The sequence below is a fragment of the Actinoplanes rectilineatus genome, assembly GCF_000962825.1.
Lineage (GTDB): Bacteria > Actinomycetota > Actinomycetes > Mycobacteriales > Micromonosporaceae > Actinoplanes > Actinoplanes rectilineatus.
In genome coordinates this window covers 1-53,976 of the sequence record NZ_JZKF01000062.1, presented here as the reverse complement: position 1 = coordinate 53,976, position 53,976 = coordinate 1, and the positions used below count along the sequence as shown (strand labels likewise).

Sequence of the window (53,976 nt, the reverse complement as noted above, 5' to 3'; positions counted from 1 at the left end):
GGCGCGCTGGACGCCCCAATTCACCACACCCCTGGTGGTGTGGTGAATACGGGCGCGCTGGACGCCCGAAATCACCACGCTGTTGTGGGTGTGGTGAATTCGGGCGTGCTGAGCGCCCGAAATCACCACAGAGGCAGACCCTGACTGACTCATTAGGTGTCTAGCCTGGCTGTGCCGTCGCTCATGGCTGTCCGAGCGATGCGATGCAGCCATCGGCGACGGCGGGACCGGTGTGGCCGTCGTCTGCGGCCGTTCGGATGTCGTGTGGGAACCGCGCGCGCGACGGCCGACTGCCCCGGCCGGCCGTCGCCCAGGACAAACCGAACCGTGACTAGACGAACCGTGGCTAAACGAACCTCTCGTGCTCCAACAGCCAGGACTTCACCGGCAACCCCCACCGGTAGCCGCCCAGCGAACCGTCCGTACGCAACACCCGATGGCACGGCAGGAACAGCGCCACCGCATTCCGGGCACACGCCGCCGCAGCCGCCCGGACAGCCGCAGGCCGGCCCGCCAACTCGGCGTACTGCGTGTAGGTCACCGGCGCCCCCGGCTTGATCTCGCGCATCACGTCCCAGGCGCGACTCATGAACGCGCCCCCGGTGACCTGCTCGACCGGCACCGCGTCCAACGCTGCCAGATCCCCACCCAGATAGTCACGGACCGCCGTCCGTGCCGGGCCCACATCGTCGTCCTCCGCCACCGGCCCGGCCAGAGTCGGATGCACCAGGCGCATCAACTCGGCCACATCCGTGGTGAAACCGGAGGCGCGCACCGCGCCCTCCCGGCTCACGATCACAGTGAACGGGCCGGCCGGGGTGTCCATCGTCGAATGACGCAGCATGTTCGTCTCCTCACGCGTTACGGGTCAGCGTCGCCGGTCGCGAGAATCCCCGCGCGGCGGCCTGTGGATGACCGGGGAATGTGGACGACGGCCCTGGCGGCCCGTCGCCGGGATACCTTCTCAAGCGGAACGCCACAGCCTGACCAGGGCATACGAGCGCCAGGGACGCCAGTTCCCGGCATGTTCGGCCAGTGCGCGGGGCGTGTCCGGCAGGCCCAGCGCCGCGGCGCCGCGGCGGGCGGCCAGGTCGGTCTCCAGGAACACGTCGGGGTCGCCGATCGCGCGCATGGCGACATAACCGGCGGTCCACGGGCCGATGCCGGGGATCTCCTGCAGGCGGGCGACGGCCTCGGCGCGGTCGGCGCCCGGGTTGAGGTCGACCGTGCCGGAGGCGACGGCGGCGGCCAGGGCGCGGATGGTGGCGCGGCGGGCGTTCGGCATGCCGAACGCCTGGTCGTCGAGGTCGGCGATGGCCTGTGCGCTGGGGAAACCGGCGAGCACGGCGGCAGCGGGATCGGTGTGCGAGGCGGCGGAGGACTCGGGGGAGGGGGAGGGGCCCACAGCAGCGACATCACCGACATCGTTCGCATCCGAGACACCCCGTAACAACCGCCGCAGCGCAGCTTGAGCCCCCGCCACGCTCACCTGCTGCCCCACCACCGCCCGGACCGCCATCTCGAACCCGTCCACCGCCCGGGCCACCCGCACCCCCGGCTCCTTGCGCACCACGCCTTCCAGCGCCGGGTCCCGGCCGAGTTCGCCGTCCACCGCTTCGGGGTCCGCGTCCAGGTCGAACAGCCGCCGGCATCGGGCCACCGCCGGCGCCAGGTCGCGGACGTCTTCGAGGCGCAGCGTCGCGTGGACCCATCGTTCTCCGGCGCGTAGGGCCACGCTTCCGGTTCCGTGCGGCAGGCTCAGTCCTCTGCGGTACGTGTCGCCGTCCACTTCGTCCACGCCCGGCAGTGTTCGTGCCGCCAGGAATTCCAGGAGTGAGGCCGCGTGCAGCGGGGCTCGATAGGCCAGCCGCAGGTTGATGACTCCTGGCTCGCCGCCGGCCGCCGGTCGCGTCTCCCGCAGTTTGCCGGGCGATCGCGCGTACACCTCGAGCATGGTGTCGTTGAATTGTCTGACGCTGCCGAATCCGCTGGCGAAGGCGATGTCGGTGATCGCCAGGTCGGTGGTTTCCACGAGGATCCGCGCGGTCTGGGCCCGTTGTGCCCGGGCCAACGCGAGGGGTCCGGCGCCGAGTTCGGCGGTGAGCATCCGGTTGAGGTGTCGTTCGGTGTATCCGAGCCGGGTGGCGAGTCCGTTGACGCCTTCCCGGTCGACGACGCCGTCGCCGATCAGCCGCATGGCCCGTCCGACGGTGTCGGCGCGCGCGTCCCATTCGGGTGATCCGGGTGCGGCGTCCGGCCGGCATCGGCGGCAGGCTCGGTATCCGGCGCGTTGGGCGGCTGCCGCGCTGGGATGGAATGTCACGTTCTCTCGTTTGGGGGTGACGGCCGGGCAGGACGGCCGGCAGTAGATGCCGGTGGTGCGGACGGCCGTGTAGAAGCATCCGTCGAACCGCTGGTCGCGGCTGTCGACGGCGCGGTAGCAGCGTTCGAAGTCCAGCTCCATGCCGTCGAGTCTGCTCCGCGTACCCGCCGCCTGGCTGGCGGGTTTCGGACATCACCGTGTCGAGGGTTGTCAACCGCGGTTGACGCTTGCCGATCTGTCAACTACGGTTGACGTTATGGTGACGACAATGGCGAAAGTCGATATCCGGTGGCGTACGTTCGGCGACGGCGGCCCCAAAGTCGTGCTGCTGCACGGCGGCCTGCAGACCTCGGCCAACTTCACGAAACTCGCCGGCCTGCTCGCCCGCGATTTCACCGTCCACGTCCCCGATCGCCGCGGCCGTGGCGAGAGCGGGCCCGCCGCCACCGGCCACGGCCTCCGCGCCGAGATCGACGACCTGGCCGCGTTGCTCGGCGAGACCGGCGCCGGCAACGTCTTCGGCCTCAGCTCCGGCGCGGTGATCGCGCTGCGCACGGCCATGGAGATCCCCGTCGAACGCCTCGCGCTCTACGAACCACCGCTCAAGCACGGCGGTCACGATCCGCTCTCCTGGCTTTCAGCGTACGAACGGGAGCTCTCCCGTGGTCACCCCGCGGCGGCGTTCGCGACCGTGGTCAAGGGGACAGGGGGCGCCCGTCTCGTCCCGAGAGCCGCCCTGATCCCGCTCGCCGGCCTGGCCCTGCGCACCGGCGGCGGCAGGGAGCTGGGTGAACTGATCCCGACGATGCGACTGGACGCGGCGGTCGTCGAGGAGGCGGCCGGACCGCTCAGCACCTACGACGGCGTGACGGCCGAGACGCTGCTGCTCGGCGGGACACGCTCCCCGGCGTACCTGAAAGAGGTTCTCACCGGCCTGGAGCCGGTCCTGCCGCGAGCGCGGCGGGTGACCCTGACCGGCGTCGGGCATCTCGCCGCCGACAACAGTGGCAGGCCGGCTCTGGTCGCCGCCGAACTGCGGAAGTTCTTCCGCTGAAGCGGACCTGAGGCGCGGCTCGGGCAAACCCGTAGACTCACGTTCCGTGAGCCTCAGCATCGGAATCGTCGGCCTGCCCAACGTCGGCAAGAGCACCCTGTTCAACGCCCTGACCAAGAACGACGTGCTCGCCGCGAACTACCCGTTCGCGACGATCGAGCCCAACGTCGGCGTGGTCGGCCTGCCCGACGAGCGGCTGGGCAAGCTCGCCGAACTGTTCGGCAGTGAGAAGATCCTGCCGGCGCCGGTGAGCTTCGTCGACATCGCCGGCCTGGTCCGCGGCGCGTCGAAGGGCCAGGGCCGGGGCAACGCGTTCCTCGCGAACATCCGCGACGCGTCCGCGATCTGCCAGGTGGTCCGGGCCTTCTCCGACCCGAACGTGCTGCACGTCGACGGCAAGGTGTCGCCCTCCGACGACATCGAGACGATCAACACCGAGCTGATCCTGGCCGACCTGCAGACGGTCGAGAAGGCGCTGCCCCGCCTGCAGAAAGAGGCGAAACTCAAGAAGGACAAGGCGCCGGTCGTGGCCGCCGCCGAGGCCGCGTTCAAGCTGCTCAACGACGGCACCACCCTCTACCAGGGTGCGAAGGCCGCGGGCATCGAGCTGGAGCTGCTCGCCGAGCTGCACCTGCTGACCACCAAGCCGTTCCTGTACGTGTTCAACGTCGACGAGGCCGAACTGGGCAACGAGACGTTCCTCGACGAACTGCGCGCCCTGGTCGCCCCGGCCGAAGCCGTCTTCATGGACGCGAAGATCGAATCCGAGCTGATCGAGCTCGACGAGGCCGACGCCCTGGAGCTGCTGCAGTCCACCGGCCAGTCCGAGCCCGGCCTGAACCGCCTGATCCGCGTCGGCTTCGACACGCTGGGCCTGCAGACCTACCTGACGGCCGGCCCGAAGGAGGCCCGCGCCTGGACGGTCCCGGTCGGCGCCACCGCTCCCGAGGCCGCCGGCGTCATCCACTCCGACTTCCAGCGCGGCTTCATCAAGGCCGAGATCGTCAGCTTCGACGACCTGGTCGAGGCCGGTTCCATGTCCGCCGCGAAGGCCGCCGGCAAGGTCCGCATGGAGGGCAAGGAATACATCATGAAGGACGGCGACGTGGTGGAGTTCCGCTTCAACGTTTAGACACGTTCCGCAGTCAGGGTCTGCCTCTGTGGTGATTTCGGGCGTCCAGCGCGCCCGTATTCACCACACCACCAGGGGTGTGGTGACTTGGGGCGTCCAGCGCGCCCGTAATCACCACGCGGACGGGCTTCGCACCCTGACCACGACACGTGTCTGGCCGCTGCGCCGTGGTGTCCGGCCGGTCGATCGGCCTACGGTGACTCGGTGATGATCCGAGACGCCGGGGCCGGCGACTGGCCCGCCATCCACCCCTTCTTCCGGGAGATCGTGGCGCGCGGTCACTCGTACGCGTTCCCTGAAGATCTTTCGTTGGAACAGGCCCGCGGCTGGTGGATGGAGTCCCCGCCGGGCCGCACCGTCGTCGCGGTGGACGGCGCGACGATCCTCGGCAGTGCCAAGATGGGCCCGAACCGGCCGGGCCGGGGTGCGCATGTGGCGACGGCCAGCTTCATGGTCGACCCGCGGCATGCCGGCCGGGGCGTCGGCCGCGCCCTCGGCGAACACGTCGTCGCGTGGGCGCGCGCCGCCGGTTACCGCAGCATCCAGTTCAACGCGGTCGTCGAGACGAACGAGGTCGCGGTGCGGCTGTGGCGTTCCCTGGGCTTCGAGGTCCTGACCACGGTGCCGGAGGCGTTCGACCATCCCGACTATGGCCTGGTCGGCCTGCACGTGATGTTCCTGAACCTGAGCGCCTCCGACCAGCCGGCGCGGTCCGGGTCGCAGGGCTGAGACCGCACGCCGACAGTATGTCTCTCAGTCTGCGCCAAATGATCTGGCCGTTGAGATGCCATGGCCTTGAGCCGTGGACGATGGCCGCATGGCTGATCTGGGAGCGGCGGTACGAAAGCTGCGCGCGGCGGAGGACGGCGTTCCTCGCGCGCAGGAGCGGGCCGCCCGGATCGTCGCCGAGGCGCGCGGGAAGGTGGACCAGGCCCGCGCCGACCTCGCCGACCAGATCCGCGCCGCCGACCGTGGCGGCATGCGCCAGGTGGACATCGTGGCGGCCACCGGTTACAGCCGCGAGCGCGTCCGCCAGATCATCCGTGAGGGTGAATGGCTGAAGTCGGCTTCCTGCCCAGTGCCGATGCGGCTGGCGACTTTCCTACTCGTTTGACACACTCGTTTCATGGGTGAGTCGACCTACAGCATCGGGGAAGGGCCGACGACTCGGGTGAGTCTGTCGCTGGCTGAGGGAACGGCTGAGGCCATTCGTGCGCGGGTCGGCAAGCGGGAGTTCTCCGCGTTCATCGCCGAGGCGGTGGAACGGGAGCTGCGCGGTCAGATTCTCGATGAATACCTGGCGGACTATGAGAGTCGTCAGGGCCCGATCTCTGGGCAGGCTCGTCAACGGGCGAAGCAGGTCTTCGACGAAGTGTTCGCCGAGGAGGGCGAGTGGCCCGTCGCAGGCTGAGTCACGAGGGGACACTGGTTCTCGACAGCGAGGGACTTTCCAAGCTGCTTGCCGATGACGAGCAGGTGGCGGCTCTGGTTGCGGAGGCACGCTCGCGTGGCATGGAAGTCGTGATCAGCGCGCTGACCATCATCGAGGCCGTCCATGCCCGTACGAACAGGTCGCGCCTGAACTGGGTCCTCTCCGGGCTGCGTGTCATCCCAGTGGGTGACGAAGAGGCGAGGGCGGCGTCGGCGCTATTGATGGAGGCCAACCTGCATGGGCACAAGTACGCGATCGACGCGGTGGTCGCCGAGGCTGCGCTGCGCCAGCACCGGCCCGTGGTCATGGTGACCTCAGACATCGACGACATGGTCAAACTCTGTGGCGATCGCGTCCGGCTTGTGGCGGTGTGAATCCCGTGGGTGCTCTCCGCAACGCCTGATGCTGGATGCGGTGGTGGCGTCGAGGCGGCGCAGGGCTCCGCAGCCGATCGCCCGGCCGTCGCGGACGGCCACCAGGAACACGTCGATGTCCGCGGCTGACGGTGGGGTGCCGGGTTCGTGGTCGTCGCTGCCGTAGCGGGTGTCCAGTTCGGCCCGTTGCGCGGCCCGCAGTGCTGTGCCGTCCGGGTCGTTCCAGGGGCGTTCGGTGATGGTCCAGGTCATGAGCGCAGCAGGGGGAAGACGGTGCCGGCGATCAGTGCGCCGGCCAGGGCGCCGACGACGACCTGGGCGGGGGTGTGCGCGGTGAGGCGGATGCGGGCCCAGCCGCCGAGCAGGACCAGCGGGACGCCGAGCAGGGCGACCGGGCCGTAGACGGCGGTCAGGGCGGCCACCGTGCCGGCTGCCACGCCGCCGTGGATGGACATCTTCCACCAGTGGGTGACAAGGGCGAACACGAACAGGCCGACGCCGCCGGCGGCCAGCAGGGCCAGTACCTCGCGCGGGGCGCCCAGGGCCACCAGCAGGGCCAGGCCGGCGATCAGCGACACGGTGCCGAAGAGCAGCGGGATGCGGCGGTCGGCGCGTTCCGGGATGTGGTGGTTGGTCAGGCGGCCTCGGCGTACGCCGTGCAGCACGTACCCGAGGGGGATGACCGCCGCGAACAGCGCGCCGGGTAGTCCCCACCAGCGGGACACGCCGGGGGTGTCGCCGGCGTGCCAGCCGACGACGATGAGCAGGGCGGCGACCAGGACCGCCGGTGCGAGCACTTCGGACACGAGCCGGGCGATCCGGTCCGGCAGGGCCGTGCTGGTGTAGGGACTGGTGTCCGGGCTGGTGGTGATCACGCCTCACATGATGACAAAGGTTCGTTCAGGGCTCGGTGGCCATCGCGGCGAAGGCCGCCGCGAGGCGGGCCGGGTCGATGCCGTCGAGGTGGTCGAAGATGTGGCGGCGGACGCTTGCCAGGTGGGTGGGCCAGGCCTCGCGGAGGCGGGTCAGGCCCCGTTCGGTGAGGACGGCGTTCGCGCCGCGGGCGTCCTCGGTGCAGCGGATGCGGCGCAGGTGGCCCTGGGTTTCGAGTTTCGCGGCGAGTCGGGTCATGCCGCTCAGTGACATGTCGCACGCGTAGGCCAGTTCGCTCATCCGCATCGACTGGCCGGTGGTTTCGGACAGGTGGCGCAGGACCGAGTATTCGCTGAGGGAGAGGCGCTGTTCGCGCATCAGGTCGGCGTCCAGGGCGCGCGGCATGACCAGCAGGAACCGGCCGAGGGCGCGCATCACCGCCTCTTCGTGCGGGCTCAGCGGGACGAGCCGGTCGGCGGTGTCGGACATGGCACCGATGGTACGGCCGGGGTGCTGGTGACTCTGCGCCTCGCCGGAGCAACGCGCGAGGCTGGTAACGGGGCATGGCGTCAGCTTTTCGGGGGACTCGCGGCGCCTTGCCTGCGAGCCGGGACGAGTCACAATGCTTTGGTGCAAAACCAGACAACTAGTGACTCTTGGCAGCATCTGCTCGAAATGCCACGAAAGTCTTGGTGGGCCCGGCTGCCGTTCGGCGTCCGGATGACCGTGGGCACGACCGCGATCCTCGCCGTCGTGGGGGGCGGCGCGACCGGTGTGGCCGGTCTCACCGGGGGCGGGCCGGAGGATCCGGTGGCCGCGGCGCCGTCCGTCGCCGACCCGGTCGACGTCGCCGATCCGCTGCTCGACGACGAGGCGGAGGTGGTCAGCCGGGAGGCGGCGGCCGCCGAACCGCTGCCCCGGCGGCACCAGCGGGCACCGGGCGCGGCGGGGCTTGCCGCCCGCAGCGCCGCGGACCAGCTGGGACGGACGTCGGCCGCCGCGGACCAGCCCGCAGCCACGTCGGCCGGCGCGGACCGGGACGGCGGCGATCGCGCCGCCCGCACGGAACCGCGCTCCGTGCGTACCCCCAAGAAAGCCCGCACCGAACCGGCCGGGAAGAAGAACCGCAAGGCGAAAGCGGACACCAAGGCGAAGGGGAAGACCACGGCCGAGCCGGTGGTCACCACCCGCACCGAGACCGAGACGCGGGTGATCCCCTTCCACACCAAGCTGGTCCGTGACTCGTCGCTGCCGCGCGGCGTCCGCCGGGTGCAGACGCCGGGCAAGCCGGGCGAGGAACGGGTGCGCTACCTGGTGACCATGACCGACGGTGAACAGACCGACCGGCGGCTGCTGGACACCACGGTCACCCGCAAGCCCCGGCACCGGGTGGTGGTCTTCGGCGCGCAGTGGGCCGGCGACGCCAAGGACTGCCAGCGTGACCTGCACGTCTGTGTGCCGGTCGGGCGTGCCGCGCTGTGCCCGCAGGACCAGGACGCGGTCCCGGTGGCGCGGCCGGAGCCGAGCGGCGCCGTGCGGGGCCCGGAGAGTGCCGGCGCGCTGCTCTTCTCGGTGGAGGAACTGGAACTGCTCGGGCCGGGCGCGCTGGACAGCCTGCGCCGGGAACCGGCGAGTCTGTGCTGACGAGGGCGGAGACGGGTAATTGATTGCGCCGCTCTGGCCGGAAGATCACCGTAGGGGGATGGGGCTGACCGACGCTGATCTGACCGAACTCGCCCATCGCCTGCTCACGGTGCCCGGTGTCGCCGGGGTGATGCTCGGCGGCAGCCGGGCGCGCGGCACGCACACCCCGGACTCGGACACCGATCTGGGGTTGTACTACCGGGCCCCGCTGGACACCGAGCGGCTGGGCCGGCTGGCCGAGGAGGTGGCCGGCAGCGGCAGCCGGGTCACCCCGCCCGGCGAGTGGGGCACCTGGGTGGACGGTGGCGGCTGGCTGCGCATCGACGGGCACGCGGTCGACTGGATCTACCGTGACCTGGACCGTGTCCGGGCCTGCTGGGCCGAGGCCGAGAAGGGCCGGTACGCGTTCCACGTCCAGGCCGGGCATCCGCTCGGTGTGCCGGACTTCCTCTACCCCGGTGAACTGGCCCTGGGGCGGATCCTCGCCGACCCGACCGGTGAACTGACCGCCCTGCGGGAGAGTGCCCTGGTCTATCCGCGGCCGCTCGCCGAAGCCCTGGTGGCCGGTCTCTGGGAGGCGGACTTCATGGTCGGCCTGGCCCGCAAGGCGATCTCCCGGGGCGACGCCACCTACGTGGCCGGCTGCCTGTTCCGGCTGGCCGGGGTGTGCGCGCACGCCCTGCACGGCGCCGCCGGCCGGTGGCTGATCAACGAGAAGGGCGCGATCGCCGCCGCGGACGCGTTGCCCGGCGCGCCGCAGCAGTTCCGGCGGCGGGCCGAGGCCGCGTTCGCCGCGGTCGACGGCGACCCGCTGCGGCTGGGGGCAGCCGCCGACATCGCCGCCGATCTGGTCCTGGACACGGTCGACGCCTGCGCGATGATGTTGCGGTGACGGCTGACGAACCCACCATTCTCGCGACCAGCGCGTTCTTCCGGCGCGGCGCCCACGGCCCGCTCTCGTTGCGGCCCGGGGCGATCCACCACTTCGCGGCGGAGCTGGCCAACGCCCGCAAGCCGAAGATCTGCGTGCTGACCCAGGCCACCGGTGACCCGGAGACGCGGATCGGCGCCTTCTACGCCGCGTTCGCCGGCACCGACTTCACCATGTCGCACCTGCAGCTGTTCCCGATGCCGAACGTGGACGACATCCGCGCGCACCTCCTGGCCCAGGACATCGTCTGGGTGGACGGCGGCAGTGTGGCCAACCTGTGCGCGCTCTGGCGGGTGCACGGACTGGACGAGATCCTGCACGAGGCGTGGCAGGCCGGCGTGGTGATGAGCGGTGTCTCGGCCGGGTCGATCTGCTGGCACAGCGGTGGCAGTACCGACAGTTACGGCCTGGAGCTGCGCGGGTTCACCGACGGGCTGGGCTGGCTGCCGTACAGCAACGGGGTGCACTACGACGCGGAGGAGCAGCGCCGCCCGAAGATGCACGAGCTGATCGGGGCGGGCACCCTCGCCGACGGGTACGCGACCGACGACGGCGCCGGCCTGCTCTACCGGGGTACGGCACTGGCCGAGGTGGTCGCCGACCGGGAGGGCCCGCGGGGGTACGCCCTGCGCCGCAACCCGGACGGCACGGTCACCGAGACGCCGCTGCGGACACGTGTCCTGCCGGAACCTCGGAGTTGAGGGCCGGAGCGTCGTTAGGCTTGAACGGGCGCACCACGCGGCCCGAGGGAGAGAATGAGGAGAACGATGACGTACTTCCGTGGCGGCGAGGGCGGCAGTTACCGCTGAACCCTCGGGTTTCGCCGCGGTCCGTCAATGCAGGGCGACCGTGGCGAGACCCACCAGGACCGCCGAGACCAGGAACGCGACGGCGAAGGCGGCGTTGGCGACGTGTGCCAGCCGGTACGGTTGTCCCCCCTCACCTCCGGTGTCCGGCATCGCGGTGCTGTATCTGCGGGTCGACGGCCGTTGCAGGTGGGTGAGCACCGGGGTTCGCCTCCAGAGGGAATCGACGTGATCCTCGGTAGCATGCGGCGGGCCGGAAGCGGAGAACAACGGTTACCGATGAGTAACCGTCGCCGGGGTTCAGAACTGGCATAACCGATCGGGCGACCCTTCCGGAGGATATTCACCCTTTGTGAGGATTTATCGGTAAACCAGGTTTCGTCATCATTGGTCTGATGCCGGACACCCCGTCGAAGTCCCACACCCTGTTCAGGGGAACCTTGAACATCGCGGTCGTGCTCCTCGGCCTGGCATCCGGGATCGCGCAGCTCGCCGAGGTGCCGACCCGGATCGCCCAATGGGCCCTGACCGCCGTCTTCCTCGCCTGCCTGCTCTACTTCGTGGTCCGCCTCTGGCAACTCGCCTTCGTCGTCCGGATCCGGCAGCTCGACGCCGACCTGATCGACGCCGCCAAGGCGCTCAGCCTGCAGCGGGCCGGCCACCAGCACTACCTCGAGGCCATCCAGCGGATCAGCGACCGGGAGAAACCGCTCTTCTCGGAGACCCTCGAGGTGCTCGTCACCGTCGGCGACGACGACGAGAGCGACCGCATCGTCGAGAAACGTGTCACCACGCCGGATCCGCTGGTCACCCACCGGACCATGCGCCCGATCGTGCCCACCGACACCGACCGGCTGATCCGCCTGGACGACATCGACTTCAAGGCGCTGCGCCCGGTCGACGGCAGCATCACCGCGCTGCCGCTGGAACAGAGCCGGCTGCTGCGGGTCTGGCTGATCTTCGACCCGGCGGTGACCACCCCCACCGCGTGGCAGGTGGAGTACCGCCCGGTCGGGCTCTGGCGCCCGCTGCGCGAACGCGGCTGGGACCAGCTGGTCTGGGAGGACAGGTTGCCGGCGGCCAGCGGCGCCCCGTCGGCGTTCACCCGCTTCGAGGTGACCTTCAGCTTCCCGGAGAGCGACCAGCCACCGAGCGTGAAGGAGCGTCAGGGGTACGGCCGGATCGCCGAACCGGAACGCGACCACCGGGGGCGCTGGGAGGTGATCTGGCGGGACGAGAAGCCCGCCGGCCGCAGGTACGTCTGGGATCTCACGCAGGCGGTCGGCGGGCCCAGCCGGCGGTGATCAGGCGGCGCGGCTCAGGATCACGTTGTGCACGTGGTGCGCCTTGTCGGAGCCGCGGAACTCCACCTCGTACGTGTTCGTGCCGACGGCGATCGCGATGGTGCCGGAGGAGAAGAACTGCCCGGCCCAGCTCTTGTTGCTGACCACGCTCACGCTGCTGACCCGGGAGTACGGGATGCTGGTGATCGCGAAACGCTTACCGACGTAGGACTGGTCCTGGACGATGATCCGCCGGTCGGTGAGGCCGATGAATCCGGTGCCCGTGCCGATCGCGTCGTACACCGCGATGATCGTCTCGCCCTCGAGCAGGCCGTCCTGGATCTGCTCGAACTGGCCCTTGCTGTCGTACACCGCGTCAGTCATGCGGCGAACCTTAGTCGTCGTGATCTACGTCCGTTCGACGACCGTACGGTAGAAGTCCTCGATCCGGGCAGCGAGGGTGACCTCACCGTCAGTGATCGACGCGCCGTCCTGGGGACCCAGGCAGATCTGAGTGTGACCATCGATGCGCCGGATGTTCGGGCGGATGTGCAGGGTGTCCGCCGCGACCTTGATCCGTTCGGTCAGCGCGGCGTGCTGGCTGTCGTCGCAGGCGAGGTCCCGGCGCAGCTGCACGCCGTCCCTGGTCCAGCCACCCAGCAGGTCGATGGCGTCGGTCAGATAGTCGGTGGCCTTGTCCCGGCGTTTCCGCGCCCGCATGGTCGCACCCCCCTTAGCGTTCGTTGCCGGCTTGTGGCCGAACTGTCGCCGTGTCGTCATGGTCGGTGCCCCACAGTTTCGCCGCTCCGGACATCCGTGTCCACGCCCACATATCCGTGTTTGCGTGACGATCGGGGCCGCAACGGGCAACCTGAACGGTGAACTTCTGTGGGATCTTTGAATCCATGCCGCCGGAACAGTACGTCAAGCCCGCGTCATCACCCAGGGTGATCGTCGCGGCAGTGATCATTACCGCAGGCCGGGTGCTGGCCTGCGAGCGCAGCTCCCCGCCCGAGGCGGCCGGGCGCTGGGAGTTCCCGGGTGGCAAGGTCGAGGCGGGGGAGACCGAACAGCAGGCGCTGGCCCGCGAATGCGTCGAGGAACTGGGCGTCCGGGTCACCGTCGGCGACCGGGTCGGCCCGGACGTGCCGCTGGCCCACGGCCGGGCCCTGCTCCGGGTCTACGCCGCCGAACTGCTCGGCGGCGACATCCCGAAGGCGCTGGAGCACCGCTCCATGCGCTGGCTGACCGTGGACCAGCTGGACAGCGTCCCGTGGCTGCCCGCCGACAAGCCGATCGTCGCCGAGCTGCCCGAGCTACTGACCTGAGTACTGCTGGCGCAGCTCCCGCTTGAGCACCTTCATGCTGGGGCCCATCGGCAGCGCCTCGGTGAACCTGACCTGACGGGGATACTTGTGCCGGCCCAGGTGCTCCTTCGACCAGTCGATCAGCTCCTGCTCCGACAGGCCCTTGTCCTGCAGGATCACCACGGCGCAGACCTCCTCGCCGTGCACCTCGTCCGGCACCCCGATCACCGCCACCTGCTGGACGGCCGGGTGCCGGGCGAGCACCTCCTCCACCTCGCGCGGGTAGACGTTGAAACCACCCCGGATGATCAGGTCCTTGGTGCGGTCGACGATCCGGACGAACCCGCGCTCGTCCTTGGTGCCCAGGTCGCCGGAGCGGAACCACCCGTCGACGATCGCCTCCTTCGTCGCCTCCGGCCGGTTCAGGTAGCCGGCGAACACGTTGTGCCCGCGGATCACGATCTCGCCCAGCTCACCCGTCGGCAGGAGTTCGATGCGCTCCGGGATCTCCGGGCGGGCGATCTCCACCTCGACACCCCAGATCGGGTGGCCGACCGTGCCGGGCTCGGTCCCGAACGCGGGCTGGTTGGTGGTGGCCACCGGGGAGGTCTCGGACAGGCCGTACCCCTCCCAGATGTGCGCGCCGAACGCCGCCGCGAACTTCTCCAGCACCGCGACCGGCAGCGACGCGCCGCCCGAGGCGCACAGCCGCAGCGACGGCAGACGTTCCGCCTTCGCCGCCGCCTCCAGCAACCCGATGTACATCGTCGGCACGCCGTGGAAGATCGTCACGTTCTCTCGCAGCATCAGGTCGATCGCCGCCTCGCCGGAGAACCGGGCCAGCAGCACCAGCGTGCCGCCCAGCCGGAACGTGGCGTTCATGCCGACCGTCTGGCCGAACGTGTGGAACAGCGGCAGGCAGCCGAGGACCACGTCGTCGGGGCGCAGATCGTGGATGTCGAACACGTTCACCGCCGTGTTCAGCACCAGGTTGAGGTGCGTGAGCAGGGCGCCCTTCGGTTTGCCGGTGGTGCCGCTGGTGTAGAGGACCACCGCGACGTCCTCGGCTTCCCGCGTCACATGGGCGGGCAGCGCGGGGACCCGCGCGGACACCTCCTCCAGGCGTTGCGGTGGGTTCGGCAACTCCGGTGGCAGCGGGCCGACGTTGACCAGCCGGACACCGGTGGCGGCCGCGGCCGCGGCGGCGACCGGCAGCAGAGCGGAGTGCGTGACCAGCAGATCGGCCTCGCAGTCGGCCAGGATGTAGCCGACCTCCTCGGGAGTCAGCAGCAGCGAGACCGGCACGATCCGGGCGCCGACCGCCAGGGCGGCGTAGTAGACCCGCGGGAAGTCCGCCACATTGGGGATCATCACGGCGATCGTGCTGCCCGGCCCCGCACCCAGCTCCCGGAGCCCGGCGGCATAGGCGAGGGTCTGACCCCAGAGCTCGTCGTAAGTGATCCGTGCACCGCCGTCGATGACCGCGACCTTGGCGGGGTAGCGGCGTGCCGACTCGGCGAGAACGGTGGCCAGGGACAACGTCGTCATGTGTCCTCCGATCTTCGTAAGCTCGCGAAGTGATGTACGTCGCAGCTGGGCATAAACTAGCGGCGTAAGTTTTAACGCGTCCAGAGTTGACAACGTCTTTTTCTCAGGAGTTTCGATGGCTCGTCCACGGCAGGCGCTGCTGACCAGGCAGCGCATCGTCGAGGCGGCCTCCGCGATGATCGACGCCGAGGGGCTGGCAGCGCTGTCCATGCGCCGCCTCGCCACCGAACTCGGTGTGCAGGGCCCGTCGCTCTACAACCACTTCGCCACCAAGGCCGAGATCGTCGACGCGGTCGCCGAATCGGTCGTCGCCCAGGTCGACGTCGACGTGTTCACCGGCGCCGACTGGCGCGACGGCCTGCGACTGTGGGCGAAGTCGTACCACGCGGTCCTCACCGCCCACCCGAACATCGTCCCGGTGCTGGCCACCGGCCCCGGCCGGCGACCGGCCGGACTGGCGATGGCCGAGGCGGTCTACGGCGCGCTGATCGACGCCGGCTGGTCCCGGGCCCGGGCCACGCACATCGGCGCGCTGATGCGATACCTGATCACCGGGTCCGCGCTCGGGTCCTTCGCGCTCGGCTTCGCCGCCGACCCGGAGCTCTACGCGCGCTACCCGCACCTGCACCGCGCCCACGAACTCGCCGCACACCACGACGAGGTCGACGAGGGCGCGTTCGCACTAGGGCTGGATCTGCTGATCACCAGCCTCTCCGACCGCTACGACCAGGGGGTACGCCGATGACGTCGGTCTTCCGCGACGAGCTGTACATCGGGGGCGCATGGGTGCCGCCGGACTCCGCCGACCGGATCCCGGTGGAGAACCCGTTCACCGAGCAGAACTTCGGGCACGTGCCGGCCGGCACCGCCGAGGACGTCGACCTCGCGGTCGCGGCCGCGCGCCACGCCTTCGGCACCTGGTCGATGACATCACCCGCCGAACGCGGCGCGACCCTCGGCCGCATGCACCAGGCGCTCGCCGCCCGGGCCGCCGACATCGCCCGCACCGTGGGCCAGGAACTCGGCTCCCCCCTCAAGGTCGCCAAGGCGGTCCAGGCGGGCCTGCCCCTCACGGTCCTTCAGGGGTACGCGGAAATCGCGGCCCGTCCACCCCGCGAGGAGACCATCGGCAACTCGGTGGTGGTCCGCGAACCGGTCGGCGTGGTCGGTGCGATCACCCCCTGGAACTATCCGCTGCACCAGGTCGTCGCCAAGGTCGGCGCCGCCCTCGCCGCCGGGAACACCGTGGTCCTCAAACCCAGCGAGCTGACGCCCCTGGTGGCGTACTTCCTGGTCGAGGCGGCACACGAGGCGGGCCTGCCGGCCGGCGTGCTCAACCTGGTCACCGGCACCGGACCCGTCGTCGGGGCGGCCATCGCCGGCCACCCGGAGATCGACATGGTGTCGTTCACCGGTTCGACGGCCACCGGCCGGGCGATCACGCACGCCGCCGCCGACCGGATCGCGAAGGTCTCGCTGGAACTCGGCGGCAAGTCGGCCAACGTGATCCTCGAAGACGCCGACCTGGTCCGGGCGGTCAAGACCGGCGTGGCCAACGCGTACCTCAACTCCGGTCAGACCTGCACCGCCCTGACCCGGATGCTGGTCCACCGCAGCCGCTACGACGAGGCGGTCGAACTGGCCGCCAAATCCTCCACCGCCTATCTGATGGGTGACCCGTTCGACCAGACCACCCGGCTCGGGCCGCTGGTCTCCGCCGCCCAGCGCGACCGGGTCAACCACTTCATCGACCACGCCACCGCCCGGCTGGTCACCGGCGGACCGGACGCCCCGGTCCCGCCCACCGGGTACTTCGTGGCGCCGACCATCTTCGCCGACGTCGACCCGGACAGCGACCTGGCCCAGGAGGAGATCTTCGGACCGGTCCTGTCGATCATGGCGTTCGACAGCGACGACGAGGCCGTGGCGATCGCCAACAACTCCAAGTACGGCCTGGCCGGGGCGGTCTGGGGCGCCGACGAACGGGCCCTGTCGGTGGCCCGCCGCCTGCGCACCGGCGCCGTCGACGTCAACGGCGGCGCGTTCAACCCGTTCGCCCCGTTCGGCGGCTACAAGCAGTCCGGCATCGGCCGCGAACTCGGCGTCCACGGCCTGGAGGAGTTCCAGCAGGTGAAGGCGATCCAGCGATGACCCACTACGTGCCCGGCCTGGTGGTACGCGCCGACGGCGTCCCGGCCGCCGTCGAGGAGCTGCGCCTGCCCGAGATCGGCCCCGGCCAGGTGCGGGTCCGGATCCGCGCGGCCGGCGTCTGCCATTCCGACCTGTCCATGGTCAACGGCACGCTGCGGCCCCCGCACCCGCTCGTCCTGGGCCACGAGGCGGCCGGCGAGGTCGTCGAGACGGGCGAACGCGTCAGCCGGGCGTCGGCCGGCGACCACGTGGTCCTGAACTGGCAGCCGGCCTGCCGGTCCTGCTGGTTCTGCGACCGCGGCGAGGTGTGGCTGTGCAGCACCTCGTCCGGGGTGGCGGCGTTGGAGAACGGGATGACCGTGGACGGGGAACCGGTCCACGTGACCCTCGGGGTGGGGGCGTTCGCCGGGGAGGTGGTCGTTCCGGAGAACGCGGTCATCCCCGTACCCGCGGAGCTTGATTTTGATCTTGCGGCGTTGCTGGGGTGCGCGGTGCTCACCGGCACCGGCGCCGTCCGCAACACCGCCAAGGTCGCCCCCGGGGACTCGGTCGTGGTCATCGGCCTCGGCGGGGTGGGACTGTCCGTGGTCACCGCGGCCCGCGCCGCCGGAGCCGCCCAGGTGATCGCGGTGGACCTCGCCGAAACCAAGAAAGGACTGGCCGAGGCGGCCGGCGCCACCGACTTCGTGGTCTCCTCCGACACGCTGTCCAAGGACATCCGGGCCCGCACGTCCGGCCGCGGCGCCGACCACGCCTTCGAAGCGGTCGGCCGGGCCGCCACCATCCGGGCCGCCTGGCGGGCCACCCGCCGCGGCGGCCGGGTCACGGTGGTCGGCATGGGCGCGGCCGACGACATGGTCCAGCTGAGCGCGCTGGACATCTTCAGCTCGGCGCGGACCCTGCAGACCTCGGTGTACGGGCAGGCCGACCCGGACCTGGAGATCCCGGCCCTGGCCCGTGACGTGGTGGCGGGCACGCTGAACCTGAGCCACCTGATCACCGACCGCATCACGCTGGCCGACGTCCCCACCGCCTTCGACCGGATGGCCCGCGGCGAGGGAGCCCGCTCCGTCGTCGTCCTCTAGGGGCGCCTCCCGGGGTGGCCGCGGTCCCTACGCCGCGTCCACCCCGGCTCCGGTCCCGGCCACGGCTCCGGCCCCGCGAAGAATGTACTGATCGTCGCCGAACACCGCGGAGATCTGCAGACGGCCGCCGAGAGCCTCGACGTAACGGGCGATGGCCTCGACCGTGGAGACCTCGCCGCGCTCGATCTGCGAGACCCGGCCCTTGGTGATGCCCATCCGCATCGCCGGGCGAGAGCTGATGACCAGATGTCCACAGGCCGCCCCGTGGAGGGCGGAGCGGCCCCGTGGCTGGTGTCGCCGTCAGTCGGTTCGTGAGGCGAACAGGGCGGTGACCGTGCGGGTCAGGGCGGTGCGCGCGCCCTCCTCGGACAGGTCCATGGCGCCGCGCAGCGTGTCCCACGTCGGCCAGAGGCTGACCGCGGTGAGGGCCTCGACCAGTTCCCGGTCGTCGCCGAGTTCCGGGCCGAAGACGGCCTCGAGTTCGTCGCGGACGCGGGACACGTGCACCTTGCGGTACCGCTGCAGGCCGGTCGAGAACGGCTCCTTCAGGGCGGACGCCCGGGCCGCCGGCCCGATCTCCTCGAGCAGGCGGGCGCGCTGCCGGCAGTACGCGTCGATCCGCTCCGGCAGCGGAAGGCCGGCGTCGATCGGCTGGTGGGAGGCGTCGCGGTGTTCCAGGACACGCTGGCCGCTGGCCGTCATCAGGGATTCCATGTCGGCGAAGTGGCTCCACAGGGCGCGCAGTGAGACGCCGGCGACCTTGGCGATCCGGTCGGCCGTGGGACGCAGGTCGCCCTCGCTGATCAGGCGCAGGTGGGCGTCGACGATCGCGTTGCGGGTGCGTTCGGACCGTGCGGTGCGGCCGTCGATGCGGGGCTGTGGGGTCACGGACGGCTCCGGTGGCGTTTGAGTTCGCGGTGCGCGAGGGAACGCTTGTGCACCTCGTCGGGGCCGTCGGCGAGGCGCAGCATGCGGGCGCTCGCCCACAGGCCGGCCAGTGGGGTGTCCTGGCTGAGGCCGGCGGCGCCGTGCGTCTGGATCGCCTTGTCCAGAATCCACTCCACCGTCGACGGGACGACGATCTTGATGGCCTGGATCTCGGTGTGCGCGCCCCGGTTGCCGACCGTGTCCATCAGCCAGGCGGCCTTGAGGACCAGCAGACGGGCCTGTTCGATGCGGACCCGGGACTCGGCGATCCAGTCCTGGATCACGCCCTGCTCGGCGAGCGGCTTGCCGAACGGGGTGCGGGTCAGCGCGCGCGTACACATGAGTTCGAGACCGCGTTCGGCCATGCCGATCAGCCGCATGCAGTGGTGGATGCGGCCCGGTCCGAGACGGGCCTGGGAGATGGCGAAACCGCCGCCCTCCTCGCCGATCAGGTTGGTGGCCGGTACGCGTACGTCCTCGAAGAGGATCTCGGCATGCCCGCCGTGATCGCCGTCGGTGTATCCGAAGACCTGCATGCCGCGCCGGACGGTGACGCCGGGGGTGTCCCGGGGCACCAGGATCTGGCTCTGCTGCACGTGGCGGGCGGCGTCCGGGTCGGTCTTGCCCATCACGATGAAGATCTTGCAGTTCGGGTTCATCGCGCCGGTGATGTAGAACTTGTGCCCGTTGATGACGTAGTCGTCGCCGTCGCGGACGATGCGGGTGCCGATGTTGGTGGCGTCCGACGAGGCGACCTGCGGTTCGGTCATCGCGAACGCGGACCGGATCTCCCCGGCGAGAAGCGGCGTCAGCCACTGCTCCTGCTGCGCGGGGGTGCCGAACTCGGCGAGCACCTCCATGTTGCCGGTGTCCGGGGCGGCGCAGTTGAGCGCGGGCGGTGCGACGGCGGGGCTGCGGCCGGTGATCTCGGCAAGCGGGGCGTACTGCAGGTTGGTCAGGCCGGCACCGTGCTCACCGGGCAGGAACAGGTTCCACAGTCCGGCCTCCCGGGCCGCCTTCTGCAGCGTGCCGAGGACGGCGGGCGGCCCCCACCCGTCGCCGTCGGCGTGGAACTCGGCCTCGGCCGGGTAGACGACCGAGTCCATGAAGGCGAGCAGCCGCTTGCGGTAATCCTCGGTTTTCGCGTCGAACTCGAAGTCCATCAGTGTCCTTCCAGTGCGCGGTGGCCCTGTTCGATCAGGGCGGGCACCATCGCGCCCACCGTGTCGAAGCCGGGTCCGACCGTCTGGCCCTTGGTGTAGCGGAAGTGCACGCCCTCCAGGATGACGGCGAGCTTGAACGCGGCGAATCCCACGTACCAGTGCAGATCGCCGACGTCACGGCCGCTTCGGGCGGCGTACCGTGCGGCCATCTCGCCCAGTGACGGATGCCCGGGCAGGTCGATCGGGGCGACCGGCTCCCCGTCCCGGACCAGCAGCGGCCGGCCGGCGTAGACCAGCATCAGGGCGAGATCACTGAGCGGATCGCCCAGTGTGGACATCTCCCAGTCGAGCACCGCGGTGACCGTGAGGTCCTCGGCGATCAGCACGTTGTCCAGCCGGAAGTCGCCGTGCACCACGGTCGCGGGCCCACCCTCCGGGATGTCGACGGCCAGCCGGGCGTGCAGTTCCTCGATGCCGGTCAGCTCCCGGCTGCGGGACGCGTCGAGCTGCTGTTTCCAGCGCCGCGCCTGCCGGGCGTTGAACCCCTGCGGCCGGCCGAAATCGCCCAGGCCGATCTTGTCCGGGTCGAGGGCGTGCAGGTCGGCGAGGGTGTCGACGAGCGTGAGCGTGAGACCCCGCAGGTCGATCGCGGCGATGTCCGCAGCGTCCCGCAGGATCCGCCCGTCGACGTGTTCCATCAGGTAGAACGGGGCGCCGAGCACCGTGGTGTCGGTGCAGAGCGCCACCGGCCGGGGCACCGGGAACCCGGCCCGGGACAACGCGTCCAGAACCCTGTGCTCCCGGGACATGTCGTGCGCGGTGGGCAGCACATGCCCGAGTGGCGGCCGGCGCAGCACCCAGCGGTGGGTGCCGTCGGTGACCGCGTAGGTCAGGTTCGACCGGCCACCGGCGAACATCGCGGCGGTCAGCGGCGGACTGTCCAGATAGGCCCGGAGGCGTTCCAGGTCCAGGCCTTTCATGACTTCTCGAAGCTTCGCTGCAGCTTGTTCATGCCGTTCAGCCAACGGCCCGGATCGGCCGCGCGCAACCGGGCGTACCCGGCCACCTCCGGATGCGGCAGGATCAGGAAATCGTCGCCGTGCAGCGCGGCCGCGGTCACCTCGGCCACCGCCTCCGGGGCGAGCGCGCCCTCCTCGAGCAGCGCGGCACTGCCACTGCCCCGGGTGTTGCCGCGGGTCAGCATGTCGGTGCGCACCCCCTGCGGACAGAGCGCCTGCACGATCAGGCCCCGGTGCCCGTACGTGGCCCGCAGCCACTCCGCGTAGGACAGCGCCGCGTGTTTCGTCACCGAGTAGGTGGCGCTCCCCAGCAGGGTCAGCAGGCCGGCCGCGCTCACCGTCATCAGCAGCCGTTTCGGCTCGCCGCCGTCCAGCCAGCGGGGCAGCAGCGCCCGGCTCACGTAGACGTGCGACATCACGTTGACCCCGAAGTCGCGCTGCCACACCTCGTCCGGGGTGGTCTCGTCGCCGGCCGACAGCACCCCGGCGTTCGAGCAGAACAGGTCGATGCCGCCCAGTTCGTCGAACGCGGTGGCGACCAGGCCCTGGACGTCGTCCTCGCGGGCGGCGTCCCCGGGCACGGCGATCCCGCCGATGTCGTCGGCGACCGCGCGTGCCGCCCGGGCGTCGAGGTCGTTGACGACGACCCGGGCGCCGTCGGCGGCGAACCGCCGGGCCAGCGCGGCGCCGATCCCACCACCGGCGCCGGTCACCACCACCCGCTTCACTCGACCGCTCCGGTCAGCGTCAGACCGCCGTCGATCACGATGGTCTGCCCGGTGATCCAGGCGGCGTCCGGCGAGCAGAGGAACGCGACCGTGCCGGCCACGTCGTCGGGGGTGCCGAGACGCTTCAGCGGATAGGTCGCCGCGACCTGCTCCTCCCGGCCCTCGAACAGGGCGCTGGCGAACCGGGTCTTCACCACGGCCGGCGCGACCGCGTTCACCCGGGTCGACGGTGCCAGCTCGACGGCCAGCTCCTCGGTCAGGTGGATCAGGGCCGCCTTGGTGGTGCCGTAGAAGGCGATCCCGGGCGCCGGGCGGACCCCGGAGACCGACGAGACGGTGACGATCGAGCCGTTGCCGGTCTCGCCGAGACCACCGCGCAGCGCCTCCTGCACCCAGCCGAGCGTGCCGATCAGGTTCACCTCGGTCATCTTGCGGGCGGCGTTCAGGTCGAGACCGGCCAGCGGCCCGTACGCCGGATTGATCCCGATGTTGTTGATCAGCGTGGTGACCGGCCCGAACCGTTCCCGCACCGCGTCCACCACGGCGGCCCGGTGCTCGGCGTCGTCGCCCTTGCCGGCCAGTCCGATCGCGGTGTCCGGCCCGCCGAGTTCCTTGACGGCGGCGGCGAGCGCATCGGCGTCCCGGCCGGTCACGGCCACCCGCGCGCCCGCGGCCACGAGGCGTTGCGCGATGGCGAAACCTATCCCCCGGCTGGCGCCCGTCACGATCGCTACCTGGTCGGCCATCGCTCAACTCCTTCTGTCGTCATGCTTGCGGGATGCCGTTCGACGGCGGGGCCACGGCCTGTCCCTGGTACGGCGCGACCGGCGCGTCCCCGTCGTCGGTCTGGTACGCCGACCCGAAGAACACCGCCTTGCCGCCCTCGATCCGGGTGAGCTGGGTGCCCCCGTACCCCGCATGATCTGTCGCCGAGAAACGCAGCGGAACCAGCCCCGGGCCCTGAAAACCGTTCTTCTGCACGGCGGCGACGATCCCGTCGCGGGTCAGGTCCTGGCCCGCGGCCTGCAACGCCTGCACGAACAGGTACGCCACCGCCATGCCGTACACGATGTTGTTGTCGAACTCGGCGTTGCCGTTGTACTCCGTGTTGACCTTCTTGAACAGCTGGATCCACGGGCTCGCCTCGTCGGTGGTCAGCGGCAGGTAGTTCGCCGCCACCACCCCTTCCAGCAGCGGCGCGGCGGCGCCCAGGGCCTTGCCGACGGTCGTCGGGTCGGCGCCCACGTTACTCACCACGAACTGAGGTTTGAAGGCAATCTTCGCGGCCGTTCCGATCGCCAGCGCGGTGAAGCCGGGCACCGTGGCGAGCAGGACCACCTCGCAGCCGGCCGCCTTGAGCGCGCCCATCTGCGGCCCGACGTTCGGGTTGCTGGTCACGTAACTCTCCTCGGCCGCCACCGGCCCGAGGATCTTGGTGATGCCGGCCAGGCTGTCCCGGCCGAAGTCGTCGTCCTGACCGAGGAAGCACACCTTCTTGCCGGCGTGGTTCTCCTTCACATAGGTCCCGAGGACCTTGCCCTCGACGGTGTAGTCCGGGTTGAACCCGAACGTGCCGGGATACTTGTCCGGCTGGTTCCAGCTGCGGCTGCCGCTGGCCACGAACAGGTCCGGCACCCGGTTGGTCTTGAGGAAGTCCAGCACACCGGTGTGCGTCGGGGTGCCCAGCCCGCCGAGGATGGCGAAGACCTTGTCCTGCAGCACCAGCTCCCGTACCACCTGCTGGGTGTTCGCCGGGTTGTAGCCGTCGTCCTTGACCGTGTAGCTGATCTTCCGCCCGTGGATGCCGCCACCGGCGTTGACGAAGTCGAAGTACGCCTTGGTGGCCGGCGCGATCTTGGAGTATCCGGCGGCGGCCGGGCCGGTCAACGGCATGTGCGTGCCGACGACGACCTCGGTGCCGGTGACGCCCGGAGTGGCGGCGCCGCTCGAACCGGTGTCACCGTCGCAAGCGGCGGTCAGAAGGACGGCGGCTGCGAGGAATGCCGTCGCGGTGCGTCTCATGAGGTCCTCCTTCTTCGGAATCTGATGGATGCCAGGCCGCCGGGAGCGGCGAGCATGACGACGACGAGCACCACGCCGAAGATCACCAGCGCGAGGTTGCCCTCCAGCCGCGGCGAGCCGGTCCCCTCGGCGACCGCCTGGGCCAGCGTGGGAAGTGCGACGAGCAGGAACGCGCCGCCCAGCGCCCCGGCGAGACTGCCCAGACCGCCGATCACGATCGCCATCAACAGGAACAGCGACAGCGTGAGCGGGAACGCACCGGGGGAGACACTCTGCGCGAGCACCGCGAACAGGGCGCCGGACAGCCCGGCGCAGGCGGCACTCACCACGAACGCCGCCACCTGGGTCCGCGCCACGTCCACACCGGCCAGCCGGGCCGCGGTCTCGTCGTCCCGGACCGCGCGCAGATCCCGCCCGAACCGCCCGCGGACCAGCACGGCCAGCAGCGACGTCGAGAGCAGCGCGCCCGCCCAGCACAGCCAGGCCTGCCACTGCTCGACCGGGATCGTCCCCGGCGGCGGGTCGAGCGCCACCGACAACCCCTGATCACTGTTGAAGATCTCGTCGAAGGTGCTGGTCACCGACGGCACCACGACCGCCACCGCCAGCGTCAGGCCGGCCAGGTAGGGACCGCGCAACCGGGCCGCGGCCAGCCCGATCACCAGACCGGCCACGGTGGTCACCACGATCGCCGCGACCAGGCTCACCGGCAGGCTCAACCAGCGGTTCTGGGCGAGCGCGAACGTGTAGGCGCCGGTCGCCATCAGCGCGCCGTGCCCGAGCGAGAGCTGGCCGTTGAGTCCGGTGAGGACGGTCAGGCCGCCGGTCACGCAGAAGTAGGCGCCGACCGTAGCCAGCTGATAGTTGCGGAACGGCGGCAGCAGGAAGCTCAACCCGACGATCACCAAGGCGCCGGCCAGGATCATCGCGGGCGGGGCGAGGCGGCGCAGGCTCCGCGGTCTCTCCCCGCGGGGTACGTCCGAAGCGGCGTCCCGTGACTCCCGGACACTCGGTCTCGTCATGCCGTTCTCGCCGTCGTGGTGGAGAAGAGCCCGCCCGGCCGGCCCAGCAGCACGACCACGAGCAGGAGCAGGACCGCCATCGGGGCGACCGTGGCACCCAGATAGCCGCTGACATACGACAACAGCAACCCGACCACCAGCCCACCGGCGACCGCGCCGATCGGACTGTCCAGCCCGCCCACCACCGCCGCCGTGAACGCCGCCACGAACACCCCGTCCATCGCGGTCGGATGCAGCCCCAGCTCGGTCGGGATCACCAGGATCCCGGCCAGCGAACCGGCCGCCGCCGCGAGCGCCCAGCCCAGCGTCAACATCCCGCCGACCGGCACGCCGAGCAGCCGCGACACGTCCGGTGCGAACGCCGCCGCCCGCATCCGCAGGCCCACGTTCGTACGCGTGAAGAGAAGCGTGAGTGCCAGCACCACCGCGCCCACCGCGGCGAACACGAACACGTCGTAGCGCGAGAGCAGCGCCACCCCGCCCACCTCGAACGCGTCCCGGCTGAACGGTGTCGGCACCGGCCGGAACTCGTTGCCGTAGACGATCCCCAGCACGCCCTGGATCACCAGCACCAGCCCGAGCGCCACCACCACGCCGTTCAGCGGCGACGAATGGTCGACGAAACGCATCACCACCCGCTCGACGGTCACCCCGAGCACCAGCCCCGCCACGATCGCCACCACGAACCCGAGCCAGTACGACCCGGTCGCGGCGGTCACCGAATACGCCGCGTAGACGGCGGCGACCGCCATCGCACCCTGCGCGAAATTGACGATCCGGGCAGCCCGCCAGATCAGCACCAGGGCCAGCGCGAACGCGGCGTAGACCGCACCCCGGCTCAACCCGTCGAAGCTCAGATAGACGAATTGGCTCATCAGAACCCCAGATAGGCGTGTCGCAGGTCGTCGTCGGTGCTCAGCGCCGCCGCCCGGTCCCGGGCGACCACCCGGCCCAGCGCCAGCACGACACCAGCGTCGGCGACCGACAGCGCACTGCGGACGTTCTGCTCCACGAGCAGCACGGCCAGGCCGGTCCGTTCCCGTAGGTCCCGCAGCAGCGCCATGATCTGTCCGGTTACCCGCGGCGCCAGCCCCAGCGAAGGCTCGTCGAGCAGCAGCAGCCGGGGCCGCCCGACCAGCGCCCGCCCCAGCGCCAGCATCTGCCGCTCACCGCCGGACAACTGATGACCGGCGTACGCGCGGCGCTGCGCCAGCGGTGGGAACAGGTCGTAGACCTCGTCGAGCGCCCGGCGGGCGTCCGCCCGGTCCCGTCGCCACAGGCCGCCGAGCCGCAGGTTCTCGTCGACGGTCAGCTCGGTGACGACGCCCCGGCCCTCCGGCACGTGCGCGATGCCCCGGTGCACCATCCGTTCCACCCGGACACCGGTCAGATCGGTCCCGTCGAAGGTGATCCGCCCCCGGCCGTGGACCAGGCCGGAGAGTGTCCGCAGCAGAGTGGTCTTGCCGGCACCGTTCGCGCCGAGCACGGCGACGATCTCTCCGGGGTGGACGGTCAGGTCCACGTCGTGCAGGACCGGCGCCGCGCCGTAGCCCGCGGTGAGGCCCTCGACCTCCAGCAGCGCGCTGGTCATCGGCGGTCTCCCGCCGTCGTCGGGGTACGGGTGCTCATCGGCGTCCCTCCTTCAGGGCCGTCGTGCGGGTGTCTTCGCGTGCTTTGCTGGTGGTGTTCTGGTGGTACGTGCCGGTCAGGCCGCGGTGCCCAGATAGGCCTCGGTGACCCGTGGGTCGGCGCTGATCTCGGCCGGGGTGCCGAGCGCGATCGGCTTGCCGAAGTCGAGGACCAGGATCTCGTCACAGACCGACATGACCAGGTCCATGTGGTGCTCGACCAGCAGAACCGTGATGCCGACGTCCTTGATCAGGCCGGCCAGCCAGCGGATCTCGTCGGCGTCCAGCCCACCGGCCGGCTCGTCGAGCATCAGGATCCGTGGCCGGGCCGCCAGCGCCCGGGCCAGCTCGACCCGTTTGCGGACCGCATAGGGCAGTGCCCCCGGACGATCCCCGGCGAAGCGGGTGACACCACACCGTTCCAGAGCGGTCCAGGCCTCGGACTCCGCGTGCCGCCCGCGCACGCCGACCATCACGTTCTCCAGCACGGTCATGCCGTTGAACTGGCCGACGCCCTGCAGCGTGCGGGCGATGCCCAGCCGGTTGAGGTGGTGCGGCCGGGGCCGCCATGGCCGGCCGCCCAGCGTGAGCGAACCCTCGGACGGGGTGACGAAACCGGAGACGATGTTGAAGAGGGTGGTCTTGCCCGCCCCGTTCGGCCCGATGACACCCACGATCCGGCCGGGCGCCACGCGCAGCGACACGTCGTCGAGAGCAGTCAGGCCGCCGAAGCGAACCGAGATGTGGTGCAGCCCGAGCTCGTCGGGCCGGTGATCCGTTGCCACGTGATCCGTTGCCACGTGATCCGTTGCCACGTGATCTGTTGCCACGTCATCTGTTGCCATGGGCACCTCGCCGGACCGGTGGAAGTCCTGGTAGGAAGTGATGGTCAACTATTTACACTTGGAGTGTAACTTTCTCGGCCCACTCGTCAACCACTTGCAACGCCGTCGTTACCTGAAGCGATGATTCCCAGCTCGGAGATGGTGCGAACCGTCGGAAAACCGGTCGCGGCAACCTCTCCGAGATCTGTCCTTCATGGATTGCTGTGATGGTAGGGCGCGCGACCACGCATTGCCCGTCTCACTCGGCTCGCTGCGTCGCCCTGTCCCCGGGCCGGTTCTCGCGCCTGCGCCATGCGACCTCCGGTTCCTCTGGTCGACCGCCGGACCGGCGGGTTCCGTCCGTCTCCCGGCTGGTTCGCTCTCCGGTGGGCTTGCCCGGCCGCTCAGTTTCTCGGCCGGCCTTACTTCTTGGGCGGCCTGCTCCTCGGTTGGCCTACTCTTCGGGTGGCCTGCTCCTCGGGTGGCCTGCTCCTCGGGTGGTCAGGCGACGCCGGCTGGCCGGAACTGCACGCTGACCCGCGGCCCGACCGCTCTGGCCGTTTTCGGCACGGCGTGCTCCCAGGTCCGCTGGCAGGAGCCGCCCATCACGATCAGATCGCCGTGCCCGAGCGAGAACCGCAGCGTCTCGTGCTCGCCGGCCCGTGGTCGCAGCAGCAGGTTGCGCGGTGATCCGAAGGAGACGATCGCGATCATCGTGTCGTGCCGCGCCGACCGTCCGAGCGTGTCCCCGTGCCAGGCGACACTGTCCCGCCCGTCGCGATAGAGGCACATGCCCGCGGTCACGAACTCCTCGCCGAGCTCCTCGGCGTAGTGGGCGTTCAGCGCCGCCTTCGCCTCCGTCAGTGCGGGGTGCGGCAGCATCTCCTGTCCGCCGAACCATCGCAGCAGGCGGGGCACGTCGACCACGCCGTCATACATCTGCCGTCGCTCGGCGCGCCAGTCGATGCCGAGCAGGGTCTCGAAGACCGTGTCCGACCCGGTCAGCCACCCGGGCAGGACGTCGACCCAGGCGCCCGCGGTCAGCTGATGCCGCGTCAGGCGGCCGGTCAGTGCGGTGAGCGCGCCGGGCGGCCCGGACATCAGGTCGAGCATGGAAGGCTGGTAGGCGCCGGTCATGCCCGCCATCTTAGTACTCATGTTCGAGTGATCGGCGCGCTCGTCCCGGCCCGTTTTTCGGGCTTGACCCTGCCCTTGGGGACGGCTTTACGGTCGGTTCATGGCGAAGAGGGAAGCGGTACCGAAGAGGGAAGCGGTACCGAAGAGGGAAGCGGTACCGAAGAGGGAAGCGGTACTGAAGAGGGGAATCGCTGTTGACGAGGGGAGCCCTGTTCTCGTGCCCCCGAACGGGTTTGACCCGGACCCTTGGGTGCGGGTTTAGGGTCGCGGCATGCGGGTGGGTGAGTTGGCGCGGCGCACGGGCACGACGGTGCGCGCTTTGCGGTATTACGAGTCGGCCGGGCTGGTGGTGCCCCGGCGGCTGACCAACGGCTACCGGGAATACGATCCGGTCGCCATCCGGCTGGTCCAGCAGATCCGCGAGCTGACCACGCTCGGGCTCAGCGTCGAGGAGACCCGGCCGTTCGTCGAGAGTCTGGCCGAGGGGCGGGAGGCAGACGTCTGCGCGGCGGCGGTGGCCACCTACCGCAGCGCGATCGACGCCCTGCACCAGCGGATCGGCCGGCTCACCGCCCAGCGTGACGGTCTGCACGAGCGGCTGGATTCAGCGGCCGGCCGGATCCCGCCACCGCCACCCGGTCGCGCCAGCGCCGATCCGGCGAGCCTGGTCGGCGTCCGCGTCCCGTCGCTGGAGTTCTACGCCACCGACGGGCGCCCGATCGACCTCGGTGATCTCGGGCCCGGCCGCAGTGTCGTCTTCGTCTACCCGCTCACCGGCCGTCCCGGCGTCGACCTGCCGGACAGTCTCCTGCACATCCCGGGTGCCCGGGGCTCCACCGAGCAGGCGTCCTGGTTCCGCGACCACCACGCGGAGCTGCTGACCGCGGGCGCCGCCCGGGTGTTCGGCCTGTCCGCCCAGTCCACCGGCTACCAACGCGAGCTCGTCCACCGTCTGCGCCTGCCCTACCCGCTGTTGCCCGACCCGCGGATGACCCTGGCCGCCGCGCTCGGCCTGCCCACCATCGGCGGCGCCGACATGGTCCTCTACCGCCGGATCACCCTGATCATCCAGAACGGCACCGTCGAGCACGTCTTCCACCCGATCGCCGAGCCCGCGATGCACGCCTTGGAGGTGATGCGCTGGCTGGCCCAGCACCGCCCCGCCCGCACCGCGTCCGCTTGACCTCTCACGCCGCTTCCGTTCTGCCTCCACGATGCGACTGTTCGAGCTCGCGTGCGGTGGAGGCGGGTGGAGGCGCGTGCGGTGGAGGCGGGTGGAGGCGCTGGTGGTGGAGGCGGGTGGAGGCGCTGGTGGTGGAGGCGCTGGCGGTGTAGGTGGGTGGAGGCGCCGGCAGTGGAGGCGTGTGGAGGCGCTGGAAGCGATGGCGCTGGAAGCGATGGCGGGGCAGCGGTGGCGCTGGAAGCGGTGGCGGATGGAGTACGGGTCCCTGAACCGCTGAGGACCGGAGCGGGCGGGCAGGCGGCCACGGTCCGGCGGGACGGCTCAGTCGGAGTGCACGCGGGCGTGGACGTGCATGTCGTGCCATCCGTCGGCGTGGCGGGCCTCGCTGCGGCGTACACCTTCGGCGGTGAAGCCGGACCGTGCGGCGACCCGGCAGGAGGCGGGGTTGGCCGTGGAGTGGCTGAGTTCGAGCCGGTGCAGGCCCAGGGTGCCGAACGCCCACCCGGTGAGGGCAGCCAGAGCACGGGACGCGATGCGGTGTCCCCGCGCGGCCGGGACCACCCAGTAGGAGATGGCGGCCCGGCCCTCCTCCAGGTCGATCCGTCGCAGCCCGATCTGACCCGCGACCGATCCGAACAGTTCCGTGCCGGGACTGTCCTGTCGTGTGGCCGTTTCTGACAGGATGGCCCAGCTTGCGCCGACCTCGGCGTGCCAGTCGCGCGGCCAGCGGGCGAGCCACTCCCGGGCCTCGTCCTCGTCAAGGGTGCGGCAGTGCCAGCGTTGGATGCCCGGATCGGCGAAGGCGTTCACCACGGCGGGCACGTCGCTCTCCCGCCAGGGCCGCAACCGCACCCCGTCCGCCCCGTCGAGCACCGGTTGCTCGAGGGCGGCGAGCGTCCCCGCCGGCAGTGCGGGAGTCACCAGTGAGGGCATGCGCCGACCCTATCGGCCGAGAACGATCATTCGGGGTCGCGCGGCTCCGGATGGTGGTAGACCACGCGCTCGGGCGGCAGCGGAAACGTGACGTCCTCGCCGTACGGGGAAAGCCCGCCCTGCTGGGGCGCGAGGAGTTCGGCGACCTCGAGCCGTCCGTCCGGGCCCACCGGCGGGGCCTCGGGCAGCCGGCTGCTGGACATCGGGGTGCTGGAGGCCACGCCGGTGGGCCCGGCGGACGGGGCGGGCGCTTCCAGCTGGTCGCGGCGGAAGATCTTGCGGCCGAGCCGGACCAGGGGGTCGTAACGGCGGTCCACGACACGCTCCTTCATGGGGATGATGGCGTTGTCGGTGATCTTGATGTGTTCCGGGCAGACCTCGGTGCAGCACTTGGTGATGTTGCAGAGGCCGAGGCCCTGACTGGCCTGGGCGTACTCCTTGCGGTCGGCCCGGGCGTCCAGCGGGTGCATGTCCAGCTCGGCGGCACGGATGAAGAACCGCGGGCCGGCGAAGGCCTCCTTGTTCTCCTCATGGTCGCGGACCACGTGGCAGGTGTTCTGGCAGAGGAAGCACTCGATGCATTTGCGGAACTCCTGGCTGCGTTCCACGTCGATCTGCTGCATGCGGTAGTCGCCGGGCGCGACCCCGGCCGGCGGGGTGAAGGCGGGCGTCTCGCGGGCCTTCTCGTAGTTGAAGCTCACGTCGGTGACCAGGTCGCGGATCACCGGGAAGGTCCGGATCGGCGTGATCGTGACGGTCTCGTCCTCGGTGAACGTCGACATCCGCGTCATGCAGCCCAGGCGCGGCCTGCCGTTGATCTCCATGGAGCAGGAGCCGCACTTGCCGGCCTTGCAGTTCCAGCGGCAGGCCAGATCGGGGGTTTCGGTGGCCTGCAGACGGTGGATGATGTCGAGGACGACTTCGCCCTCGTTCACCTCGACGTCGAAGTCACGCAGGTCGCCGCCGGACGCGTCGCCGCGCCAGACACGGAAGTGGCGTTTCACTCTGCCTCGCTCTCGGCCAGTTCCTCGGCGGTCAGATATTTGGCCAGTTCGGCCCGGTCGAAGAGGCCGAGCAGCTCGTCGCGCATCCGCGGCACGGGCTTGCGGTCCAGGTGCACGTCGCCGGTGTCGTCGAGGGAGCAGACCAGGTTGATCCGGCGCCATTGCGGGTCCATCCGGGGGAAGTCCTCGCGGGTGTGGCCGCCGCGGGACTCCTCGCGTTCCAGCGCAGCCTTGGCGGTGCATTCCGAGACGACCAGCATGTTGCGCAGGTCGAGGGCGAGATGCCAGCCGGGGTTGTACCGCCGGCCGCCGGCCGCGGCGACGTTCGCCACCCGGGCCCGGAGCTCGTGGAGACGTTTGAGGGCGTCGCTGAGTTCGCCTTCGCGCCGGATGATGCCGACCAGGTCACCCATCACCGCCTGCAGATCCTGTTGCAGTGTGTACGGGTTCTCGCCGTCAGCCCGTACCAGCGGCGCGCACGCCACCTCCACCGCCGCCGCCACGTCCACCTTGGCCGGTCGTGGCCGGCGGTCGAGCGTGTCGACGTAGGCGGACGCGTGTTCACCGGCCCGTTTGCCGAAGACCAGCAGGTCGGAGAGGGAGTTGCCGCCGAGCCGGTTGGAGCCGTGCATGCCGCCGGACACTTCACCGGCCGCGAACAGGCCCTGCACCGTGCCGTGCGCGGCGGTGGTGTCCGGGTCGACCTCGATGCCGCCCATCACGTAGTGGCAGGTGGGCCCGACCTCCATCGGCTCCTTGGTGATGTCGACGTCGGCCAGTTCCTTGAACTGGTGGTGCATCGACGGCAGCCGGCGGATGATCGTCTCGGCCGGCATCCGGGTGGACACGTCCAGGAAGACGCCGCCGGCGGGGCTGCCCCGGCCCGCTTTGACCTCGCTGTTGATGGCCCGGGCCACCTCGTCGCGGGGGAGCAGTTCGGGTGGGCGGCGGTTGTCGTCGGGGTCGGTGTACCAGCGGTCGGCCTCGTCCTCGGTCTCCGCGTACTGCTTGCGGAACACGTCGGGCACGTAGTCGAACATGAACCGCTTGCCGTCGGAGTTGCGCAGTACGCCGCCGTCGCCGCGGACCGATTCGGTGACCAGGATGCCCTTCACGCTGGGCGGCCAGACCATGCCGGTCGGGTGGAACTGCAGGAACTCCATGTTGATCAGGGTGGCTCCGGCGCGCAGGGCCAGCGCGTGGCCGTCGCCGGTGTACTCCCAGGAGTTCGAGGTGACCTTGTAGCTGCGGCCGACACCACCGGTCGCCAGCACCACGGCGGGGGCTTCGAACAGCAGGAACTCGCCGGTCTCGCGGTAGTAGCCGAAGGCGCCGGCCATCCGGTCGCCGTCCAGCAGCAGCTCGGTGACGGTGGTCTCCTGGAACACCCGGATCCGGGACTCGTAGTTTCCGGTCGCCGCGAAGTCCTCCTGCTGCAGCGAGACGATCTTCTGCTGAAGGGTGCGGATGAGTTCCAGGCCGGTGCGGTCGCCGACGTGTGCCAGTCGCGGGTATTCGTGGCCGCCGAAGTTGCGCTGCGAGATCTTGCCGTCCTTGGTGCGGTCGAACAGCGCGCCGTACGTCTCCAGCTCCCAGATCCGTTCCGGCGCCTCCTTGGCGTGCAGTTCGGCCATCCGGAAGTTGTTGAGGAACTTCCCGCCGCGCAGGGTGTCGCGGTAGTGGACCATCCAGTTGTCGCGCGAGTTGACGTTGCCCATCGCGGCTGCCGCGCCGCCCTCGGCCATCACCGTGTGGGCCTTGCCGAACAGCGACTTCGAGATGATCGCGGTGCGTTTCCCGGCGAGCCGGGCCTCGATCGCCGCGCGCAGTCCGGCACCACCGGCACCGATCACGACGACGTCGTACAGATGGCGTTCGACGGAGGTGGTCATCGGTCCTCCTCAGTTGATGACGCGCAGGTCGGAGAACCAGCCGGCGGACAGGCCCATGATGTAGAAATCGGTCAGCGCGAGAGTGCCGAGGGTGATCCAGGCCAGTTGCATGTGCCGGGCGTTCAGTGCCGAGACCAGGGTCCACAGGCGATAGCGGATCGGATGCCGGGAGAAGTGCTTCAGGCGTCCGCCGACGATGTGCCGACAGGAATGACAGGACAGTGTGTACGCCCAGAGCAGGATCACGTTGGCCCAGAGGATCACGTTGCCCAGTCCGAGGCCGGTCGTCTGCGCGTGGACCGCGTCCCACGTGTTGATCACCGAGATGACGCCCGCCGCGTAGAAGGCGAACCGGTGTGCGTTCTGGAAGACCAGCGGGAACCGGGTCTCCCCGGAGTAGTTCCGGTGCCCGTCCGGCACGGCGCAGGCCGGCGGTGACAGCCAGAACGCCCGGTAGTACGCCTTGCGGTAGTAGTAGCAGGTCAGCCGGAAGAGCAGCAGGAACGGCAGGGTGAACGCCGCTTCGGGGATCAGGAAGAAGCTCGGCAGCGGCGTGCCGAACATGGCAGCCGGTCCACAGAGGTCGGTCAGGCACGGGGAGTAGAACGGCGTGAGGTAGTGGAACTCCTCGACGAAGAACCACTGGTGCATGAAGACCCGGACGGTCGCATATGTCACCCAGGCGCCCAGTCCGACGAAAGTGATCAGTGGGGCCAGCCACCACCGGTCCGTCCGCAGTGTCCGCGCGGTGATCGCCGCGCGGGGGCGTGGTGCCGTCGTCGTCATGCCCGTCTCCTCACGGAAACCATCGACAGTGATCTGGGGCACACGTTACGCCGTACGTCCGACGAAAAGGGGACCGGGATCACCAATCAGCCATCCTGGTCCCCAAAGACGATCACCAATGCGGTAATGGATCTAGCCGGACGCGTTCCCGGTGATGTTCCACTCGGACAGTCGCAGCGCCGGGGCGGCCCATCGCGCGCGTCCCCAGGCCTGCGGCAGCAGCACCGATTCGCCGCCGATCCCGAGGACCCGGCCCGGACCCAGAGCCTGCGGGTACGACTGGGTGAAGCGCACGTTCCCCACCGGCGCGGTGATCTCGCCGTCCTCGATCAGCCACACCCCGTTGCGGGTCAGGCCGGTCACCACCAGGCTCTTCTGGTCCAGCACCCGGGTGTACCAGAAATCGCTGACCAGCAGTCCACGCCGGACCCCGGCGACCAGCGGCCGGGCCGACGAGACGACGAAGTCCGGCCCGTCCGTCACGACGGCCGGCCCGGGTTCCATGCGCAGGTGCGCCGGCATCGGCCCCCACGACCGCGACGACGGTGACGCGTGCCCGGTCGAGACGCCGCCGGCCTGCGCGGCGGAGAGCCGGTCGTGCGTGACGGCCGTGGTCACCCCCTCGCGGACCAGCACGAGCTGCTGCCGGGGAGTGCCCTCGTCGTCGAACGGCAGACCGCTGCCGCGCGGATCGTCCACGATGGTCACCGACGGGTCGAACTGTGGCACTCCGGGCTCGGCGAACGACTGGCGCTGCGCGAACGCCCGCCCGTTGAACCCGAACATCGCGAGGTTGTCCAGCAGATCGCTGACCGCGTCCGGTTCGAGCACCACCTCGTAGTGGCCCGGTGGCAGCTCCACCGGCTGCCGGGCGGCCCGCGCCTTGGCCGCGGCCCGGGCGCCGAGTGCCGCCCCGTCCAGGTCGGCGAGCCGGGGCGAGGCCAGCCGGGCCACCCCGTCGGCGCCGTCGAGGCGGGCGATCCCGTCGAACGCGGCCTCCACGGCCCGGCCCTCCACCGCCTGACCGGCGGTGTTCGCGAAGGCGGCCGAGACGGCGACGGTCCGGCAGTACCCGGCCGTCTCCAGCCCGTCCGCCGCCCGGACGAAGTCGCGGACCAGGGCGGCCCGCTGCTCCGGGGTGGCCCGCGCGGTGGCCTCGTCGAAGCCGTCCGCGCCGAGACCGCCGGAGGAGAGGTGCAGAGCCGCCGGCGGAATGAGCCCCGGCCACGCCGCGTCCGGCGGGCTGACCCGGGCCGCCGCGATCGTCCGCTCGACCAGCGCGCGCAGGCCGTCCGGCCCGGTGACGGTGCTCGACGCGCCGGTGGTCCGGCCGTCCAGGTGCAGGCGCAGGCGTACGCCCGTGGTCGCCTCCGCCACGTTCTGGTGGATCATCGAGGTGGCGAAGCGGGTCAGCGCCTCGGTGTCGTGCCGGACGACCACCTCCGCCTCCGCGTCCGGGCCCGCCAGCGCGCGGACCAGCTCGACCATCCTCGCCGCGATCGGCAGTTCGGCGCTCATCCGCGTACCCCCACCCGGACGTCGGTGAATCGAGCCGGCGCCGCCGGATGGCCGGTGTGCCCGATCTGGCCGGGCTGGCCCTTGCCGCAGTTCGGCGTGCCCCAGGCGACCGTCTCGTTCGAGAGCATGTCCATCGACTGCCAGAACTTGGGGCCGATCCCGGTGTAGGTCGGGTTGCGCAGCATCCGGCCCAGCCTCCCGTTCTTGATCTCGTAGCCGACCTCGCAGCCGAACTGGAAGTTCAGCCGACGGTCGTCGATCGACCAGGACCGGTTGATGTCCATGAACACGCCGTCGTCGGTGGCCGCGATGATCTCGTCGAGGGTGTGCGGACCGGGTTCCAGGCCGACGTTCGTCATCCGGACCATGGGCAGCCGGGCCCAGCCGTCCGAGCGGACGCTCCCCGCGTAGTCCAGTCCGGCCAGCGCCGCCGAGTCCCGTCCGGCGAGGACGCCCTCCCAGATGCCCTCGCGGACCGCGTACCGCTTGGTGGCGGGGGTGCCCTCGTCGTCGAACCCGAAGCTGCCCAGCGCGCCGGGGAAGGACGGGTCGATGGTGATGTTCATCAGCTCGGAGCCGTACCGCAGTGAACCCAGCCTGCTCAGGTCCAGCCAGCTGGTGCCGGCGAAGGCCGCCTCCCAGCCGAGGATCCGGTCCAGTTCGATGGCGTGCCCCACCGACTCGTGGATCTGCAGGGCCAGCTGTTCGCCGCCGAGCACCAGCGTGGTCTCGCCGGACGGGCAGAGCGGCGCGGTCAGCAGCGCCCGGGCCTCCTGCGCCATCCGGGGTGCGTTGCCGACCAGGTCGATCTCCTCGACCAGTTCCCAGCCGCGGGTGCCGAACTGTCCCCGGTGCGACGGCCAGGACCGCCGCTGGATCTCGCCGTCACCGAAGGCCATCGCGGTCACGCCCGCGCCGCACTCCCGGATGTGCTGGTCGATGCGGTGGCCCTCGCTGGAGACGAACCACTTACGGGTGTCCCAGATCGCGTAGTTGGCCTCGGCCATGTCGGCACCGGCGCCGGTGGCCGCGGCGGTCGCCCGGACCAGCAGGTCGCCCTTGTCGGAGAGCGGTACACCGAGCGGATCGATCACGCAGTCGCTGGTCCAGCTCGCCGTCACGGCGGTGGCGCCGACCAGCTCGATCGGGGGTCCGGGAACCGCGGCGCTCGCGGCGGCGATCTGCGTGGCGCGGCGTCCGGCCGTACGTGCCGAGGACTCCGACAGCTCGGGTACGGCGAAGAAGCCCCAGCTGGAGCCGACGAGTGCCCGGACTCCCAGCCCGGCGCTCTCGTCGGAGCTCAGGTCCTCGACCGCCCCGTCCCGTGCCGACATAACCTCGGTGCGGCGCACCATGACGCGCGCGTCCGCATAGCGGGCGCCGGCGTCGAGCGCGGCCTGCACGGCCGCGCCCGCCTCATCGAAGTGGGTCATGTCCCGACCCTATGCGCCGCCTCCGGGCAGGATCAGGCGGATCGATGGACGAGGGGACCAGGCGGATCGCTGGAGGAAGAGGATCAGGCGGATCGCTGGAGGAAGGCGAGTTCCTCCTCGAGTCCCGCGGCCGGCAGCGAGGTCGCCCCGGGCAGTTCCGCCCCGATGACCAGCAGCCGGCCGGCGGCGGGGGTGTCCTCGGCCACCGCGGTCAGGCTGTGGTGCTGGTAGACGTGCCCCGAGTCGGACGGGTCACCCAGGTAGCGTTCGGCGAGCGCGCGCGGCAGGTCCGCCCACTCCAGCACCGGATCGCGGGCCACCCCGCGGTGGAAGACCTCCGGGTCGCGCAGCACCGCCAGGGCCGCCAGCCAGCCGCCCAGCCCGGTGCCGCGCACCGCGACCCGGCTCAGGTCCAGGTCCGGGTGCTTGCCGAGCAGGGCGCGCAACGCGTCGGACAGGTCGGCCGGCGCCAGATCGGCGAGCCGGCGGTGCACCGCCTTCTCGAAGCTGGGCGCCACTCCGGGCGTACCCCGGCCGTCGATGCTGACGACGGCGAAGCCGGAGTCGGCCCACCACTGCCGTTCCTGCCAGGCGGACCGGTCGGCGAGCACCTGCTGGTGTCCGGGGCCCTCGCCGAGGGCGAGCAGCACCGGCAGCCGGGTTCCGGCGAGGAAACCGCGGGGGTAGAGCACCGCGGCCGGCAGCCGCCGGTCGGTGACCCGTTCCAGCACCGGCTCGGGCCGGTACGGCAGGTCGGCCGCCAGCGACCGCAGCGCCGCGACCTCGGTGTCGCCGCGCCACACCCGGTCGCCGGCCACCATCACGTCGCCGCCCACGGTGACCGGCCGTGTCCCGGTCAGCCCGGTGATCCGGCGGACCTCCGGGCCGCCCCCACCCAGCGAGGTACGCACCCGGAACACCTCCCGCACCGCCGGGTCGCCCAGGCTGCCCTCCACGATCAGGTCGGGCGCCCCGGCCGGACCGTCGGCGCGGGGCAGTGTCCCGGCGACCCGGCGCACGTAGAGCCCGGGCGGCGTGAGCAGGCTGCCGTCGGCGAACAGGCAGCGTGCGTCGAAGCCGTCGTGGGCCAGTTCCCCGCCGACCAGCACGCGTCCGTCCGGCAGGTGCCGGGGTGTGCCCGGGATCGGCTCCACCCAGCGGGCGTCGGCGAGTTCCGCGTGCACCTGGGTCTCCCCGGTCCGGGGGTCGACCGACAGCACCAGGCCGTGCTGCTGCATCCGGCGCAGCACGGTGATCAGCGGCCCGCCGCCGGCCCAGCGCACCTGCGCCAGATAGGGGTACGTCTCCCGGTCCCAGTGCACGTCGACCCAGCCCTCGTCGAGGTCGAGCAGGTGCAGGCTGGCCGCCCCGGCGGTGCGTACCGCGAGGATCTGCCGGCCGTCCGGCGACCACCACCAGCCGCGCGTCCGCTCGAACTCCGTCGAGCCGCTCCCGGCGAGACCCCAGCAGATCTTGCCGCCGTGTTCGCGCCACGCGTTGCCGGGTTCGCCGGCGAGCAGCCGGTCGCCGTCCGGGCCGGTGATCCGCAGCGCCGCCGAGCCGTCCGGGTCGGCCACGTACCCGATGGTGCGTCCCTGCGGGTCGGGCCGGGGATCGTGGACCGGGCCCTCGCCACCGATCGCGGTCACCTCGCCGGTGAGCAGATCGGCGCGGAACAGCTCGCCGTGCCGGGCGAACGCCGCGGTCCGGGCGAGGCGGTCGGTCGCGTACGACGCCACCGGACCGTGCGCCACCCGGCGTTCGACGCCGCCGGCCAGGTCCAGCAGCCACAGTTCGTCGTCCGGTTCGTCGGGTCCGGGCGACCGGAGGAAGGCGACGCGGGCTCCGTCGGCGCCGATGGTCACCGTGTGCGGGGCGCCGTGGCGGAAGCCAGCGGTACGCCCGGCGAGTCCGGGGTACTCCACGCTCCACAGCATCGCTGATCGCCACCGCCTCGTGGAGGGGAAACCGCGGGCTGGGCGGGCGAAGTCGTCGGTGGTCGCGCGTACAGTATCGGCCGTGACCGCTACAGACACGTTGCCCGCCCGCCGGTTGCTGCTGGTGCACGCGCACCCCGACGACGAGGTGACCGGCACCGGCGCCACGATGGCGCACTACGTCTCCGCCGGCGCCCACGTCACGTTGGTGACCTGCACCCTCGGCGAGGAGGGCGAGATCCATGTGCCGGCCCTGGAGCGCCTGGCGGCCGGGCAGGCCGATCAGCTCGGCGGCTACCGGCTGGTGGAGTGGGAGCGGGCCTGCGCCGCGCTGGGGGTGACCGACCACCGGATGCTCGGCGGGGCCGGCCGCTACCGCGACTCCGGGATGATGGGCCTGCCGACGAACGACGATCCGCGGGCCTTCTGGCAGGCGGACCTGGACGAGGCCGCGGCGCACCTGGTGGAGATCATCAAGGAGATCCGCCCGCAGGTCATGATCACCTATGACCCGAACGGCTTCTACGGACACCCCGACCACATCCAGGCCCACCGGGTCGCGATGCGCGCCGCCGAGCTGGCCGGCGACATCGGCCCGGAGAAGATCTACTGGACGGCGATGCCGCTGAGCGTGCTCGAGGACGGCATGGCGGCCTTCCGCGAGCTCGACGACAACCCGTTCGCCGGTGTCGAGTCGGTCACCGACCTGCCGTTCGGCACGCCGGACGCGGAGATCGCGGCCCGGATGGACGGCACCGACCACTACGCCAAGAAGACCGCCGCGATGAAGGCGCACGCCACCCAGATCCCGGACAACTCCTGGCTCTACGGCATCGCCGGCGACTTCGGCGGCGAGTTCATGGGCGTGGAGTACTTCACTCTCGCCAAGGGCGCGCGTGGCCCCGGTGCGGGACCGCACGAGTGGGAGGACGACCTGTTCAGCGGCCTGGAGATCGCCGACTGATGACGACCTCCGAGGTGGAGACCGAGCCGGCGGCCGCACCCCGGGTGCCGTGGTCCGGCTGGGAGCGCGTGATCCGGGCCGGCGGCGTGGTCGTGTCGATCCTCGCCACCCTGGTCACCGCCCTCGTCGAGATCGAGTTGAGCGCGTTCCGCGTCGGCAGCGTGGCGGCGCTGCTCGACGGCGACTCGCCGTGGACCGGTGGCGGCGCTCTGATCCCGATCGCGACCCCGGTCGCGGTCGGTCTCAACCTGGCCATCGCCTGGTTCGCCGAGACCACCACCGGACGCCGGTGGGCGGTCGGCGTGCCCTGGGCGTTGTGGACGCTGCTGATGCTGGCCGCCGCCGGCACCCGGAAGGCCGAGGGCGACCTGCTGTTCCAGGGCGACAACTGGACGGTCCTGCTGACCATCACCGCGGGCAGCCTGACGTTCGCCGTCTATGCGTACAAAATGATTCTTAAACCACCGACTGCCAGCTGACTCTCAGCACGCCTCTAGGAATCCCCGCGCACCATCCGCGAAGATGCACGAGAGTTCGACAGATTTTCACGTTCGCTGGGAGGAACAATGACGCAGCAGCGCTGGTTCCGGATCACGGTGCTGGCGGCCGGGCTGTTCGCGATCAACGCGGTGGCACGCCTGGTGGTCCGGTTCGGGTTCGACGGTGACAACATCGCGCAGAACCGCGGCTCGACCGCGATGTTCGCGCTGATCGCGCTCGTGCTGGGGGTGCTCACCTTCCTCCGCGCGCATCGCACGGCGCCGTCCGGTTGGCTGCCCGACGTGGGCTTCGGCGCCCTCGGCGGCATGCTGCTGACCGTCCTGGTGGGACCGCTGCTCAACGGCAACGCCCCGTTCGCGAACGGCGCCGGCGACTTCTTCCTGCAGGTCTGGCTCTACGCCGGCTGCGCGATCGTCGGCAGCGCCCTCGGTTACGGCCTGGCCGTCGTGCTCGGCCGTGACTACCGGTCGCGTGCGCTGCAGGCGTATTCCGCGCAGCGCACCAACCGTCCACGCCGGGTGGTCGGCCGCTGAGGGGTCACCCCGGCGGCGCCTCCCGCGTCAGATAGGTGTGGTGGGTGCTGAAACCCATCCGGCCATACAGCGTGACCGCCGGTGTGTTCCGCTCCTCCACCTGCAGATAGGCCCGGGTCGCGCGATGCTGCGTGCCCCACTGCGCCAGCGCCCGCACGACGTGCTGCGCCAGGCCGCGCCGGCGTGCGGCCGGCGCGGTCTGCACCAGCGAGATGCCGAGCCAGTGGTCCGGGCCGGTCACCGCGCCACGGGCCACCGCGATCAGGTCACCCTCCGCGTCGCGGACATGAGCGAAAACCTTGTCGGGTACGCCGTTGAGCACGCGTAACGCCGTCGCCGGCAGGGTGCCCTTGTGCTCGGCGACCATCGCGTACCAGTCGTCGGAGGCGGCGTCGGCCAGATCCACCGGCGGCAGGTCGGACCGGGCCGGGGCGGCCAGCAGCGGCGCCAGCGGCGTGGTCTGCACCAGGGTCAGCGGGCGGGTGCCCCATCCGCGGGCGTCCAGAGCGGCATTGACCGGGGCGGCGAGCGGCATCGGGGCGTTGATCAGGGGTTGCTGGCCGCGGCCGGCATACCAGGCCGTCACCGCGTCGATGGCGGCCTCCAGGGGCCGATCCGGATCGCCCACCGCGAGCGCCGAGTTGGCCCGCCCGGTCCAGTTGTCCGCGGCCCGCAGGATCCAGCCGCCGAGCCGGGCGCGCACCGGCGCCGGCCAGGCCAGATCGGCTGCCAGCTCGAGGGCTGTCACCTCGGCGGCGCGGGGCCGGCCGGCGGGCGGAACCCGCTTCGCCCGGTGGACCTCGGCCAGGGGCACACGGAGGGTGCCCTTGTCAGTCGCCAGTGTGAGATCGGTCTCGGTAAGGTCGACCAGCTCACCGAGCGCATCCGTGAAGAGCGTGCGCTCACCGGTTACGCCTACAATTCGCCGTACCACCACCCGGTGTCCCACATCCTGCTGTCGGAGCACGTAGTACCTCCCTCGGCGGGAATACTAGGCTTTGCAATCGTCGTCGGCGGTTCCCGCGGCGTGGCTCTGAAGGGAAAGACCCGTGACCTACATCATCGCTGAGCCCTGCGTCGATGTCCTCGACAAGGCATGCATCGAGGAATGCCCGGTCGACTGCATCTACGAGGGCAACCGGATGCTCTACATCCACCCCGATGAGTGCGTCGACTGCGGGGCCTGTGAGCCGGTCTGCCCCGTCGAGGCGATCTTCTACGAGGACGACGTCCCGGAGCAGTGGAAGGACTACACGAACGCCAACTACGAGTTCTTCGAGGACCTCGGCTCGCCCGGTGGCGCCTCCAAGGTCGGCAAGATCGAGAAGGACGCGACATTCGTGGCCGCTCAGGCGCCGCGCGGCGGCGACCACTGAACGCTCGGTCGTCGGCCCTGCCGGACTTCCCCTGGGACCTGCTGGAGCCGGCCAAAGCCAAGGCCGCGGCGCACCCGGACGGCATCGTCGACCTCTCCGTCGGCACGCCGGTCGACCCGGTCCCGCCGGTCGTCCGGCAGGCCCTCGCCGACAACTCCGACACGCCCGGCTACCCGCTGACGGCCGGCACCCCGGCACTGCGTGACGCCATCGGCGGGTGGCTCGCCCGGCACGGCCGGACCTCGGCCGAGCTGGGCGTGCTGCCCACCATCGGCTCCAAGGAACTGGTCGCCTGGCTGCCGACGCTGCTCGGCGTCGGCCCCGGCGACAGGGTGGTCATCCCGTCGGTCTGTTACCCGACATACGAGGTGGGCGCCCGGCTGGCCGGCGCCGAGGTGATCCGGTCCGACTCGCTGACCGCGCTCGGCCCGGACCGCCGGATCGCGATGATCTGGATCAACTCGCCGTCCAACCCGACCGGCAGGGTGCTCCCCGTCGAGCACCTGCGCAAGGTCGTCACCTGGGCCCGCGAGCGCGGCGTCACGGTGGTCAGCGACGAGTGCTACCTCACTCTGGGCTGGGAATCGACACCGGTGTCGATCCTCGACGACCGGGTGACCGACGGCGACCCGACCGGCGTCATCGCCGTGCACTCGCTCTCCAAACGGTCGAACCTGGCCGGCTACCGCGCCGGATTCGTCGGCGGCGACAAGGCGATCATCAGGGAACTGCTGGCGGTCCGCAAACACGCCGGCATGATCGTCCCGGCGCCGGTGCAGGCGGCCATGGTCGCCGCACTGACCGACGAGACGCACGTCGACGAGCAGCGCGCCCGCTACGCGGCCCGTCGCGACGTGCTGAGGACCGCACTGGTCAAGGCGGGGTTCGAGATCAGCCACTCGGAGGCCGGCCTCTACCTGTGGGCCACCCGCGACGAGGAGTGCTGGGCCACCGTGGACCGGCTCGCGGCTCGCGGCATCCTGGCCGCGCCGGGCGCCTTCTACGGCCCGTCCGCGGCCCGGCACGTCCGGGTCGCCCTGACCGCGTCCGACGAGCGGGTGTCGGCGGCCGCGGACCGGCTCGCGGAGCCGTTCACGGACTGACCGCTGTTCCGTTCTGCTGTTTCGTTGCCACGGCATCGGGAACCATCGTCACCGCGACGAGATCCCGGTGCCGTGTCGCCGTTTCAGGACGTGGCCCGGGTGCCGCCTTGTGGCGATGTCCTACGGTCCCGTTGCACCCCGTTTCAGTCTGGTGCCGTTCCGGCGCTTCGCCGCCGTCTCACGTATTGCCGCCGCTTGGCCTGCCGAGGAGGATCGTGACCACCACCGAACCCACCGAGATCGTCGTGCACGGGCAGGCACACCGCGAGGTGCCGCCGGATCTGGCGGTGTTCTCGGCCACGGTGTCCGCCTCGGACCGCGACCGCAGGACCGTGGTGGACCGGCTGACCCGCCGCGCTGCCGACGTCACCGCGGTGCTCGACCGGCACGGCCCGGCCGTCGAGAAACGCGAGACCACCGGGGTTCGCGTGCACCCCGAGATGAAACGACGGGAGAAGGTCTCCGCGTACACCGGAAACATCTCGACGACGGTGACCGTGAGCGACTTCGGGGTGCTCGGTGAGATCCTCGCCGAATTGGCCGCCCAGGAACTCACCACGATCGACGGCCCCTGGTGGCAGCTGCGCCCCGGCAGCCGGGCCGGAGCCGACGTCCGCCGGGAGGCGGTGGCCGACGCTCTCGAGTGCGCCCGGGACTACGCCGCCGCGGTCGGCGCCGAAGTGGACCGGATCGTCGAGATCGCCGAGGCGGAGACCGGCGGCGGGCGCCCGATGTTCCGCGCGTTCGGCGGCGGCGTGGCCGAGATGGCCGCCGACGCCCCGGCGTTCGACCTGTCCCCGCAGGAGCAGGTCGTCGAGGCGCGGGTACGACTCCGGGTCACGATCACCGACCCGACGGTCCTCCGGGCCTCCTAGAGCCGTCCGGGCTTCCCTGGTGTGTGGGCCGGCGGTTCCGGCGCCGTGGCCGGGGCGTCTCGTCAGGAGGCGGGGACCAGGGCCTGCGCATGGACCGGGACGCTGAACGTCGCCCCGCGGCAGGCCTCCGGCGACCCGGGACTCAGGGTCAGCGCGCCGGTCAGCACGAACGCGCCGATGGTGTTCCGCTGCACCTCCCACGACACCGGGAAGACCCGCTGGTTGACCTCGACCCGCGGGTCCACACAACCCGCCTCGCGGTGCGCGTCGTCGGCGATCACCGGTTCCGTGCTGCGGGCGATCGACGTGATCCGGATCGGCACGCCATGCTGGTTGGGTACGGTCACCGTCAGATCGGCGGTCTGATCGGCCCGCGGTGCCTGGCTCGGGTCGGAACTCCCACTCAGCGCGATCTCCACCACGGTCCGCGGCCCGTCGAACGGCTCCGTCGGCCCGTTGAGCCGCCAGTACGCCCACGCCGCGCCCGCGTTCGCCAGCAACGCCGCCATCGCCGCCGCGGTGAGGATCACCCGCGCCCGCCGGTCGAACCGTCGGCGCGGCTTCCGGCGTACCTCCCAGGTCGGCTCTTCATGATCCGCCGTCGCCAACGAGATGTGTGCCTCCGGCGGCTGCCCGCTGTTCGCCTGCAGCGACTGCCCGATGGTCGTCCCTGTCGGCCGCCCGATGGTCGCCTCGATCGGCTGCCCGCTGTCGGCGACGGGGTGACGCGAGAGTCCTTCGCCCGCACGGAAACTCGTCAGGACGTCACGCCGATTCACGATGCGGCCTCCCCGACGACGGCCGCGAGCGAATCGCTCAGGTCTGGCATGCGGCTCGTTCCTCCTCGAAGGCCGGCGGGAATGATGCCGTGGTCGGCGCTCATACAACGTTCCCCGATAGAGATGTCCGATGTGATCGGTTTTCCGTCCGCCGTTCTGGACGCGTAAATCGGACAGGTACAACCGACCGGCTTACCCCGCCCGAGGTATCTCGAGCGAAGTGTACCTTTTGCCGCCTTCCGACCGATCAGTTCCACTACGGGTGTCATCAGCGCGGACACCGCCGTAGCTCATCGGACCCCTCCCGCCAAATCCGCGAGGATCGCTGCCCGCTCGCCTGCTTACCGATCTTGGTGCGCTGACCATCGCGGGCGGTGGTCAGCGCACCAAGATCTCCCCGGAGGCGAGCCGCTGGCGTGAAGCGGCTACGGGGTCGGCTCCTCGGAGGGGGTGACCGTGGCCGGAGAGGTCACGGCTTCGGTGGTCTCCCGGGTCTGCGTCGGAGCGGGCGAGGACGTGGTGGGGAGCGCCTTCGTGGGTGTCGGTGCCGGCGTCAGCGCCGGTTCAGGAACGGTGACCGCCGATTCGGTCTTCTTCTTGCCTTTCCCGGCGAGATCCGGCTCCGAGACGGTAGCCGTGTCCTTCTTCGCCGGTGGCACCCCGGGAACCTTCAGCGGGTCGCTCGCCGGGCCGGTCCAGCGCGTGCCCGCAACGGCGTGCACGGTGTAGCGGCGGGCCGTCACGATCGTCGCCAGGTCCCGGTCCACGCACGACACGGCTCCGGCCGCTCCGGTGCAGGCCGTCACCGGCGGCTTCCCGTCGATCAGTCGGGTGACGACGTATCCGCCCACCGGCTGCCCCTGCTCGAACCGCACCGCCTTCCAGGAGATCCTCGTCCCGACCAGCGCGACGGAGGCGGACGGCTTCGCCATCTCCGGCATCCGCGCCGCCTTCGCCGTGATCACCGGCGCATTGCCGGGAACGACCCAGCCGGCCCACGCGCTGAGGCCGGCGCCCAGAACCGAGACGCCGGCCACCCCGGCCGCTATGACAGCGACCGCACCCACCCGCCTCATCGGCCGACCCGCACGGCGCTGGCGGTGATCTTCAGCTGGAACGTCGTCCTCTGGCACGCGTCCGCGACCGAGTTCGGCATGGTCACCTCGAGCTCTCCGGCACTCCGCCGCCCCCGCGCCTGCACACTCAGCGGCAGGGTGCCCAGGTACTGCCCGATCCGCAGATTCGCCGCCGCGGGCTGACAACCGCGCTTCGAGGTCGAGGCGACCTTGGCCTCCACCGAGCGCACACTGATCGAGAACGGATAGGGATTCGCAAACGTCAGCCTGGTCCGCTTCGCGGCCCCAGGATAGAGATCAACAACAGGCGTCGAACTCACCTCGAACGCGACAGCCGAGACGTTCGCGACCTCCGCCTCAGAGGTACGAGTCCCGGCCGCACTCCAGATGCAGGCCAGCGCCGTCACGCCGGCCACCGCCCGCCAAGCCGCCCGCTGCACCCGAGATCTAGCTCGCATCGCTTCTCCCACTTGCGGTGAGCGGTACACCGAAGGTCGCTCCCTGGCACGCCGAGTCGGACGCGTTGGTCATCCGGATCGCTTGGGAGATCAGGAAGTTCTCGGTGGTTCGCGCGGGAACGCGCCAGGCCACGCTGTAGCTCGACGCCGTCAGGGAGATGCCGGTCTGATTGCATCCGGCGTTCTTGTGCGGGGTGTCCACGGTGACCGGACCGGCGCCGCCGCGGATCGTGGTCACCAGAACGGGGAACCGATTGTCGTTCTTGACACGGACGGTGAGCGCGGACGTCGATCCGGGGAAGAGCGGCTCATCGGGGCGAGGGTGTGCGGTCAGCGTCAGGTTCAGGGCGGATCCCGCCGCGGCGCTCGAGGCCCCGGATCCGCCAAGCCGCCAGTAGGCCCAGGCGGCGCCGCCGCTGACGGCAAGCGTGGCGGCAACTGTCATGGCAATGACGGATCGAGACCGGAGCGATGATGCGAGCACGGTGCCAGTCCTGTCTGAGAAGTCATGGGATAGGGAAAGCCGTGGGGGATACCCGGGACCCGGGTATCCCCCACGGCTGGTGATCAGGCGGCGTTGCTCCGGGCGGCCAGAGCCACCTTGAAGCTGAAGACGGCGCCCTGGCACTCGTCGGCGGCGTTGGGGAGCATGCGCAGGGAGCCCGCGTATTCGATGGTCTTGGTGCCGTTGCCGCCTGCCGTCTTCGCCGGGACGACGAGGTCCGTGGCCCCCGCCGGCAGGGCTGCGTCGACGAATGCGATGTCCCCGGCGCCACAGCCCGCTTTGTTGGAACTGAAGTCCGAGAACGTGATGTCGGTGACGGCCACCGGGAAGGTGTTCGGGTTGGCCACCTCGAACTTGACGTCAGCGGTTCCGCCCGGGACGAGAGCGGTCGTGCTGGTGGTGTTGGGAGTGACGACGAGTTCCGCAGCCTGGCCCGAGGCCGCGGAGGCCGAGCCTTCTCCCTGAAGCAGCCAGGCGGCGAACGCGGCACCGGCTCCGCCGACGGCCACGACGGCGGCGGTGACGACGGCGACGGAACGCTTGGTGGTCTTGCTCATGGTGGTGTTCCTCCTGGAACGAGTCAGCGTCGAGCAACCCAGGGCGGGCCGGGAGCGACCCTTGCGGGGTGTGCGTCGTTAAGCGGGTTGTCGCCGGAGCCTCGAGGCGTTCCGGCGCTGCGACAAAGATGTCTGAAACGCTCAACCACGGCGATAGTTCTTCCTGCCGACCCTTTGCGGGCAAAACGCCGCCCCAAGCGAGCTGATCCGGCTACCCCGACCGGGTGAGAAGATCCGCGCCGGGTGTGGCCCGTGACCCGGCTGGAGATCGACCGGACTCGGCCTCAGCGGGATGGATGTCGGCAGGCATCGCGGCGGGGCGGGGTCAAGCCCGAGAATTTCTCAGCCCGCGGTGCGTGCCCGGCGGGGGCCGGGAAACGCGAATCTCCCCCGCGGTACGGCTCCGCCGGCATGGACGGGGTTGCTGCCGCGGCACACTAACGGGTTAACCAGGTAAGACAGTCATCCCCTGAAAGAGGCTTCCGGGTTATGCCTCTGTCGGCCGGACGGCCTGGACCAGGAACCGGTGGGAGCGGACGGTGAACTCGCCGCGGACCCGGATGGTGGCTGCCAGGCGGGCCAGTTCCCGTTCGTACTTCTGCGGGGAGAAGTCGCGGATCTGCCAGGGGACCGTGCGCAGCTGGTGGACCACCGCCGTGATGTCCCGGAAGACCATGGCGGGGTGTTCCTCGCGGACGTCGGTGACCCGCAGGCCGGCGGCCTCCAGCATGGTCACGGCGGCCGCGGCGTCCCAGCGGCGCGGCTGCGGGGGCGGGGCGCCCAGCGCGACGTTCAGGTCGGCCAGGTCGTCGCTGCCGACCTGCTGGGTGAGCAGCACGCCGCGGGGGCGCAGCAGGCGGGCGATGTCGTCGGCGGGGAGGCGGCCGTGGCGGCTCAGGACCACGTCGAACTCGTTCTCGCCGGCGGGGAGTTCGGTGAGGACCGAGACGCCGAACGGGGCGAGGCGTTCCCTCGCCGCGGGCGTGTTGCGGGACCAGGTCTCCAGGGCCACCGTGTGGCGGGGGAGTGGGGCCAGTTCGGCCAGCAGCTCGCCGCCGCCGGTGTCCAGGTCGAGGACGCTGGCGGCGTGCCGGACCAGGGGACGGGCCAGATCGGGATATGACCACGACGGCTCGGACGCCACGGCCAGGCCGTCCAGCCAGGCGAACTCCCACCCGGTCATGGAGGCGCCGGTAGCCGCGGCGTTGAGTTCGTCCTCCTGCCGGTTGCTGCGCACGCCCACGAAAGTAACCGGGCACCGGTCCCCCGGACGACTCGATCACGCGTCCTTTCCGGGACCGGTGCCGGACTGTGGCTGAACGGTTACCAGACGACCCCCGGTGGGGGTCTGCGGGCTCTTACGCGCGGACCGGCATCAGCAGCGAGAAACGGGTCTCGTCGCCGGGCACCCGGATGGCCAGCGGGTGCACCGGGCCGTCGAGTTCGAGCAGCAGCTGGCCGGAGCCGCCGGCGTCCAGCGCCTGCAGCAGGAACTCCCGGTTCACCGCGATGTGGGTGTCACCACCGGACTTCCACTCGTCCTCGCTGATCGGGCGGAGTTCGCCCGCGGCATTCAGGTCGAGGACCGTCACGGGGTACGCGCTGCCGTCGTGCTCCCGGTCGATCACCGGTGTGCCGGCCAACTGTGCGCGGAGGTGTTCCGTGCTGACCGTGACCTGGCGGGTGACCGGGCCCGCCGGGGCGAGCAGACGGCGGTAGTCCGGGAAGTCCAGGGCGATCGGCTTCTCCTCGAGCACACGGCCGCCGTGCTCCGCGCGTACCCCATCGGTGTGCAGGTCGAGAGTCACCGGGCCGGACCGGAACGCCCGCAGTTCGTCGCAGAAGGCCAGCGGCAGGAACTGCCGGGCCGGCTGCCCCTGGGTCTCGGCCGGCACCGAGGCGACGGCCAGCCGGTAACGGTCGGTGGCGACCAGCGTGAGCAGGCCGTCGGTGGTCTCGAAGAGCAGGCCGGCCGGGATCGGGCCGGGGCCGGACGGCGCGGCGAACCGTACCGCGTCGAGGGCCGAGGTCAGGTCGGCGGCGGGCAGGATGATGCGTGTCATCAGGTTCTCCTCCAGGTCGATCAGGGTGTGCAGGCGGAGGAGCTCACGACGGGCGTCGGCCAGGCCGGCTTCCAGGCGGGCCAGGTGCAGGTCGAGACGGTGGCGTACCCGGGCCGGGTCGCTCAGGTCACTCACCACCTGCGCGATCTCGGCGACCGGCATGCCCACCCGTCGCAGCCCGGCGATCAGCCGGGCCGCACGGATCTGCTCGCCGGTGTATCTGCGGTAGCCGGTCGCCCGGTCCACCACGGCCGGGACCAGCACGCCGGCGCCGTCGTAGAACCGCAGCGCGCTGACGCTCAGCCCGCTCGCCCGGGCCACCTCACCGATGCCTCGTGTGTCGCTCTCCACGTCACCCGACCTTGGTGTCTCGACCTGCTCGAGAGTCAAGCCTGCACGATCAGGGCGATGCCGAGGGCGGCCATCACCGTGGCGATCAGGCCGTCCAGGATCCGCCAGGCGACCGGGCGGGCCAGGACCGGGGCGAGCCGTCGGGCGCCGGCACCGAGCGCGGCGAACCAGGTCAGGCTGGCGACGGCCGCGCCGATGCCGAACGCCCAACGGTGGGCGTGCTGCTGGGCGACCGAGCCGAGCAGCAGCACCGTGTCCAGGTAGACGTGCGGGTTGAGGTAGGTCAGGGCCAGGCAGGTCAGCAGCGTCGCGCCCAGGGTGGCGGGTGCCCCGCCGGTGACCTCCAGCCGTTCCGGGCGCAGGGCACGGCGGGCGGCCAGCACGGCGTACCCCAGGAGGAACGCGGCCCCGGCCCAGCGGATCACGGTGACCAGGCCGGGGCGCGCGGTCAGGACCGCGCCGAGACCGGCGATGCCGGCGCAGATCAGCGCGAGGTCGGAGAGGGCACAGGTGAGCACCACCGGGAGTACGTGTTCCCGGCGCAGACCCTGACGCAGCACGAAGGCGTTCTGCGCGCCGATGGCGATGATCAGGACGGCGGACGCGACGAAGCCGGCCACAGCGGAGGAGAGCATGGGCCGAACGCTACGGACGGCTCACGGCGTACTCCAGCTAAAGATTTTGACGTTGGATTAGATTTTCTTACGTGGATCAGGTGCAGCTGGCGACGTTCCTGGCAGTGGTGACCGAGGGAAGTTTCGAGGCCGCGGCCCGGATGCTGCACGTCACCCCATCGGCGGTCAGCCAACGGATAAAGGCTCTCGAACAGTCGGTGGGACAGGTGCTGGTCCGCCGGGCCAAACCGTGCACGGCGACGACGGCCGGCCAGGCGCTGGTCCGGTTCGCCGGGCAGGTCGCCCTGCTCGAACGGGAGGCGATGGACCAGGCCCGCGACGGCACCCGGCTGGCGGTGGTGGTCAACGCGGACTCGCTGAACACGTGGTTCCCGCCGGCCCTCACCCAGGTGCCCGGGGTGCTGTTCGAGCTGCACACCGACGACCAGGACCACTCGGCCGACCTGCTGCGGGCGGGGGTGGCGATGGCCGCGGTGACCGCGGAGGACGTGGCGGTCCAAGGTTGCCGGGTGGAGCGGCTGGGTGTCATGCGGTACCTCGCGGTCGCCGCCCCGGGAGTGGACCCCGCCCGGGCGCCGATGGTGGTCTACAACCGCAAGGACCGGCTCCAGCACCGCTTCCTGGACGGTACGCCCGAACCGCCGGTCCACTACGTGCCCGCCGCGGCCGCCTTCGAGGAGACGATCCGTCTCGGCCTGGGCTGGGGGATGGTCCCGGAACAGAACGCCCGTCCGGAGATCGAGGCCGGCCGGTACGTGGACATCGCCCCCGGCCGGTACCTCGACGTGCCGCTGCACTGGCAGTACTGGCGGATCGACTCGCCGACCCTGAACACACTGACGGCCGCCGTACGGACGGCGGCCGCCTCGGCGTTGCGGGTGTGACGTGATCAGTCGTTGGTGTGCAGCGCGCTGTTCAGCTCGATGCCGGTGCCCTTGCGCGGCTTGGCCTCCAGCGCGCCGGAGACCGAGTTGCGCCAGAACAGGAGATTGTTCACACCGGAGAGCTCGATGGCCTTCACCACACGGCCGTCCGGCAGCGAGATCTTGGACGCGGCGGTGACGTAGACCCCGGCCTCCACCACGCAGTCGTCGCCGAGCGAGATGCCGATGCCCGAGTTCGCACCCAGCAGGCTGCGCTCACCGATCCGGATCTTGGCCTTGCCGCCGCCGGAGAGAGTGCCCATGATCGAGGCGCCGCCACCGATGTCCGAGCCGTCGCCGACCACCACGCCCTGCGAGATCCGGCCCTCGACCATCGAGGTGCCGATCGTGCCGGCGTTGAAGTTGACGAATCCCTCGTGCATCACGGTGGAGCCGGACGCCAGGTGGGCGCCGAGACGGACCCGGTCGGCGTCGGCGATCCGCACACCGGACGGCACCACGTAGTCGATCATGCGGGGGAACTTGTCGATGCCCCACACCACCAGCTGACGGCCGGCGGCGCGCTCCAGGAAGCGCAGCTCGTCGACGCGCTCCGGCGGGCACGGGCCGGCCGAGGTCCAGGCCACGTTCGCCAGCTTGCCGAAGACGCCGTCCAGATTGAGCGCGTTCGGCCGGACCAGGCGGTGCGACAGCAGGTGCAGCCGCAGGTAGGCGTCCGAGGCGTCGGCGATCGGGTCGGCCAGCGACTTGACCGTCACGCGGACCTCGACGACCGAGAGTCCGGGAAGCAGCTTGGGGCCGGTCTGCCCGGCGGGGAGCGCCGGAACACCGGCCGGCTCCTCACCCAGACCCAGGTAGCCCGCGGGGAACCAGGTGTCCAGAACCTGCCCCTCAGCGGTCACGGTGGCCAGGCCGATGCCCCAGGCGGGCGAAGTCGAGATCGCGGTTTCCACGACGTGAACCCTATCGAACATCACCCCGGCCTGAGCGAGCCATCGGGTGGTGCGCGCCACCCCGGTATGGTGCGCACATGGCCAACCCGCTTACCCCGGACGTGCTGGTCGACCCGGTGATGCTCACCCGCGCCCTGGTCGACCTCGAGTCCGTGTCCCGCGACGAGAAGGTGATCGCCGACTGCGTGGAGGACGCCCTCCGCCAGGTCGCGCACCTGCAGGTGCGTCGCCTGGGCAACACGGTGATGGCGCGGACGAAACTGGGGCGCGCGCAGCGGGTGATCCTCGCCGGGCACCTGGACACCGTGCCGATCAACAAGAACTGGCCGTCCACTGTCGTCGACGACCTGATCTTCGGCTGTGGCACCGCGGACATGAAGTCCGGCGTGGCCCTCGCCCTCAACCTGGCGGCCACCCTCCCCGACCCGGTCTACGACACCACCTACCTGTTCTACGAGGCCGAGGAGATCGAGTCCGAGTTCAACGGGCTCAACCTGGTCGCCGAGGCCCACCCGAAATGGCTGCAGGCCGACTTCGCGGTCCTGCTCGAACCGACGTACGGCGTGGTCGAGGCGGGCTGCCAGGGCACGATGCGGGTACGGATCGGCACCCACGGCCGGCGGGCGCACACCGCACGGGCCTGGCGCGGGGTCAACGCCATCCACGCGGCCGGCGAGGTGCTGCGACGGCTCGCCGACTACCACCCGCGGACCGTGACCATCGACGGTTGCACGTACCGCGAAGGACTGAGCGCGGTGCGCATCGCCGGCGGTGTCGCCGGCAACGTCGTCCCCGACGAGTGCACGGTCGACGTCAACCTGCGGTTCGCCCCGGACCGCAGCGAGGAACAGGCCCTCGCCCACCTGCGTGAGGTCTTCGAGGGCTTCGAGCTGGAGGTCACCGACACCGCGCCGGGAGCCCTGCCCGGACTGGACGCGGCGCCGGCCCGGGAGTTCGTGGCGGCCACCGGCACCGAGCCGGCCGCCAAGCTGGGCTGGACCGACGTGTCCCGTTTCGCGGCGCTCGGAGTGCCGGCCCTGAACTACGGGCCGGGCGACCCGGCGTTGGCGCACTCCCGCGAGGAGCACGTCGAAATCGGCAAGATCAGGGAAGGGGCGGCGACCCTCTATCGGTGGCTGGGGTCGTCCGCGCTGGACGACTAGATGCAACGCCGTTCAGTTAGGCGGATGGCTCATGCGTCAAGGCTCGTCGGTGACGACGTTGATGCTGGTGGTGGCCTTGTAGGTGTGGCGGTCGATGTTCG

Annotated in this window: 60 protein-coding genes and 1 pseudogene; 23 read left to right on the top strand and 38 right to left on the bottom strand. The window is 70.9% G+C overall.

All coding sequences use genetic code 11. The annotated features are described in order from the left end of the window. Positions 1-346: 346 nt before the first annotated feature. Positions 347-844, bottom strand: coding sequence for a methylated-DNA--[protein]-cysteine S-methyltransferase (locus tag WH85_RS33445; protein ID WP_045746072.1), 498 nt, complete (start codon positions 842-844; stop codon positions 347-349). Positions 845-964: 120 nt separating this feature from the next. Then, positions 965-2,464 (bottom strand): DNA-3-methyladenine glycosylase 2 family protein, encoded by a 1,500-nt coding sequence (locus tag WH85_RS33440; protein ID WP_045746071.1) that lies wholly within the window; start codon positions 2,462-2,464, stop codon positions 965-967. Between the two features lie 127 nt (positions 2,465-2,591). On the opposite strand from WH85_RS33440, the gene WH85_RS33435 reads away from it, so the two are divergent. The 6 genes from WH85_RS33435 (at position 2,592) to WH85_RS33410 (ending at position 6,315) form a co-directional block, all read left to right on the top strand. Next, positions 2,592-3,377 (top strand): alpha/beta fold hydrolase, encoded by a 786-nt coding sequence (locus tag WH85_RS33435; protein WP_157411370.1) that lies wholly within the window; start codon positions 2,592-2,594, stop codon positions 3,375-3,377. 46 nt (positions 3,378-3,423) lie between these two features. Further along, positions 3,424-4,509: a redox-regulated ATPase YchF gene (ychF, locus tag WH85_RS33430; RefSeq protein WP_045746069.1), complete on the top strand. Its 1,086-nt coding sequence runs from the start codon at positions 3,424-3,426 to the stop codon at positions 4,507-4,509. A 207-nt stretch (positions 4,510-4,716) separates the two neighbouring features. Further along, entirely contained in the window at positions 4,717-5,238 is a 522-nt protein-coding gene (locus tag WH85_RS33425; protein WP_157411373.1) for a GNAT family N-acetyltransferase, read from the top strand. Between the two features lie 88 nt (positions 5,239-5,326). Then, positions 5,327-5,623, top strand: coding sequence for a hypothetical protein (locus WH85_RS33420; protein WP_157411369.1), 297 nt, complete (start codon positions 5,327-5,329; stop codon positions 5,621-5,623). Between the two features lie 12 nt (positions 5,624-5,635). Further along, entirely contained in the window at positions 5,636-5,920 is a 285-nt protein-coding gene (locus WH85_RS33415) for a hypothetical protein (protein WP_045746066.1), read from the top strand. Beyond that, positions 5,902-6,315: a DNA-binding protein gene (locus WH85_RS33410; protein ID WP_045746065.1), complete on the top strand. Its 414-nt coding sequence runs from the start codon at positions 5,902-5,904 to the stop codon at positions 6,313-6,315. Before WH85_RS33415 ends, WH85_RS33410 begins: the two co-directional genes overlap by 19 nt. A 36-nt stretch (positions 6,316-6,351) precedes the next feature. Here WH85_RS33410 and WH85_RS33405 read toward each other — a convergent pair. From WH85_RS33405 to WH85_RS33395, 3 genes and pseudogenes are all read right to left on the bottom strand, one after another. Beyond that, a pseudogene (locus tag WH85_RS33405) lies at positions 6,352-6,567 on the bottom strand (GNAT family N-acetyltransferase); the annotation flags it as partial. After that, positions 6,564-7,190, bottom strand: coding sequence for a phosphoesterase PA-phosphatase (locus WH85_RS33400; RefSeq protein ID WP_245674201.1), 627 nt, complete (start codon positions 7,188-7,190; stop codon positions 6,564-6,566). The gene WH85_RS33400 and the pseudogene WH85_RS33405, both read right to left, overlap by 4 nt. Before the next feature lie 25 nt (positions 7,191-7,215). Next, positions 7,216-7,677: a MarR family winged helix-turn-helix transcriptional regulator gene (locus WH85_RS33395; RefSeq protein ID WP_045746063.1), complete on the bottom strand. Its 462-nt coding sequence runs from the start codon at positions 7,675-7,677 to the stop codon at positions 7,216-7,218. A 186-nt stretch (positions 7,678-7,863) separates the two neighbouring features. Here WH85_RS33395 and WH85_RS47635 point away from each other — a divergent pair, with 186 nt between their 5' ends. The 3 genes from WH85_RS47635 to WH85_RS33380 are packed head-to-tail and all read left to right on the top strand — an operon-like array spanning position 7,864 to position 10,464. Next, positions 7,864-8,832: a G5 domain-containing protein gene (locus WH85_RS47635; RefSeq protein ID WP_157411368.1), complete on the top strand. Its 969-nt coding sequence runs from the start codon at positions 7,864-7,866 to the stop codon at positions 8,830-8,832. A 58-nt stretch (positions 8,833-8,890) separates the two neighbouring features. Next, positions 8,891-9,724: a nucleotidyltransferase domain-containing protein gene (locus WH85_RS33385; protein ID WP_045746062.1), complete on the top strand. Its 834-nt coding sequence runs from the start codon at positions 8,891-8,893 to the stop codon at positions 9,722-9,724. Beyond that, entirely contained in the window at positions 9,721-10,464 is a 744-nt protein-coding gene (locus tag WH85_RS33380) for a Type 1 glutamine amidotransferase-like domain-containing protein (protein WP_045746061.1), read from the top strand. Before WH85_RS33385 ends, WH85_RS33380 begins: the two co-directional genes overlap by 4 nt. Positions 10,465-10,596: 132 nt before the next feature. Here WH85_RS33380 and WH85_RS53855 read toward each other — a convergent pair whose 3' ends face one another. Continuing rightward, complete coding sequence (locus WH85_RS53855) at positions 10,597-10,722, bottom strand: hypothetical protein (RefSeq protein ID WP_281179109.1); 126 nt, start codon at positions 10,720-10,722, stop codon at positions 10,597-10,599. A 242-nt stretch (positions 10,723-10,964) separates the two neighbouring features. Here WH85_RS53855 and WH85_RS33375 point away from each other — a divergent pair, with 242 nt between their 5' ends. Further along, positions 10,965-11,873: a hypothetical protein gene (locus WH85_RS33375; protein ID WP_045746060.1), complete on the top strand. Its 909-nt coding sequence runs from the start codon at positions 10,965-10,967 to the stop codon at positions 11,871-11,873. On the opposite strand, the gene WH85_RS33370 is transcribed toward WH85_RS33375, so the two are convergent. Further along, positions 11,874-12,236, bottom strand: a complete 363-nt coding sequence (locus WH85_RS33370) for a PH domain-containing protein (protein WP_045746059.1) — start codon at positions 12,234-12,236, stop codon at positions 11,874-11,876. 24 nt (positions 12,237-12,260) lie between these two features. Beyond that, positions 12,261-12,572 (bottom strand): hypothetical protein, encoded by a 312-nt coding sequence (locus WH85_RS33365; protein ID WP_045746058.1) that lies wholly within the window; start codon positions 12,570-12,572, stop codon positions 12,261-12,263. Between the two features lie 185 nt (positions 12,573-12,757). Here WH85_RS33365 and WH85_RS33360 point away from each other — a divergent pair, with 185 nt between their 5' ends. Further along, positions 12,758-13,180, top strand: coding sequence for a (deoxy)nucleoside triphosphate pyrophosphohydrolase (locus tag WH85_RS33360; protein ID WP_211275523.1), 423 nt, complete (start codon positions 12,758-12,760; stop codon positions 13,178-13,180). Here the strand turns inward: WH85_RS33360 and WH85_RS33355 are convergent. Beyond that, positions 13,169-14,707, bottom strand: a complete 1,539-nt coding sequence (locus WH85_RS33355) for a long-chain-fatty-acid--CoA ligase (protein ID WP_045746057.1) — start codon at positions 14,705-14,707, stop codon at positions 13,169-13,171. The two genes, WH85_RS33360 and WH85_RS33355, sit on opposite strands and share 12 nt — an antisense overlap. A gap of 115 nt (positions 14,708-14,822) precedes the next feature. Between WH85_RS33355 and WH85_RS33350 the strand changes: the two genes are divergently transcribed. The 3 genes from WH85_RS33350 to WH85_RS33340 are packed head-to-tail and all read left to right on the top strand — an operon-like array spanning position 14,823 to position 17,943. Continuing rightward, positions 14,823-15,452, top strand: coding sequence for a TetR/AcrR family transcriptional regulator (locus WH85_RS33350; RefSeq protein ID WP_045746056.1), 630 nt, complete (start codon positions 14,823-14,825; stop codon positions 15,450-15,452). Further along, entirely contained in the window at positions 15,449-16,858 is a 1,410-nt protein-coding gene (locus tag WH85_RS33345; protein WP_045746055.1) for an aldehyde dehydrogenase family protein, read from the top strand. The genes WH85_RS33350 and WH85_RS33345 overlap by 4 nt, the downstream gene beginning before the upstream one ends. Further along, positions 16,855-17,943 (top strand): alcohol dehydrogenase catalytic domain-containing protein, encoded by a 1,089-nt coding sequence (locus WH85_RS33340; RefSeq protein ID WP_157411367.1) that lies wholly within the window; start codon positions 16,855-16,857, stop codon positions 17,941-17,943. The genes WH85_RS33345 and WH85_RS33340 overlap by 4 nt, the downstream gene beginning before the upstream one ends. Before the next feature lie 27 nt (positions 17,944-17,970). On the opposite strand, the gene WH85_RS33335 is transcribed toward WH85_RS33340, so the two are convergent. From WH85_RS33335 to WH85_RS33280, 12 genes are all read right to left on the bottom strand, one after another. After that, positions 17,971-18,165: a helix-turn-helix domain-containing protein gene (locus WH85_RS33335; RefSeq protein ID WP_211275522.1), complete on the bottom strand. Its 195-nt coding sequence runs from the start codon at positions 18,163-18,165 to the stop codon at positions 17,971-17,973. A gap of 78 nt (positions 18,166-18,243) precedes the next feature. After that, positions 18,244-18,831: a TetR/AcrR family transcriptional regulator gene (locus WH85_RS33330; protein ID WP_045746054.1), complete on the bottom strand. Its 588-nt coding sequence runs from the start codon at positions 18,829-18,831 to the stop codon at positions 18,244-18,246. Beyond that, on the bottom strand, positions 18,828-20,033 hold the full coding sequence (locus WH85_RS33325; protein WP_045746053.1) for an acyl-CoA dehydrogenase family protein: 1,206 nt from the start codon (positions 20,031-20,033) through the stop codon (positions 18,828-18,830). The genes WH85_RS33330 and WH85_RS33325 overlap by 4 nt, the downstream gene beginning before the upstream one ends. Further along, positions 20,033-21,013 (bottom strand): phosphotransferase family protein, encoded by a 981-nt coding sequence (locus WH85_RS33320; RefSeq protein WP_045746052.1) that lies wholly within the window; start codon positions 21,011-21,013, stop codon positions 20,033-20,035. Before WH85_RS33320 ends, WH85_RS33325 begins: the two co-directional genes overlap by 1 nt. Then, positions 21,010-21,780 carry an SDR family oxidoreductase gene (locus WH85_RS33315; protein ID WP_045746051.1) on the bottom strand — a complete coding sequence of 257 codons (771 nt, stop codon included), beginning with the start codon at positions 21,778-21,780 and terminating at the stop codon, positions 21,010-21,012. Before WH85_RS33315 ends, WH85_RS33320 begins: the two co-directional genes overlap by 4 nt. Next, complete coding sequence (locus tag WH85_RS33310) at positions 21,777-22,526, bottom strand: SDR family oxidoreductase (protein ID WP_045746050.1); 750 nt, start codon at positions 22,524-22,526, stop codon at positions 21,777-21,779. Before WH85_RS33310 ends, WH85_RS33315 begins: the two co-directional genes overlap by 4 nt. A gap of 19 nt (positions 22,527-22,545) precedes the next feature. Continuing rightward, a complete protein-coding gene (locus WH85_RS33305; RefSeq protein WP_045746049.1) occupies positions 22,546-23,802 on the bottom strand; it encodes an ABC transporter substrate-binding protein in 1,257 nt (418 codons plus the stop codon). Further along, the gene (locus tag WH85_RS33300) at positions 23,799-24,824 is read right to left on the bottom strand and encodes a branched-chain amino acid ABC transporter permease (protein WP_083449439.1); all 1,026 of its coding nucleotides are present in this window, start codon (positions 24,822-24,824) and stop codon (positions 23,799-23,801) included. Before WH85_RS33300 ends, WH85_RS33305 begins: the two co-directional genes overlap by 4 nt. Continuing rightward, positions 24,821-25,699 (bottom strand): branched-chain amino acid ABC transporter permease, encoded by an 879-nt coding sequence (locus WH85_RS33295; protein WP_045746047.1) that lies wholly within the window; start codon positions 25,697-25,699, stop codon positions 24,821-24,823. The genes WH85_RS33300 and WH85_RS33295 overlap by 4 nt, the downstream gene beginning before the upstream one ends. Continuing rightward, a complete protein-coding gene (locus tag WH85_RS33290) occupies positions 25,699-26,415 on the bottom strand; it encodes an ABC transporter ATP-binding protein (protein ID WP_083449438.1) in 717 nt (238 codons plus the stop codon). The genes WH85_RS33295 and WH85_RS33290 overlap by 1 nt, the downstream gene beginning before the upstream one ends. A 114-nt stretch (positions 26,416-26,529) precedes the next feature. Beyond that, on the bottom strand, positions 26,530-27,237 hold the full coding sequence (locus WH85_RS33285; protein ID WP_045746046.1) for an ABC transporter ATP-binding protein: 708 nt from the start codon (positions 27,235-27,237) through the stop codon (positions 26,530-26,532). Positions 27,238-27,777: 540 nt separating this feature from the next. After that, a complete protein-coding gene (locus WH85_RS33280; protein WP_045746045.1) occupies positions 27,778-28,413 on the bottom strand; it encodes an alpha-ketoglutarate-dependent dioxygenase AlkB in 636 nt (211 codons plus the stop codon). Positions 28,414-28,684: 271 nt separating this feature from the next. Here WH85_RS33280 and WH85_RS33275 point away from each other — a divergent pair, with 271 nt between their 5' ends. After that, entirely contained in the window at positions 28,685-29,596 is a 912-nt protein-coding gene (locus WH85_RS33275; RefSeq protein ID WP_045746044.1) for a MerR family transcriptional regulator, read from the top strand. Between the two features lie 321 nt (positions 29,597-29,917). Here the strand turns inward: WH85_RS33275 and WH85_RS33270 are convergent, their stop codons facing one another. From WH85_RS33270 to WH85_RS33240, 7 genes are all read right to left on the bottom strand, one after another. Then, positions 29,918-30,529, bottom strand: coding sequence for a GNAT family N-acetyltransferase (locus tag WH85_RS33270; protein ID WP_045746043.1), 612 nt, complete (start codon positions 30,527-30,529; stop codon positions 29,918-29,920). Positions 30,530-30,555: 26 nt separating this feature from the next. Beyond that, a complete protein-coding gene (locus WH85_RS33265) occupies positions 30,556-31,533 on the bottom strand; it encodes a succinate dehydrogenase/fumarate reductase iron-sulfur subunit (RefSeq protein ID WP_157411366.1) in 978 nt (325 codons plus the stop codon). Further along, positions 31,530-33,425 carry a fumarate reductase/succinate dehydrogenase flavoprotein subunit gene (locus WH85_RS33260; protein ID WP_045746042.1) on the bottom strand — a complete coding sequence of 632 codons (1,896 nt, stop codon included), beginning with the start codon at positions 33,423-33,425 and terminating at the stop codon, positions 31,530-31,532. Before WH85_RS33260 ends, WH85_RS33265 begins: the two co-directional genes overlap by 4 nt. Before the next feature lie 9 nt (positions 33,426-33,434). After that, positions 33,435-34,211, bottom strand: coding sequence for a hypothetical protein (locus tag WH85_RS33255; protein WP_045746041.1), 777 nt, complete (start codon positions 34,209-34,211; stop codon positions 33,435-33,437). A gap of 132 nt (positions 34,212-34,343) precedes the next feature. Continuing rightward, positions 34,344-35,729 carry a TldD/PmbA family protein gene (locus WH85_RS33250; protein ID WP_045746040.1) on the bottom strand — a complete coding sequence of 462 codons (1,386 nt, stop codon included), beginning with the start codon at positions 35,727-35,729 and terminating at the stop codon, positions 34,344-34,346. Next, positions 35,726-37,162, bottom strand: a complete 1,437-nt coding sequence (locus WH85_RS33245) for a TldD/PmbA family protein (protein WP_045746039.1) — start codon at positions 37,160-37,162, stop codon at positions 35,726-35,728. The genes WH85_RS33250 and WH85_RS33245 overlap by 4 nt, the downstream gene beginning before the upstream one ends. 83 nt (positions 37,163-37,245) lie before the next feature. Beyond that, entirely contained in the window at positions 37,246-39,099 is a 1,854-nt protein-coding gene (locus tag WH85_RS33240; RefSeq protein ID WP_425394679.1) for a S9 family peptidase, read from the bottom strand. Between the two features lie 82 nt (positions 39,100-39,181). Between WH85_RS33240 and mshB the strand changes: the two genes are divergently transcribed. The 3 genes from mshB to WH85_RS33225 all read left to right on the top strand — a co-directional run bounded on the left by mshB (position 39,182) and on the right by WH85_RS33225 (position 41,097). Continuing rightward, a complete protein-coding gene (mshB, locus tag WH85_RS33235; RefSeq protein WP_045746038.1) occupies positions 39,182-40,063 on the top strand; it encodes an N-acetyl-1-D-myo-inositol-2-amino-2-deoxy-alpha-D-glucopyranoside deacetylase in 882 nt (293 codons plus the stop codon). Continuing rightward, a complete protein-coding gene (locus WH85_RS33230; RefSeq protein WP_052720984.1) occupies positions 40,063-40,542 on the top strand; it encodes a hypothetical protein in 480 nt (159 codons plus the stop codon). The genes mshB and WH85_RS33230 overlap by 1 nt, the downstream gene beginning before the upstream one ends. Positions 40,543-40,629: 87 nt before the next feature. Continuing rightward, the gene (locus tag WH85_RS33225) at positions 40,630-41,097 is read left to right on the top strand and encodes a hypothetical protein (protein WP_045746037.1); all 468 of its coding nucleotides are present in this window, start codon (positions 40,630-40,632) and stop codon (positions 41,095-41,097) included. Between the two features lie 4 nt (positions 41,098-41,101). Here the strand turns inward: WH85_RS33225 and WH85_RS33220 are convergent, their stop codons facing one another. Next, the gene (locus WH85_RS33220; RefSeq protein WP_045746036.1) at positions 41,102-42,064 is read right to left on the bottom strand and encodes a GNAT family N-acetyltransferase; all 963 of its coding nucleotides are present in this window, start codon (positions 42,062-42,064) and stop codon (positions 41,102-41,104) included. Positions 42,065-42,146: 82 nt separating this feature from the next. On the opposite strand from WH85_RS33220, the gene fdxA reads away from it, so the two are divergent. The 3 genes from fdxA to WH85_RS33205 all read left to right on the top strand — a co-directional run bounded on the left by fdxA (position 42,147) and on the right by WH85_RS33205 (position 44,451). Then, entirely contained in the window at positions 42,147-42,473 is a 327-nt protein-coding gene (gene fdxA, locus WH85_RS33215; RefSeq protein WP_045746035.1) for a ferredoxin, read from the top strand. After that, entirely contained in the window at positions 42,470-43,576 is a 1,107-nt protein-coding gene (gene dapC, locus WH85_RS33210) for a succinyldiaminopimelate transaminase (protein WP_245674202.1), read from the top strand. The genes fdxA and dapC overlap by 4 nt, the downstream gene beginning before the upstream one ends. A 215-nt stretch (positions 43,577-43,791) precedes the next feature. Next, a complete protein-coding gene (locus WH85_RS33205) occupies positions 43,792-44,451 on the top strand; it encodes an SIMPL domain-containing protein (protein ID WP_045746034.1) in 660 nt (219 codons plus the stop codon). Between the two features lie 62 nt (positions 44,452-44,513). On the opposite strand, the gene WH85_RS33200 is transcribed toward WH85_RS33205, so the two are convergent. From WH85_RS33200 to WH85_RS33165, 8 genes are all read right to left on the bottom strand, one after another. Next, positions 44,514-45,230 carry a hypothetical protein gene (locus tag WH85_RS33200; protein ID WP_245674200.1) on the bottom strand — a complete coding sequence of 239 codons (717 nt, stop codon included), beginning with the start codon at positions 45,228-45,230 and terminating at the stop codon, positions 44,514-44,516. A gap of 425 nt (positions 45,231-45,655) precedes the next feature. Continuing rightward, positions 45,656-46,306 carry a hypothetical protein gene (locus WH85_RS33195; protein ID WP_045746033.1) on the bottom strand — a complete coding sequence of 217 codons (651 nt, stop codon included), beginning with the start codon at positions 46,304-46,306 and terminating at the stop codon, positions 45,656-45,658. Further along, positions 46,303-46,713 (bottom strand): hypothetical protein, encoded by a 411-nt coding sequence (locus WH85_RS33190; protein ID WP_157411364.1) that lies wholly within the window; start codon positions 46,711-46,713, stop codon positions 46,303-46,305. Before WH85_RS33190 ends, WH85_RS33195 begins: the two co-directional genes overlap by 4 nt. 40 nt (positions 46,714-46,753) lie before the next feature. Beyond that, complete coding sequence (locus WH85_RS33185) at positions 46,754-47,248, bottom strand: hypothetical protein (protein ID WP_157411363.1); 495 nt, start codon at positions 47,246-47,248, stop codon at positions 46,754-46,756. Between the two features lie 83 nt (positions 47,249-47,331). Beyond that, positions 47,332-47,826 carry a hypothetical protein gene (locus tag WH85_RS47630; RefSeq protein WP_052720983.1) on the bottom strand — a complete coding sequence of 165 codons (495 nt, stop codon included), beginning with the start codon at positions 47,824-47,826 and terminating at the stop codon, positions 47,332-47,334. 487 nt (positions 47,827-48,313) lie between these two features. Beyond that, positions 48,314-49,063, bottom strand: a complete 750-nt coding sequence (locus tag WH85_RS33175) for a class I SAM-dependent methyltransferase (protein ID WP_045746074.1) — start codon at positions 49,061-49,063, stop codon at positions 48,314-48,316. A 121-nt stretch (positions 49,064-49,184) separates the two neighbouring features. Then, the gene (locus WH85_RS33170; RefSeq protein ID WP_052720982.1) at positions 49,185-50,279 is read right to left on the bottom strand and encodes a DNA polymerase III subunit beta family protein; all 1,095 of its coding nucleotides are present in this window, start codon (positions 50,277-50,279) and stop codon (positions 49,185-49,187) included. Next, positions 50,276-50,875 (bottom strand): LysE/ArgO family amino acid transporter, encoded by a 600-nt coding sequence (locus WH85_RS33165; protein WP_045746029.1) that lies wholly within the window; start codon positions 50,873-50,875, stop codon positions 50,276-50,278. The genes WH85_RS33170 and WH85_RS33165 overlap by 4 nt, the downstream gene beginning before the upstream one ends. Positions 50,876-50,946: 71 nt before the next feature. Between WH85_RS33165 and WH85_RS33160 the strand changes: the two genes are divergently transcribed. Further along, the gene (locus tag WH85_RS33160; protein WP_045746028.1) at positions 50,947-51,759 is read left to right on the top strand and encodes a LysR family transcriptional regulator ArgP; all 813 of its coding nucleotides are present in this window, start codon (positions 50,947-50,949) and stop codon (positions 51,757-51,759) included. A gap of 5 nt (positions 51,760-51,764) precedes the next feature. Here WH85_RS33160 and dapD read toward each other — a convergent pair whose 3' ends face one another. Beyond that, positions 51,765-52,733, bottom strand: a complete 969-nt coding sequence (gene dapD, locus WH85_RS33155) for a 2,3,4,5-tetrahydropyridine-2,6-dicarboxylate N-succinyltransferase (RefSeq protein ID WP_045746073.1) — start codon at positions 52,731-52,733, stop codon at positions 51,765-51,767. A gap of 56 nt (positions 52,734-52,789) precedes the next feature. Here dapD and dapE point away from each other — a divergent pair, with 56 nt between their 5' ends. Then, positions 52,790-53,875 (top strand): succinyl-diaminopimelate desuccinylase, encoded by a 1,086-nt coding sequence (dapE, locus tag WH85_RS33150; RefSeq protein WP_045746027.1) that lies wholly within the window; start codon positions 52,790-52,792, stop codon positions 53,873-53,875. Positions 53,876-53,976: the final 101 nt, after the last annotated feature.

Excerpts from the sequence above, each read along its gene's own strand:
- WH85_RS33445 (WP_045746072.1), bottom strand. The coding sequence starts at position 844 with ATGCTGCGTCATTCGACGATGGACACCCCGGCCGGCCCGTTCACTGTG.
- WH85_RS33440 (WP_045746071.1), bottom strand. The coding sequence starts at position 2,464 with ATGGAGCTGGACTTCGAACGCTGCTACCGCGCCGTCGACAGCCGCGAC.
- WH85_RS33435 (WP_157411370.1), top strand. The coding sequence starts at position 2,592 with ATGGCGAAAGTCGATATCCGGTGGCGTACGTTCGGCGACGGCGGCCCC.
- WH85_RS33425 (WP_157411373.1), top strand. The coding sequence starts at position 4,717 with ATGATCCGAGACGCCGGGGCCGGCGACTGGCCCGCCATCCACCCCTTC.
- WH85_RS33420 (WP_157411369.1), top strand. The coding sequence starts at position 5,327 with ATGGCTGATCTGGGAGCGGCGGTACGAAAGCTGCGCGCGGCGGAGGAC.
- WH85_RS33415 (WP_045746066.1), top strand. The coding sequence starts at position 5,636 with ATGGGTGAGTCGACCTACAGCATCGGGGAAGGGCCGACGACTCGGGTG.
- WH85_RS33395 (WP_045746063.1), bottom strand. The coding sequence starts at position 7,677 with ATGTCCGACACCGCCGACCGGCTCGTCCCGCTGAGCCCGCACGAAGAG.
- WH85_RS47635 (WP_157411368.1), top strand. The coding sequence starts at position 7,864 with ATGCCACGAAAGTCTTGGTGGGCCCGGCTGCCGTTCGGCGTCCGGATG.
- WH85_RS33385 (WP_045746062.1), top strand. The coding sequence starts at position 8,891 with ATGGGGCTGACCGACGCTGATCTGACCGAACTCGCCCATCGCCTGCTC.
- WH85_RS53855 (WP_281179109.1), bottom strand. The coding sequence starts at position 10,722 with ATGCCGGACACCGGAGGTGAGGGGGGACAACCGTACCGGCTGGCACAC.
- WH85_RS33375 (WP_045746060.1), top strand. The coding sequence starts at position 10,965 with ATGCCGGACACCCCGTCGAAGTCCCACACCCTGTTCAGGGGAACCTTG.
- WH85_RS33370 (WP_045746059.1), bottom strand. The coding sequence starts at position 12,236 with ATGACTGACGCGGTGTACGACAGCAAGGGCCAGTTCGAGCAGATCCAG.
- WH85_RS33365 (WP_045746058.1), bottom strand. The coding sequence starts at position 12,572 with ATGCGGGCGCGGAAACGCCGGGACAAGGCCACCGACTATCTGACCGAC.
- WH85_RS33360 (WP_211275523.1), top strand. The coding sequence starts at position 12,758 with ATGCCGCCGGAACAGTACGTCAAGCCCGCGTCATCACCCAGGGTGATC.
- WH85_RS33355 (WP_045746057.1), bottom strand. The coding sequence starts at position 14,707 with ATGACGACGTTGTCCCTGGCCACCGTTCTCGCCGAGTCGGCACGCCGC.
- WH85_RS33350 (WP_045746056.1), top strand. The coding sequence starts at position 14,823 with ATGGCTCGTCCACGGCAGGCGCTGCTGACCAGGCAGCGCATCGTCGAG.
- WH85_RS33345 (WP_045746055.1), top strand. The coding sequence starts at position 15,449 with ATGACGTCGGTCTTCCGCGACGAGCTGTACATCGGGGGCGCATGGGTG.
- WH85_RS33340 (WP_157411367.1), top strand. The coding sequence starts at position 16,855 with ATGACCCACTACGTGCCCGGCCTGGTGGTACGCGCCGACGGCGTCCCG.
- WH85_RS33335 (WP_211275522.1), bottom strand. The coding sequence starts at position 18,165 with ATGCGGATGGGCATCACCAAGGGCCGGGTCTCGCAGATCGAGCGCGGC.
- WH85_RS33325 (WP_045746053.1), bottom strand. The coding sequence starts at position 20,033 with ATGGACTTCGAGTTCGACGCGAAAACCGAGGATTACCGCAAGCGGCTG.
- WH85_RS33320 (WP_045746052.1), bottom strand. The coding sequence starts at position 21,013 with ATGAAAGGCCTGGACCTGGAACGCCTCCGGGCCTATCTGGACAGTCCG.
- WH85_RS33310 (WP_045746050.1), bottom strand. The coding sequence starts at position 22,526 with ATGGCCGACCAGGTAGCGATCGTGACGGGCGCCAGCCGGGGGATAGGT.
- WH85_RS33305 (WP_045746049.1), bottom strand. The coding sequence starts at position 23,802 with ATGAGACGCACCGCGACGGCATTCCTCGCAGCCGCCGTCCTTCTGACC.
- WH85_RS33300 (WP_083449439.1), bottom strand. The coding sequence starts at position 24,824 with ATGACGAGACCGAGTGTCCGGGAGTCACGGGACGCCGCTTCGGACGTA.
- WH85_RS33295 (WP_045746047.1), bottom strand. The coding sequence starts at position 25,699 with ATGAGCCAATTCGTCTATCTGAGCTTCGACGGGTTGAGCCGGGGTGCG.
- WH85_RS33290 (WP_083449438.1), bottom strand. The coding sequence starts at position 26,415 with ATGACCAGCGCGCTGCTGGAGGTCGAGGGCCTCACCGCGGGCTACGGC.
- WH85_RS33280 (WP_045746045.1), bottom strand. The coding sequence starts at position 28,413 with ATGACCGGCGCCTACCAGCCTTCCATGCTCGACCTGATGTCCGGGCCG.
- WH85_RS33275 (WP_045746044.1), top strand. The coding sequence starts at position 28,685 with ATGCGGGTGGGTGAGTTGGCGCGGCGCACGGGCACGACGGTGCGCGCT.
- WH85_RS33270 (WP_045746043.1), bottom strand. The coding sequence starts at position 30,529 with ATGCCCTCACTGGTGACTCCCGCACTGCCGGCGGGGACGCTCGCCGCC.
- WH85_RS33260 (WP_045746042.1), bottom strand. The coding sequence starts at position 33,425 with ATGACCACCTCCGTCGAACGCCATCTGTACGACGTCGTCGTGATCGGT.
- WH85_RS33255 (WP_045746041.1), bottom strand. The coding sequence starts at position 34,211 with ATGACGACGACGGCACCACGCCCCCGCGCGGCGATCACCGCGCGGACA.
- WH85_RS33250 (WP_045746040.1), bottom strand. The coding sequence starts at position 35,729 with ATGAGCGCCGAACTGCCGATCGCGGCGAGGATGGTCGAGCTGGTCCGC.
- WH85_RS33245 (WP_045746039.1), bottom strand. The coding sequence starts at position 37,162 with ATGACCCACTTCGATGAGGCGGGCGCGGCCGTGCAGGCCGCGCTCGAC.
- WH85_RS33240 (WP_425394679.1), bottom strand. The coding sequence starts at position 39,099 with ATGCTGTGGAGCGTGGAGTACCCCGGACTCGCCGGGCGTACCGCTGGC.
- WH85_RS33230 (WP_052720984.1), top strand. The coding sequence starts at position 40,063 with ATGACGACCTCCGAGGTGGAGACCGAGCCGGCGGCCGCACCCCGGGTG.
- WH85_RS33225 (WP_045746037.1), top strand. The coding sequence starts at position 40,630 with ATGACGCAGCAGCGCTGGTTCCGGATCACGGTGCTGGCGGCCGGGCTG.
- WH85_RS33195 (WP_045746033.1), bottom strand. The coding sequence starts at position 46,306 with ATGAGGCGGGTGGGTGCGGTCGCTGTCATAGCGGCCGGGGTGGCCGGC.
- WH85_RS47630 (WP_052720983.1), bottom strand. The coding sequence starts at position 47,826 with ATGAGCAAGACCACCAAGCGTTCCGTCGCCGTCGTCACCGCCGCCGTC.
- WH85_RS33165 (WP_045746029.1), bottom strand. The coding sequence starts at position 50,875 with ATGCTCTCCTCCGCTGTGGCCGGCTTCGTCGCGTCCGCCGTCCTGATC.
- dapD (WP_045746073.1), bottom strand. The coding sequence starts at position 52,733 with ATGTTCGATAGGGTTCACGTCGTGGAAACCGCGATCTCGACTTCGCCC.
- dapE (WP_045746027.1), top strand. The coding sequence starts at position 52,790 with ATGGCCAACCCGCTTACCCCGGACGTGCTGGTCGACCCGGTGATGCTC.